42 protein-coding genes are annotated in these 48,584 nt (G+C 58.4%); 24 read left to right on the top strand and 18 right to left on the bottom strand.

Translation table 11 applies throughout. The features are described 5' to 3' along the window. From AADA04_RS07645 to AADA04_RS07635, 3 genes are all read right to left on the bottom strand, one after another. Window positions 1-450: NUDIX hydrolase (locus AADA04_RS07645; RefSeq protein ID WP_340692664.1), on the bottom strand; the 450-nt coding region annotated here is incomplete at its 3' end. Beyond that, on the bottom strand, window positions 447-668 hold the full coding sequence (locus tag AADA04_RS07640) for a hypothetical protein (RefSeq protein ID WP_340692663.1): 222 nt from the start codon (window positions 666-668) through the stop codon (window positions 447-449). The genes AADA04_RS07645 and AADA04_RS07640, both read right to left, overlap by 4 nt. Then, window positions 665-2,893 carry a S9 family peptidase gene (locus AADA04_RS07635; RefSeq protein WP_340692662.1) on the bottom strand — a complete coding sequence of 743 codons (2,229 nt, stop codon included), beginning with the start codon at window positions 2,891-2,893 and terminating at the stop codon, window positions 665-667. Before AADA04_RS07635 ends, AADA04_RS07640 begins: the two co-directional genes overlap by 4 nt. A gap of 148 nt (window positions 2,894-3,041) precedes the next feature. Here AADA04_RS07635 and AADA04_RS07630 point away from each other — a divergent pair, with 148 nt between their 5' ends. From AADA04_RS07630 to ettA, 3 genes are all read left to right on the top strand, one after another. Further along, window positions 3,042-3,677 carry a tetratricopeptide repeat protein gene (locus AADA04_RS07630; RefSeq protein ID WP_340692661.1) on the top strand — a complete coding sequence of 212 codons (636 nt, stop codon included), beginning with the start codon at window positions 3,042-3,044 and terminating at the stop codon, window positions 3,675-3,677. A gap of 100 nt (window positions 3,678-3,777) precedes the next feature. Next, entirely contained in the window at window positions 3,778-4,710 is a 933-nt protein-coding gene (locus AADA04_RS07625) for a hypothetical protein (protein ID WP_340692660.1), read from the top strand. An 83-nt stretch (window positions 4,711-4,793) separates the two neighbouring features. Then, window positions 4,794-6,458: an energy-dependent translational throttle protein EttA gene (ettA, locus tag AADA04_RS07620; RefSeq protein ID WP_340692659.1), complete on the top strand. Its 1,665-nt coding sequence runs from the start codon at window positions 4,794-4,796 to the stop codon at window positions 6,456-6,458. A gap of 3 nt (window positions 6,459-6,461) precedes the next feature. Here the strand turns inward: ettA and AADA04_RS07615 are convergent, their stop codons facing one another. The 4 genes from AADA04_RS07615 to AADA04_RS07600 all read right to left on the bottom strand — a co-directional run bounded on the left by AADA04_RS07615 (window position 6,462) and on the right by AADA04_RS07600 (window position 10,728). Then, window positions 6,462-7,838: a mechanosensitive ion channel domain-containing protein gene (locus AADA04_RS07615; RefSeq protein WP_340692658.1), complete on the bottom strand. Its 1,377-nt coding sequence runs from the start codon at window positions 7,836-7,838 to the stop codon at window positions 6,462-6,464. 72 nt (window positions 7,839-7,910) lie between these two features. Next, window positions 7,911-9,122, bottom strand: coding sequence for a glycosyltransferase family 4 protein (locus AADA04_RS07610; RefSeq protein WP_340692657.1), 1,212 nt, complete (start codon window positions 9,120-9,122; stop codon window positions 7,911-7,913). Between the two features lie 187 nt (window positions 9,123-9,309). Then, on the bottom strand, window positions 9,310-9,936 hold the full coding sequence (locus tag AADA04_RS07605) for an ABC transporter substrate-binding protein (RefSeq protein ID WP_340692656.1): 627 nt from the start codon (window positions 9,934-9,936) through the stop codon (window positions 9,310-9,312). A gap of 33 nt (window positions 9,937-9,969) precedes the next feature. After that, complete coding sequence (locus tag AADA04_RS07600; protein WP_340692655.1) at window positions 9,970-10,728, bottom strand: VacJ family lipoprotein; 759 nt, start codon at window positions 10,726-10,728, stop codon at window positions 9,970-9,972. A 140-nt stretch (window positions 10,729-10,868) separates the two neighbouring features. On the opposite strand from AADA04_RS07600, the gene AADA04_RS07595 reads away from it, so the two are divergent. From AADA04_RS07595 to pyk, 7 genes are all read left to right on the top strand, one after another. After that, window positions 10,869-11,846 (top strand): metalloregulator ArsR/SmtB family transcription factor, encoded by a 978-nt coding sequence (locus AADA04_RS07595; protein ID WP_340692654.1) that lies wholly within the window; start codon window positions 10,869-10,871, stop codon window positions 11,844-11,846. Further along, window positions 11,843-12,757 (top strand): methylenetetrahydrofolate reductase [NAD(P)H], encoded by a 915-nt coding sequence (metF, locus tag AADA04_RS07590; protein WP_340692653.1) that lies wholly within the window; start codon window positions 11,843-11,845, stop codon window positions 12,755-12,757. The genes AADA04_RS07595 and metF overlap by 4 nt, the downstream gene beginning before the upstream one ends. 9 nt (window positions 12,758-12,766) lie before the next feature. Then, window positions 12,767-13,834: a homocysteine S-methyltransferase family protein gene (locus tag AADA04_RS07585; protein ID WP_340692652.1), complete on the top strand. Its 1,068-nt coding sequence runs from the start codon at window positions 12,767-12,769 to the stop codon at window positions 13,832-13,834. Then, window positions 13,831-14,265, top strand: coding sequence for a gamma-glutamylcyclotransferase family protein (locus AADA04_RS07580; RefSeq protein ID WP_340692651.1), 435 nt, complete (start codon window positions 13,831-13,833; stop codon window positions 14,263-14,265). The genes AADA04_RS07585 and AADA04_RS07580 overlap by 4 nt, the downstream gene beginning before the upstream one ends. Next, entirely contained in the window at window positions 14,258-14,812 is a 555-nt protein-coding gene (locus AADA04_RS07575; RefSeq protein ID WP_340692650.1) for a pyridoxamine 5'-phosphate oxidase family protein, read from the top strand. Before AADA04_RS07580 ends, AADA04_RS07575 begins: the two co-directional genes overlap by 8 nt. A 9-nt stretch (window positions 14,813-14,821) precedes the next feature. Further along, window positions 14,822-17,467 (top strand): methionine synthase, encoded by a 2,646-nt coding sequence (gene metH, locus AADA04_RS07570; protein ID WP_340692649.1) that lies wholly within the window; start codon window positions 14,822-14,824, stop codon window positions 17,465-17,467. A 263-nt stretch (window positions 17,468-17,730) separates the two neighbouring features. Continuing rightward, complete coding sequence (pyk, locus tag AADA04_RS07565; protein ID WP_340692648.1) at window positions 17,731-19,155, top strand: pyruvate kinase; 1,425 nt, start codon at window positions 17,731-17,733, stop codon at window positions 19,153-19,155. On the opposite strand, the gene AADA04_RS07560 is transcribed toward pyk, so the two are convergent. Together AADA04_RS07560 and AADA04_RS07555 are read right to left on the bottom strand one after the other, a co-directional pair. Continuing rightward, complete coding sequence (locus tag AADA04_RS07560) at window positions 19,142-19,642, bottom strand: TIGR02281 family clan AA aspartic protease (protein WP_340692647.1); 501 nt, start codon at window positions 19,640-19,642, stop codon at window positions 19,142-19,144. The genes pyk and AADA04_RS07560 overlap by 14 nt on opposite strands. A 32-nt stretch (window positions 19,643-19,674) precedes the next feature. Continuing rightward, window positions 19,675-19,869 carry a DUF1289 domain-containing protein gene (locus AADA04_RS07555; RefSeq protein WP_340692646.1) on the bottom strand — a complete coding sequence of 65 codons (195 nt, stop codon included), beginning with the start codon at window positions 19,867-19,869 and terminating at the stop codon, window positions 19,675-19,677. 138 nt (window positions 19,870-20,007) lie between these two features. On the opposite strand from AADA04_RS07555, the gene AADA04_RS07550 reads away from it, so the two are divergent. The 4 genes from AADA04_RS07550 to AADA04_RS07535 all read left to right on the top strand — a co-directional run bounded on the left by AADA04_RS07550 (window position 20,008) and on the right by AADA04_RS07535 (window position 24,894). Continuing rightward, on the top strand, window positions 20,008-21,009 hold the full coding sequence (locus AADA04_RS07550; RefSeq protein ID WP_340692645.1) for a nicotinate-nucleotide--dimethylbenzimidazole phosphoribosyltransferase: 1,002 nt from the start codon (window positions 20,008-20,010) through the stop codon (window positions 21,007-21,009). A gap of 148 nt (window positions 21,010-21,157) precedes the next feature. Beyond that, window positions 21,158-22,354 carry an acyl-CoA dehydrogenase family protein gene (locus AADA04_RS07545; RefSeq protein WP_340692644.1) on the top strand — a complete coding sequence of 399 codons (1,197 nt, stop codon included), beginning with the start codon at window positions 21,158-21,160 and terminating at the stop codon, window positions 22,352-22,354. Window positions 22,355-22,378: 24 nt separating this feature from the next. Then, window positions 22,379-23,533, top strand: coding sequence for an acyl-CoA dehydrogenase family protein (locus tag AADA04_RS07540; protein ID WP_340692643.1), 1,155 nt, complete (start codon window positions 22,379-22,381; stop codon window positions 23,531-23,533). 125 nt (window positions 23,534-23,658) lie between these two features. After that, window positions 23,659-24,894, top strand: coding sequence for a glycosyltransferase family 4 protein (locus AADA04_RS07535; protein ID WP_340692642.1), 1,236 nt, complete (start codon window positions 23,659-23,661; stop codon window positions 24,892-24,894). A gap of 38 nt (window positions 24,895-24,932) precedes the next feature. On the opposite strand, the gene AADA04_RS07530 is transcribed toward AADA04_RS07535, so the two are convergent. Further along, window positions 24,933-26,054, bottom strand: coding sequence for an NAD(P)/FAD-dependent oxidoreductase (locus AADA04_RS07530; protein WP_340692641.1), 1,122 nt, complete (start codon window positions 26,052-26,054; stop codon window positions 24,933-24,935). Between the two features lie 827 nt (window positions 26,055-26,881). On the opposite strand from AADA04_RS07530, the gene AADA04_RS07525 reads away from it, so the two are divergent. The 4 genes from AADA04_RS07525 to AADA04_RS07510 all read left to right on the top strand — a co-directional run bounded on the left by AADA04_RS07525 (window position 26,882) and on the right by AADA04_RS07510 (window position 33,091). Next, on the top strand, window positions 26,882-28,117 hold the full coding sequence (locus AADA04_RS07525; protein ID WP_340692640.1) for an outer membrane beta-barrel protein: 1,236 nt from the start codon (window positions 26,882-26,884) through the stop codon (window positions 28,115-28,117). A gap of 122 nt (window positions 28,118-28,239) precedes the next feature. Next, window positions 28,240-30,567, top strand: a complete 2,328-nt coding sequence (locus AADA04_RS07520) for a GNVR domain-containing protein (protein WP_340692639.1) — start codon at window positions 28,240-28,242, stop codon at window positions 30,565-30,567. Window positions 30,568-30,569: 2 nt separating this feature from the next. Then, window positions 30,570-31,802, top strand: a complete 1,233-nt coding sequence (locus AADA04_RS07515; protein ID WP_340692638.1) for a hypothetical protein — start codon at window positions 30,570-30,572, stop codon at window positions 31,800-31,802. Beyond that, complete coding sequence (locus tag AADA04_RS07510) at window positions 31,799-33,091, top strand: O-antigen ligase family protein (RefSeq protein ID WP_340692637.1); 1,293 nt, start codon at window positions 31,799-31,801, stop codon at window positions 33,089-33,091. The genes AADA04_RS07515 and AADA04_RS07510 overlap by 4 nt, the downstream gene beginning before the upstream one ends. Before the next feature lie 458 nt (window positions 33,092-33,549). On the opposite strand, the gene AADA04_RS07505 is transcribed toward AADA04_RS07510, so the two are convergent. From AADA04_RS07505 to AADA04_RS07485, 5 genes are all read right to left on the bottom strand, one after another. Beyond that, a complete protein-coding gene (locus AADA04_RS07505; protein ID WP_340692636.1) occupies window positions 33,550-34,335 on the bottom strand; it encodes a family 16 glycosylhydrolase in 786 nt (261 codons plus the stop codon). Between the two features lie 83 nt (window positions 34,336-34,418). After that, a complete protein-coding gene (locus tag AADA04_RS07500; RefSeq protein ID WP_340692635.1) occupies window positions 34,419-35,114 on the bottom strand; it encodes a sugar transferase in 696 nt (231 codons plus the stop codon). Window positions 35,115-35,463: 349 nt separating this feature from the next. Beyond that, complete coding sequence (locus AADA04_RS07495; protein WP_340692634.1) at window positions 35,464-36,054, bottom strand: polysaccharide biosynthesis/export family protein; 591 nt, start codon at window positions 36,052-36,054, stop codon at window positions 35,464-35,466. A 58-nt stretch (window positions 36,055-36,112) separates the two neighbouring features. Beyond that, the gene (locus AADA04_RS07490) at window positions 36,113-37,024 is read right to left on the bottom strand and encodes a metallophosphoesterase family protein (protein WP_340692633.1); all 912 of its coding nucleotides are present in this window, start codon (window positions 37,022-37,024) and stop codon (window positions 36,113-36,115) included. A 67-nt stretch (window positions 37,025-37,091) separates the two neighbouring features. Beyond that, window positions 37,092-38,111: a glycosyltransferase family 2 protein gene (locus AADA04_RS07485; protein ID WP_340692632.1), complete on the bottom strand. Its 1,020-nt coding sequence runs from the start codon at window positions 38,109-38,111 to the stop codon at window positions 37,092-37,094. Between the two features lie 247 nt (window positions 38,112-38,358). Between AADA04_RS07485 and AADA04_RS07480 the strand changes: the two genes are divergently transcribed. From AADA04_RS07480 to AADA04_RS07465, 4 genes are all read left to right on the top strand, one after another. Next, window positions 38,359-38,649 (top strand): putative quinol monooxygenase, encoded by a 291-nt coding sequence (locus tag AADA04_RS07480; RefSeq protein ID WP_340692631.1) that lies wholly within the window; start codon window positions 38,359-38,361, stop codon window positions 38,647-38,649. A 14-nt stretch (window positions 38,650-38,663) separates the two neighbouring features. Next, complete coding sequence (locus AADA04_RS07475) at window positions 38,664-39,887, top strand: acyl-CoA dehydrogenase family protein (protein WP_340692630.1); 1,224 nt, start codon at window positions 38,664-38,666, stop codon at window positions 39,885-39,887. 26 nt (window positions 39,888-39,913) lie between these two features. Beyond that, window positions 39,914-41,371, top strand: a complete 1,458-nt coding sequence (locus tag AADA04_RS07470) for an MFS transporter (protein ID WP_340692629.1) — start codon at window positions 39,914-39,916, stop codon at window positions 41,369-41,371. 73 nt (window positions 41,372-41,444) lie between these two features. Continuing rightward, window positions 41,445-42,848 (top strand): Do family serine endopeptidase, encoded by a 1,404-nt coding sequence (locus AADA04_RS07465; RefSeq protein WP_340692628.1) that lies wholly within the window; start codon window positions 41,445-41,447, stop codon window positions 42,846-42,848. A 6-nt stretch (window positions 42,849-42,854) separates the two neighbouring features. On the opposite strand, the gene AADA04_RS07460 is transcribed toward AADA04_RS07465, so the two are convergent. Together AADA04_RS07460 and AADA04_RS07455 are read right to left on the bottom strand one after the other, a co-directional pair. Further along, the gene (locus AADA04_RS07460) at window positions 42,855-44,108 is read right to left on the bottom strand and encodes a cytochrome P450 (RefSeq protein WP_340692627.1); all 1,254 of its coding nucleotides are present in this window, start codon (window positions 44,106-44,108) and stop codon (window positions 42,855-42,857) included. A gap of 71 nt (window positions 44,109-44,179) precedes the next feature. Next, the gene (locus tag AADA04_RS07455) at window positions 44,180-45,022 is read right to left on the bottom strand and encodes a TauD/TfdA family dioxygenase (RefSeq protein WP_340692626.1); all 843 of its coding nucleotides are present in this window, start codon (window positions 45,020-45,022) and stop codon (window positions 44,180-44,182) included. 57 nt (window positions 45,023-45,079) lie between these two features. On the opposite strand from AADA04_RS07455, the gene AADA04_RS07450 reads away from it, so the two are divergent. Both AADA04_RS07450 and AADA04_RS07445 read left to right on the top strand, forming a co-directional pair. After that, complete coding sequence (locus tag AADA04_RS07450; protein ID WP_340692625.1) at window positions 45,080-46,393, top strand: replication-associated recombination protein A; 1,314 nt, start codon at window positions 45,080-45,082, stop codon at window positions 46,391-46,393. Next, a complete protein-coding gene (locus tag AADA04_RS07445; protein ID WP_340692624.1) occupies window positions 46,390-47,130 on the top strand; it encodes an RNA pseudouridine synthase in 741 nt (246 codons plus the stop codon). Before AADA04_RS07450 ends, AADA04_RS07445 begins: the two co-directional genes overlap by 4 nt. A 128-nt stretch (window positions 47,131-47,258) precedes the next feature. On the opposite strand, the gene sppA is transcribed toward AADA04_RS07445, so the two are convergent. Then, window positions 47,259-48,584: signal peptide peptidase SppA (sppA, locus tag AADA04_RS07440; RefSeq protein ID WP_340692623.1), on the bottom strand; the 1,326-nt coding region annotated here is incomplete at its 5' end.

Raw genomic sequence — 48,584 nt, 5'->3', positions numbered from 1 at the left:
CATCTCCAGCACCTCGATTTCCTCGTTCGGGTCCAGCGTCTGTGCGTGGGTCTTCGTACACCCGGTCGCGAGGTAATAGTGTATCTGGTTGTCCTGAATGGCCGGGTTCGGGAAACAGGCGCCGACGGGGATCATCTCGCGTGCGGTATAGCCGGTCTCTTCCTGCAGCTCGCGCCGGCCCGCCGCCTCTGCGTCCGTCTCGCCCGGATCCATCACGCCGCCCGGCACGCCCAGCAGGACCACGTCGCCCGCATGGCGATATTCGCGGATCAGCACGACATTGCCTTCATCCGTAACCGGGATCAGCGTCACCCAGTCTGTGAACTCCAGCACATGATAGGCTGGCACCACATGCCCGTCCTCGCGCTCGCACCGGTCCGTACGCAGCGACATGAACTTGTCCTTGAAGGTCTGGTGGCTCTCGATAATTTTCCAGGGCTTGATGGTCATTTCGTCAGGCCCATGCGGGCCAGCTTGGCCATCAACAGAAACCAGGGCCCGGCGTGGAGAAAGAAGTCAAAAATATCTACCGGCCTTTTCAGGGTTCCCGCGGTCAGCATTTTCAGTTTTTCCCAGATATGCGGTTCGGGCGTGAACGGCGCCAGCCCCAGCGTCAGGCAGGCGACGATCACGATAATGAGCGGGATCCGGTCGAGTAACTCTATCATGTTGAGGCCTTTAATTCGGGTTTGAGGTGGCGCTCCAGGAACGCCATGCGCGTTTTCATCAAATGCACCTGCAGGGGCTCGCCGCGAATACCGTGGCGCTGGCCGGGATAGGTCATCAGGTCGAAGGCCTTGCCCTTCTCCTGCAGCGCCGCCATCAGGCGGGTCGTGTTGTCGAAGGTGACATTGTCATCCGCCATGCCGTGCATCAGCAGCAGCGGTGTTGTCAGATTGTCGACATAGGGAAAAACACTTGAGGCTTCATAGCCGTCCGGATTGTCTTCCGGCGTATCCATGTAGCGCTCGGTATAGAACGTGTCGTAGAGCCGCCAGTCGGTCACCGGCGCGCCAGCGGCGGCCGCCGCGAACGTGCCCTCCGGCGCCTGCAGCACGGCCATCAGCGTCATGTAGCCGCCATAGGACCAGCCCTGGATCGCGATGCGGCTGGCATCCACGAAAGGCTGGCTTTTCAGCCAGTCGACGCCCACCAGTTGGTCGCGTACTTCCGGCCCGCCCGTGCGGCGATAGATGACGTCCTCGAATGTCTTGCCCCGGTTGGCCGAGCCGCGATTGTCCAGCCGGAACAGGATATATCCCTCGCGTACATAGAACTGGTCCGACACCCGGCCCCATTCATTGACCACGGTCTGCACATGCGGCCCGCCATAGACCTCGACGATCACCGGATACTGTTTCGCCGGATCGAAGCCCGGCGGCTTCAGGATCGAATAATGGAGGTCCTGACCATCCTCGGCTTTCAGCGTCCCGAATTCCGGCATGGAATGATCAGACAGGAATGGCGCATAGGGATGCGTCTCATCCAGCCGGTTCTCTTCGATCCATGCGATCAGCGACCCGTCCGCCTTGTACAGCCCCACCTGCGGTGGCTGGCCGGGCGATGAGCTTGTGCCGACGAAGGACTTGCCGTCTGCGGCCATCGTGATGGCCCAGGTCCTGCCGGGCGCCGTGATGCGTTGGGGCTCACCGCCCGACAGCGCCACCGTATAGAGGTGGCGCTCAAGCGGTGTATCGGCATGGCCCGTGAACAGCACCGTTTCATCCTCGGGCTGGACGGCAAGCACCTTGTCCACGGCCCAGGAACCGGTTGTGACGGCCTGCGCATCGCCGCGCCGGTTGAGGCAGGCGACATGCCGAAAGCCAGACGCTTCGGTTGTTGTGAGAACGTGCACGGGCTGCACACTGTCGCGGCCATGCGCGTCCGGTGAGAAGGCGATGAAATCAGTGTCGAGATTGATCCAGCAGCGCTGATCTTCCCCGCCCATTGCGGTGGGTGTTCCGTCCGGAAGGCTGAACAAGGTGCGGCAGAGGCGGGTCTGGTGTCGGTCGACGCCCTGTACGACGAGGGCGCCATCCGGCAACCAGTTCACCCGCGCCAGGTATTGGTCCGTCGCCGCGCCCCAGTCGTCTCTCCGCCATTTTATCTCGGTCGCCTCTCCCGTCGCCATGTCCCGAACAAACAGGTCCACCACCGCATTCGGCCGTCCGGCGCGCGGATAGCGCTGCTCGATGACGCTCACCTTGTCCGCCTCTATGTCGAAGCGTGGTATGATATCGACCGTGGATTCATCCACGCGCGTATAGGCGACATATTTGTCGTCCGGGCTCCACCAGTAACCGGTGAAACGATGCATCTCTTCCTGCGCCACGAATTCGGCAACGCCATACGAGATGGCTTTGTCCGGCTCCGCCGCTGGCGACAGGCGGCTCTCGTCGCCGTTTTCAAGGTCGATCGCATACAGCGCGCCCTCGCGGACAAAGCTGGCATAACGCCCTTTCGGCGACACTTTTGCATCCGTTTCGAACGCATCCGTATCGGTCAGCTGGCGGACCTCCGGCTCCCCTTCGCCCAGGCTTACCAGGTACAGGTCACCCCCCAGCGGCACCAGTATCGTGTCCGCCGTACCCCAGCTGTAATCGACAATGCCCTTGGTGCCCGCAATCCGCTTGCGCTCGCGCAGCGCCTTCTCCGCTTCGGAGAGTTCTGCGTCGTGAGGTTGCAAGAACTGCGAATTGATCAGCCGGCTCTGAGCGCCCGTTTGGACGTCGAACTGCCAGAGATCCAGCCGATCCTGCTCATCCGGACGGCCTTTCAGGAAGGTCACCCGTTTGCCGTCCGGGGAAAACTTCACGCCGCGTGGAGCCGGGCCCGACAGGGAAGGGGAGGCGTAAAGACGCTCCGGCGTCAGTGCTGTTGTGGAATCAGACAATTCGGCTCTCCGCTGGCTCAGGCGCGCACACTAGCGCCCATGGCGCTCCTGTCATCCCGGCGCTCAAAAATCGCGCACTGATTGATTCATTGTGGCAAAACTGTGTTTTCCGTCTAGTCAGCCCGCCGGTCTGATCTAATGTACCGGCATGGATGAGGGGCTCTTCAATTATGAACGCACTCACACGCTGCTTGACGGCAGTGAGGGCGGGGAGTCGCTCCTGAAGGCTGTCGAGGCGATGCGTAAGGCCGCCAATGATGGCCATGCCGCCGCCGCCAATAATTTTGGCACCCTGCTGCACCATGGCCGGGGGGTCCACCAGGACCTTACGGCTGCGAGAGCCTACTATCATCAAGCCGCCGAGACCGGCCTGCCAAATGCGCGTTTCAACCTCGGCTTCCTGCTCGTGCGCGGGCTGGGTGGCGAAAAGGACGAGGCGCGCGCCCGGACGCTGTTCCTGCTCGCTGCAGAAGACGGCGATCTCGATGCCATCACCCATCTCGGCGCCATGATGATGGCAGGTGCCGGTGGCCCGCAGGACTTCGAATCTGCACTCAGCTGGTGGGCCCGGGGCGTCGACCTCGGCGACAGCCGTTGCGCCTTCAACCTTGGTATCGCCCATGCCGGTGGGCATGCAGGTGACGTCAATTTCGTGGCCGCTTGGTACTGGTTCAAGCAGGCCCAACGCTTTGGAAATGACGGCGCTACAGCCGAGCTTGATCGCTTGGACATGGTGATGTCGGAAGAAGAGCAGGCCGCCGTGATCGCCTGCACGAGTCGCTAGGTAGCGCACGCCGCGTCGAGCCAACCCCTTGGCATGAGCCCTGAACAAATTGCGTTTCGTTCAGGGTGCTGATATCGTTGAAGACTTGGGGAGAGACACAATGCTGAAATGGATCATGAGACTCGCCGCGGCTCTGGCCGTGTTTGTCATCGCTGCAGGATGGTGGCTTTTTGCCGGATTCAGCAAGGCGCCCGCTGCAGCGCCAGGATTGTTGGACATTGATCAATGGCGCAGCATGATCCGCGATGCGGGAGGTGACCTGCCGACAGAGATCCGCGTGCTGGAAGTCGGTCACGACTCGGCCCCGATGCTCGCGGCCCGCGCGGGCGCATTCACGGGCCAATGGCTCACCAGCTACAATTCCGTCCAGGTCGTCTTTCCTGACAGCACGCTTGTCATCGGCGGCGCGCTCGACCGGTCGACCTCCGAGGGCATGGTTCAGTCTCCGGAAGACTGGTCCTTCGACGATGCGGCCTATCGCAAGGTCGTCGATGCCATGCTGACGGCCGACAAGGTGCTGATGACGCATGAGCATCCCGACCACGTCATGGCGATTGCGCGGCACCCGGACCCGGACGCGCTTGCGCCGCGTCTCTGGCTGAACGCGCCGCAGTCGGCGACCCTGCCGCAATTCGCAAATGGCGAACTGCCTGCCGTTCTGCGCGACCTGCCGCCTCGGCTCGACGGAACGGTCCAATGGGTCGCGCCCGGCGTGGTGGCGATACCGATGGCCGGTCACTCACCGGGCGCCCAGCTGTTTTTCGTCACGCTGCAAAACGGCCATGAATACCTGATGATTGGCGATACGGTCTGGTCGATGTCGTCCATTGAAGACTTGACGATGCGGCCAGTCTTTACGCAATTCGTCGTGTTCGATCCGGACGAGGACCGTGCGGCTATCCGGAAGCAGGTACGGGCCATTCATGACCTGATGCAGGCCAATCCGCAGCTGACCGTATTTCCCAGCCATGATCGCATCTGGCTCGGAAAGCTCTCGGAAGAGGGACGGATCATCTGGGGCTTTGCTGACTAGCATTGCCATTGACCGCTTGATTTTCCGTGGCGCGCGCGCAAGTACAGCGCGTCCCATACCCGTTTGCACAGGAATACCCCGCCATGGCCGGTCCCCAATATGTTTTTCAAATGCAAGGCCTGACCAAGGCCTATGCCGGCGGCAAGAAGGTGTTCGAGAACATCCACCTGAACTTCCTGCCGGACGCCAAGATCGGTGTCGTCGGCGTCAACGGCTCGGGTAAGTCGACCCTGCTGCGCATCATGGCGGGCGAAGACAAGGATTTCCAGGGCGAGGCCTGGGCGGCCGCAGGGGTCAAGGTCGGCTACCTGCCGCAGGAGCCAAAGCTGGATCCGACGCTGAGCGTGTTCGGGAACGTCGCCGCCAAATGCCCTGAAAAGCAGATGCTCGACCAATTCAACGCCATTTCGGAAAAGCTAGGCGAAGACTATTCCGACGAACTGATGGAAGAGATGACCGCGCTGCAGGAGCAGATCGACGCGGCCGATGCTTGGGACATCGACTCGAAGATCGACATGGCCCTGACCGCGCTGGGTTGCCCCGAGAACGACGCCGACGTCGCCAGCCTGTCAGGCGGCGAAGCCCGCCGCGTCGCCATTTGCCAGCTGCTCCTGTCGAAGCCCGACATGATCCTGATGGATGAACCGACCAACCACCTCGATGCCGAAACCGTCGCGTGGTTGCAGAACTTCCTGATCAATTTCCCCGGCTGCGTCATTCTCGTGACCCACGACCGTTACTTCCTCGATGACATCACCAACTGGATCCTCGAACTCGATCGTGGCCGCGGCATCCCTTATCAGGGCAACTATTCCGCGTGGATCGAGCAGAAGGCCAAGCGGATGGAACAGGAAGCCCGCGAAGACACCGGCCGCAAGCGCACGCTGGCCAAGGAACTCGAATGGGTCCGCTCCGGCCAGAAAGCCCGCCAGGCAAAATCCAAGGCCCGTATCAGTGCCTATGAAGACATGGCGTCCCAGGCCGAGCGCGAGAAGGTCATGACCGCGCAGATCCGCATCCCCCCGGGCCCGCGTCTCGGCGGTGTGGTTCTGGAGGCTGAACACCTGCGTAAGGCGTTTGGCGACAATCTCCTGATCGAAGACTTGAGCTTCAAGCTGCCGCCCGGCGGTATTGTCGGCGTGATCGGCCCGAACGGTGCTGGTAAATCGACCCTGTTCAAGATGATCCTGAAGCAGGAAGAGCCGGACTCGGGCAGCCTGCGCGTCGGTGAGACCGTCAAGATTGGCTATGTCGACCAGAGCCGCGACAAGCTCGATCCCGCCAAGAACGTCTGGGAGGAAATCTCCGGCGGTACGGACGTGATCGACCTCGGCGGCGTGGAAGTCATGTCGCGCGCCTATGTCGGCGCCTTCAACTTCAAGGGCACTGACCAGCAGAAGAAAGTCGGCCTTCTCTCAGGCGGTGAGCGCAACCGGGTCCACCTCGCCAAGATGCTGAAGGGCAGCCACAACCTGCTCCTGCTCGATGAACCGACCAACGATCTCGACGTCGAAACGCTGCAGGCGCTCGAAGAAGGCCTCGACAATTTCCCCGGCTGCGCCGTTATCATCTCGCACGATCGCTGGTTCCTTGACCGCATGGCCACGCACATTCTCGCCTTCGAGGGCGACAGCCATGTTGAATGGTTCGAAGGCGATTTCTCGTCCTATCTCGAAGACAAGAAACGCCGTCTCGGTGCCGATTCCGTCACGCCAAAACGTCTGAAATTCAAGAAGTTCGCGCGCTAGTGCCTATTCCACCGGACGCCCGGAATCCAGGAGATCTGTCTCCATGGTTTCGGCGCGTTCTTCGTCCACCTTCTTTTCGATATGGTGGTCCGGCGTGACATCCAGCGCTTCGGAGCCAGCGGTCGCCGCGACTGCCGCAGGCTTGCGTCGATCAGTCGACGCGGCGTCCTGCATGCGTCGAACCGCTTCGCTACCGACAGGCCCGTCAAAGCGCAGGCGGTAGATCGGTTCGGGCAGTGTGAACCCGCCCGTTTCCAGCGCATCCTTGGTGGCGCTTATGGCGAGCCCGCGTGCCTTGCTGAAATCGGTTTGGGTCTGGTTCAGCCAGCCCTGGAAACGCAGCACGATATTGGAATCACCCACCGTCTGGATGAAGGCGCTCGCATCTGGCTGTTTCAGGACGAAGGGCAGCGCGCCCAGCGTATCGAGACCGAGCGTCATCGCGGCGATCGGATCATCTTCGGCATCCACGCCAAGATCGAATTCGAACCGGCGTTCGGGATTGCGGCTATAGTTGAGGATCACGGCTTTGAAGACCATCGCGTTGGGAATTCGCAGGTGATTGCCGTCCAGCGTCATCAAGACGGTGGCGCGTGACGTCAGGCGCACAACCTTGCCCTCCTGGTCTCCGATCACGACATGCTCGTTGGCGCGAAATGGCTGACGCAGGCTCAGCATGATCGAAGAGATATAGTTCTCGAGACTGTCCCGCACGGCAAAGCCGATGGCGATACCCAGCACGCCCACGCCGCCGATTATGGTCCCCATCAGGGCGGTTGCGCCGACCAGGCTAAGCGCCAGCACCAGCGCCACCGCAACTGAGGCGACGCGTACCGCCTGCGAGACAAGCTCGGCGAGAAACGGATTGCGCAGCAAGCGGCGCCACAGCCACATCCAGTTCGCCAGCAGGTGCCCGGCAAAGCTGATGATCAGGAACAGCGCCAGTCCCAGCCCGAGAAGCGGAAGGGCGCGATAATAGCTTTTCATCTTGGTATTGAAATTGTCGACGAGCGGCGAAACATTGCCCTCGATATCAAGCGTCCGGTCAATCTTGTCCTCGACCGTGACAACGCCCTCAAGACGTCCGGCAATATCCTTGGCGCGTAGCGCCGTAGCAGAGTTTGACACGGAGCCCGTCAGCGACACCACGCCCTCGCGTACGTCGACCTCGACATGGGCGAGGGAGTCGATTTGCAAAAAAATCGCTGCAATCCGATTTTCGATCGCTTGGTCGTCAGGCGCATTTGCCCGGGTCTGGACTAGCTGCTGGGGGGATGGAGGTGATGACGTTTCTGGGGTCTGGCCGGTCCCCGGAAGGACAGGCAAAGCCCACAGGGCCAACACACACACAAGCCGGAGCAGGTTCCATCGTGTCGTCATTCGGATAATGTCATCCCGCGTCAGCCTCAGCCAATATAAGGCATGAGCACTCCTGTAGTTCCGAACTGGACACTAGGCCAGTTGGTCCGCCAGTTCAGCAATGGTCGGCGAGGACACGTCGAGCGGCCCCCGTTCGGGCCGGCTCGACAGGCTTTCTTTGGCGATGCGTTCATAGAACGGATCGTAAAAGGCCCCTGACACGGTCGGCGAGAACATTTTTTCAGCCGTCAGCCTTGCGTTGCGGCGCAGCGGCAATATTTTTTCGGGAACGTCGAAATAGGGACGGAGCGCGCCCAGAGCATGGTCTGCAAGTTTCTCGATCTCGTCTTCGTAGAAACGGGCGTAGGATTCTGTATGCCTCTGGTCTTTTGGCGGTTGGACCCAATGACCCAATTCGTCCACATTGAGGGGCAGCATCAGGCCGTTGACCCCGTCCTGCAGGAATTCCGGAATGGCTTGTACGGGAGTCGCAATTGACGGCACGTGCTCGGCCATGGCCTCGATAATCGAATAGCCAAACGTATCGGAGAAGGTCGGCAGGAAGCCGAAGTGCGACCGGCGCAGCATCTGCCGGACATCGCCGTTTGGCAGGCCGCTGAACAGCCTGACATTGGGAAGTTTGAGCATCTCCATATAGGGATCGAAAAACCCGTCGCTCGTCGGATCTGTCCATGTGGCGGCGCCGACCTTGAGCGATGACACGATCTGGACGCGCAGGGGCAGGTTTTCAGCGTGCGCCTTTTGCGCCAGCAACGCCGCAACGCAGCCGCCCTTGCGTCCGAAATGCGCGCCAATGAAGGTGATCACCAGGTGGTCCATGCGGCCCTGTTCGAGATCCTCGGCGAGTGCATCTTCCTTCAGTCCCAGCAGGACATTCGGGTGGCGCACCATGAGCTTGTCCAACAGGTCGCCGGACGTGCTGAGGCTCTTGGTCTGGTCGATGAACTGGTTGCGGGCATAATGCGACAGCGCAATGATCCGACGGCAATGGCGACCGGATAATTCCCTTGTCATCCAGTTGGTGTAGGAATTGTCCCGTTCAAATCCGAAACGTCGCGGCAGATGGCTCTCGAACGAGATGACATATTTTTTCTCGCCGATCGGAACCCTGTTGAAGGCATGGACAAGATCGGCATTATGGAAGGGCGCAAGCAAAGCGACGCCGTCAAGTCGGCCGTAAATCTTGTCGAAGGGCAAAAACAGGCGGCTGTCGATCTGGTGCCCGCTGCGCCGGGGCACGACGAACGAGGTCGGATATCTGTCCTTGTAGACCGAAACTCTCATTGGGTCTTGAAACCAATCCGGATGTAGTCGCGCGCCGCACGCCAGGAATGGGCACGGCGAAGACCCAGCCGGATTATACCCGCCGCGTCCCCTTGGTTTCGCTTTATATACGAAGTCTATGACAATTTAACCAAATTCTTCCAAGAGGCGACTGCAAGTCCCGGAAAACAATCAATATTAAGCAGAGTCAGGTTCGCTTTGACGCTTTCAATTCGGCCGTCATGCTTTCGATCTTGGAAATCAGGGCCTCTGCAGATCCGTTCGCACGATCCAGAAGGGCGATGAACTGGGCCCGTTGTTCGATGCCAAGCCAGATCAGGTTGCCATCAAGATTGAGCGCAACATCGACGACCTGGTATTTGCCATCCCGGGTCAGAACGCGCCAGCGCACATCCATGTTCTTGCCGTCCTGGCGCTCGATCACCGTATTCACGATCGAATCCGTCTCCGACCGATCGACAGAATCCTTCACCACCACAGCCTTGCCGCGATAGTCGTCCAGTTGGGCTTCATAAACGGCCAGCGCATAGGTACGGAATGCCGTGCGATAGGCGGCCAGTTCTGCCGGGGTGAACCGGCGGCTATACTTGCCGATCACGAAATTCGACACGGCGTCCAGATCGGTGAACCTGTCCATGTAGGTGCTGAATGTGCTGGTGCGCTGGCTGGCCGTCAGAGACGGGTCATTCAGCGTCGCCAGGGCTTCGCTTGCATTCGCCTGAACATAGGCTTCGGTCTTGGCGTCTGCGGCGGCCGGCAAGGCGCACAGTGCCAACCCGGCCAGGGCCATGGCTGTGATTGTAATCCGGTTCAAGAAACTGCTCCTGTTTGAGTCATCAGGCTCTGGTTAATTATCAAATTCGTCAAAATCAGGGAGATCGTCATAGGCTTCCGATTCATCGACGATCTGACCATTACGAATGGCAGCCTGACGCTGAGATGAATAAATACGGCGGAGCGCAACATAAGGTTCCGGTTGTTCGTTCAGGGTCCTGATCTGGTCGTCCAGCGCAACCCGTGCATTCAGGCCACCCAACACCCCACGGCCAATGGCGATCTGGTCGTCGAGGTCCGGCTGACCGGCAAATTCGGTCCAGGTGAGGGGATCAAATGCCCTGTCGACACCGGATCCCAACAGGTCGCGCGGGTTGGTTGGTCCGAGGAGGGGCATGACGAGATAGGGGCCGCTTCCGACGCCCCATACGGCCAATGTCTGGCCGAAATCTTCCCGATGCCCATCAATCCCGAAATATTCTGCGGCATCCCACAAGCCGACCAGGCCAATTGTCGTGTTGATGGTGAAGCGAAAGAACGTATCCCCCGCCCGGTCGGGCTGGGCCTGCAGCACGTCGTTCACGAAAATTACCGGGGATTTTAGATTTCCAAGGAAATCACCGACCCGATCGCGAGCGAATGCCGGGGTCACCGTCTCGTACACCGACGCGGCTGGCGCCAGCGCATACCGGTCGACTCCATTGTTGAATGCGAACATCTGGCGATTGAACCCTTCATAAGGGTCCGCAACAGCGCCCGCTTCAGGCGGTGGGGTCGACGCGCAGGCGCCGAGGCCGAATATCAGCGCGGCCCCGAAAGATCGAATTTGCATGAGAATGGTCCCGGGGTCTGGTTCTAGGCGGTAAATGGAGGCTCAATAGGGACGCATCAACTGACTAATTGGTAAATTCATGTGCACTGTGGCGTGAGTGCAATCTTGCAAAACATATAAACTAATGTTTATATGGCGATATGCAGCCAGATATTGCCTCCACAATAGACCGTCTCCGCGCTGCGGGCGAACCGACCCGCTTGCGAATTCTCGCCTTGTTGCGCCAGCGCGACTTGTCAGTCGGCGAACTCGTTCAGGTGCTGGCGCAATCGCAACCGCGACTGTCACACCATCTGAAAGCACTCACCGGAGCCGGACTGGTTGAGCGGATGCCCGAAGGCTCGTTCGTCTTCTACCGCGCCGCCAGTCGGGGCGAGGGGCGCATTTTTCTCGACTCGCTGTTCACGCAAGACCTCGTCGACGTCCCGACTTTGCGCCGGGACGCTGCGCAGCTGGCCGAAGTATCGGCCCTGCGGGCCGCATCTGCCGAATCATTCTTTTCCGGCATTGCCGGTACCTGGGACACGATCCGGTCATTGCACTATCCGAATGAGTCCATCGAGGACGCACTGCTTGACCTGGCAGGTCCGGGGCCGTTTGAACGCGTGATCGATTTTGGCACCGGCACGGGCCGCATGCTCGTCCTGTTCGCGCCCCTGGCGCGCGAAGCGGAAGGCATCGATCTCAGCCATCACATGCTGACTGTCGCGCGGGCCAATCTGGAGCATGCGGGCATTGCCGACGCGCGCGTCCGGCAGGGCGATGTGACTGCCGTGCCGTTTGACAGCAGTTCGGCAGATCTCGTCATCATCCATCAGGTGCTTCACTTCATGGACGCGCCGGGCAAGGTGATTGCGGAAGCCAGCCGCGTCCTGAAGCCGGGTGGGCGTTTGCTGGTCGTCGACTTCGCAGCCCACGACCTGGAATTCTTGCGCGAAGAGCATGGTCATCACCGGCTCGGGATGCGAGACGACAATATGGCAAGCTGGGCCGCCGACGCGAAGCTCGAGCTGTCCGAGCCGCATTCTTTTGACCCGCCCGATGCGTCCAGTCCGGGCCTTGTCGTTAATATCTGGGTCGCCGAAAAGCTGGCTCTGCCTGAGGAGGCCACCGCATGAGCTCCCTGTCGATCGCTGATCGCCAATCCGATTCCGCGCCGTCCGTGTCGTTCGAGTTCTTCCCTCCGAAGAGCGATGCCATGGCCGAGCGCTTGTGGCAGACTGTGCAGCGGCTTGAGCCGATGGCACCCGACTTTGTGTCGGTCACTTACGGGGCAGGCGGGTCAACCCGCGAGCGTACGCACGACACCGTCAAGCGGATTGCAGGCAACACGCTGCTATTGCCTGCAGCGCACCTGACCTGCGTGTCTGCGACGAAGGAAGAAGTGCTCGACGTGGCCGACGGCTACTGGGATGCGGGCATCCGCCATATTGTGGCGCTGCGCGGTGATGCGACCGAAGGCATGGGCGCGGCGTTCCGGCAACATCCGGGCGGGTTTCGCGACTCGGTCGAACTGATTGCGGGCTTGCGTGAGCACCGTCCCGAACTTGGCAAGCAATTCGAGATTTCCGTATCCTGTTATCCGGAACAGCACCCCGATAGCCTCGGCTGGAACCAGGACATCGCGTTCCTGAAAGCCAAGCAGGACGCTGGCGCAGACCGCGCGATATCGCAATTCTTCTTCGAGCCTGACACCTATCTCCGTTTTCTTGAGCGGGCGCGGGCGGGCGGCGTCACCATGCCGATCATTCCGGGGATCATGCTGCAACCCAACTTCAAGGGCCTGAAGCGCATTTCAACCCTGTGCGGCGCAAGCCTGCCGGACTGGCTGCATGGCCTTTACGAGGGCCTCGACGATGACGAGGAAACCCGCGATCTCGTTACCGCGAATGTCGCGGCCGAGCTCTGCCACAAGCTGGCCGACGAGGGCGTCGACAAGTTCCATTTCTACACACTGAACCGGGCCGGCCTGGCCCTGTCGACATGCCGCCTGCTCGGCATGAAACCAAAGCCTGCCCAGGCTGCATGAGGCAATGACATGAACCGCACTGAACGCATCGCTGCCCTAAAATCCGCCGCAAAGGAACGCATCCTGATCCTTGATGGATCGTGGGGTGTGATGATCCAGCGGCGTGGCCTCGACGAAGCCGATTTCCTCGGGGACCGTTTCATCGGTCATGAAGGCCAGATGAAGGGCAACAATGACATCCTCTGCCTGACGCGACCGGATATAGTGACTGACCTGCACAATGCCTATTTCGAGGCTGGCGCCGACATTTCCGAGACCAATACATTCTCGGCAACGACGATTGCGCAGGACGATTACAAGCTCGACGCGGACGCTGTGCGTGACATCAACCTGGAGGGCGCGAAGCTCGCACGGGCTGCCGCCGATGCGTGGACCGCGAAGACACCGGACAAGCCGCGCTTTGCCGCCGGTTCGATCGGCCCGCTCAACAAGATGCTGTCCATGTCATCGAACGTGAATGACCCGGGCCACCGCGCGGTGACGTTTGATGAAGTCTATGACGCCTACCGTATGCAGGTCCAGGCCCTCAATGAAGGCGGCGTCGATCTCTACCTGATCGAGACCATTACTGACACGCTGAATTGCAAGGCGGCGATCAAGGCGATCATGGACCTGGAAGCCGAAGGCATGGACAAGCTGCCAATCTGGATCTCGGGCACGATCACGGATCGGTCTGGCCGAACACTGTCAGGCCAGACGGTTGAAGCCTTCTGGAATTCCGTGCGCCACGCCAAGCCGTTCGCAATCGGGTTCAACTGCGCCCTGGGTGCCGACCTGATGCGCCCGCACATTGCGTCGCTGTCGCGGATTGCGGACACCTTGGTCGCAGCCTATCCGAATGCCGGTCTGCCGAACGAGATGGGTCAGTATGACGAGCAGCCGGAAGAAACGTCCAACTCCGTCAGTGCCTGGGCGAGAGACGGAATCGTCAATATTTTGGGTGGTTGCTGCGGAACGACACCAGAGCATATTGCAGCCATAGCGAAGGCGGTCGATGGCGTGGCGCCGCGTGATCCGGTGCCGACTTCGCACGACATGCGGCTTTCCGGGCTGGAACCCTTTGTGCTGGCATCATGACAGGCGATCCGGTTCAATCAGGCGACCTGTTCGTGTTCTACGGCCTGCTGAAACAGGGCGCAGCGGGCATGCCGGCTGACCTGCCGCTGGAGAGCTCGGGTACGTTCCTGGGACCTTGCCGGTTTCGCGGGCGTCTCCTGGACCTTGGCGGCTTTCCGGGCGTGGTCGATGGCGACACGCTGTGCCACGGCGTGCGCTACGAACTGTCTGACGTGTCGCTCATTGGAGCGATGGATGCATTCGAGGATGTCACTGATGATCCGGCTACCTCGCTTTATGTGAGAAAGAAGATACCGCTACTGGATGACCATACTGCACCGACGGGCGAACAGGCATGGATATACTGGTACAATCAGCCCGCAGAAGGCTTCCAAGAAATCGCTGATGGCAACTGGCCGTTGGATGCAGGGAGGGCGCGCAAAAATGGGTAAGACCTATGACAAGCTCGACGACAAGCTGATCCGCTTCATTGAAGCGCAGAAACTCTTCTTTGTTGCCACAGCGCCGCTTGGCTCCGACGGACACATCAATTTGTCCCCCAAGGGCTACGACGCGTTCAAGGTGATCGACGACATGACTGTCGCCTATCTCGACCTCGGCGGTTCCGGCATCGAGACCCAGGCACACGTGCAGGAAAACGGGCGTATCACGATCATGTTTTGCGCCTTCGAAGGTCCCGCCAATATCCTGCGCCTGTATGGTCAGGGCGAAGCCATTGATGTGGGCAATCCTCGCTTTCCGGACATGCTCGCCCAGTTCCCCGGTTTTGACCGGGCGCGGGCGGTTATCGTTATCAAGATCGATCGGATTGCCGACAGCTGCGGCTGGGGCGTGCCATTCTACGAATTCAAAGGCGAGCGTGATCAGCTGACGCGATATATTGACAACAAGTCCGTCGACGAATGGACAGAAACCCACTTTCAGACAAATGCCGAAAGTATCGATGGCCTCCCCGGCGTCGTTCGGCCCAAAAGCTAGACAGGTATCATGACCAAGGCTTCTTCCAACTTCGTCAACATTGGCGAGCGCACCAACGTCACCGGCTCGGCCGTGTTCCGCAAGATGATCACGGCGGGCGACTATCCGGCCGCCGTCGAGGTTGCCCGCAGCCAGGTCGAGAATGGCGCCCAGATCATCGACGTCAACATGGATGAAGGCATGCTGGAAGGTGTCGAAGCGATGCGCACCTTCCTCAATCTAATCGCTGCGGAACCAGATATCGCCCGCGTGCCGGTGATGATCGATAGTTCCAAATGGGAGGTCATCGAAGCCGGGCTGAAATGCGTGCAGGGCAAGGCGATTGTGAACTCGATCTCGATGAAAGAGGGCGAGGATGCCTTTCGCAAGAATGCACGCGCCTGCCTGTCTTACGGTGCGGCCGTCGTCGTCATGGCGTTCGATGAGGCGGGCCAGGCCGACACCGCCGCTCGCAAGATCGAGATATGCCAGCGGGCATACAAGATCCTGACCGAAGAGGTTGGCTTCCCGGCGGAAGACATCATTTTCGATCCGAACGTGTTTGCCGTCGCGACTGGAATCGAGGAGCACAACAATTACGCTGTCGACTTCATAGAGGCCACCAAGGTGATCCGCGAGACGTGTCCGGGGTGTCATATCTCGGGCGGGCTCTCGAACGTGTCGTTCAGTTTCCGGGGCAACGAACCGGTGCGCCGGGCGATGCATTCGGTCTTCCTGTATTATGCCATCCCGGCGGGTATGGACATGGGCATCGTCAATGCTGGCCAGCTTGATATTTATGACGATATCGAGCCGGAGCTACGGGAACGGGTTGAGGATGTCATTCTCAACCGCCGCGCCGATGCGACCGAGAGACTGGTCGACCTTGCCGAAACCTTCCGGGGCCAGAAGGGCAAGGTGCAGGAGAAGGACACACGCTGGCGCGAAGCGTCGGTCGCAAAACGGATCGAGCACAGCCTCGTTCACGGGATTACCGAATTTATCGAAGTGGACACCGAGGAGGCGCGACAGTCGGTCGAACGGCCCCTGCACGTGATCGAAGGCCCGCTGATGGACGGGATGAACGTCGTCGGCGACCTGTTCGGTTCGGGCAAGATGTTCCTGCCGCAGGTTGTGAAGTCGGCCCGGGTCATGAAAGCCGCCGTGGCCTATCTCGAGCCCTATCTCGAGGAAGAAAAAATCCGGCTGGGTACGGTCGATGTGTCAAACGGCAAGGTGCTGATGGCCACCGTGAAGGGTGATGTGCACGACATCGGCAAGAACATTGTCGGCGTTGTCCTGGCCTGCAATGGCTACGAGATCATCGATCTCGGCGTGATGGTCGCAGCTGAGAAAATTCTCGACACGGCCATCGAGTTGGATGTGGACATCATCGGCCTGTCGGGCCTGATCACGCCGAGCCTGGATGAGATGGTCTATGTGGCGTCTGAAATGCAACGGAGGGGCATGACGCAGCCGCTGATGATCGGCGGCGCGACGACCAGCCCGGCTCACACCGCGGTGAAAGTCGACCCGGTGATCAAGTGCGCACCCGTGATCCATGTCTCCGATGCGAGCCGCGCCGTCGGCATCGTGAGTTCATTGCTAAATGCCGAAGACAAGCCAGCGCTCGTGGCGCAGACCCAAGCCCGTTACCAGCGGATGCGGGAATCCCGCAAGGATGGGCCGCCCAAACCGCGCCTGCCGATTGCCGAAGCCCGCGCGGCGGCTCTGAAGATCGACTGGGACGCCTATGAACGCCCGGCGCCGACTTATTCCGGCGTGCGCACGTTCGACGACATCGATTTGGCGACGCTGGCCAGGTATATCGACTGGACACCATATTTTGCGGCCTGGGACCTTGCCGGGAAATACCCCGCCATCCTGACAGACAAAATTGTCGGCGAAGCGGCGAGCGGTCTTTGGCGTGATACCGAAGTGATGATGCAGCGGCTCATCGGTGAAGCCTGGTTCAAACCGAAGGCGGTTGTGGGATTCTGGCGTGCCAACAGCCGGGTCGACGATATCCTGCTGGAAACCGGCGACACCTTCCACACGCTGCGCCAGCAGATGGTCAAGGACAATGAGCGGGCCAATTTCGCTCTTTCCGACTTCATCGCGCCGGAAGGCGAAGACTGGTTGGGCGGGTTCTGCGTGACGTCCGGATCGGAAGTCGAGGCCATTTCCGCCGAATTTGCGGCGAAGGGTGACGACTACTCCGCGATCATGGTGAAGGCTCTGGCCGACAGGTTCGCGGAAGCCACAGCCGAGTATATGCACGAGCGCGTGCGCCGAGAATTATGGGCGTATGCGCCGGATGAGGCGCTTCACGCCACCGACCTGATTGGTGAGAAATACCGCGGCATCCGCCCCGCGCCGGGATATCCGAGCCAACCGGAGCACACCGAAAAAGAAACCCTGTTCCGGCTGCTGGATGCCGAGAACAGGATAGGCGTGTCGCTGACATCAAGCTGCGCCATGACGCCAGCATCCAGCGTGTCCGGTATGTATTTCGCTCATCCCGAATGCGTGTATTTCGCCGTCGGGCGGATTGAGCGGGACCAGGTCGAGGACTATGCAGCCCGAAAAGGCTGGGACATGCGTACAGCCGAGCGGTGGCTTTCCCCGATCCTCAATTACGATCCGTTTGCTGTAAAAGCGGACGGTGTTGCCTGAGTGTCGAGATAGGGCAGGGGGGGCGACGCATCTGAAGCTTGGTTTCGGGCGTCGACCGACGGCTGTCGCACCTGCAGCCGGCTTTCATAGGCTTTGTGTTCGCCTGAACTGGTGACTGCGACACGCGTTGCGACCGGTGTTTGGATGCATCTTCGTCAAAGTTTTACGCTACAGCGTTGATGTTTGCGCTATCGGAAGCGCTGGCGACCTGGCCACGAGTCGCATATGACGAGTTGCACACCCAGCGTCATTGGAGAATCAGGATGAGCCAGAACAGACTTCGCGGCGAGAATGCCAAGATTGTTGCGACGCTGGGACCGGGCAGCCGCTCGCGCAAGGAAATCCGCGCACTGGCCGAAGCTGGAGTGGATGTCTTCCGCCTGAACTTCAGTCATGGCGAGCATGAGGCGCACCGAGAGGCGCTCGAAGCCGTACGTGCGGCCGAAGCGGCGTTGGGCCAGCCCCTGGCCACGCTGGCAGACCTGCAAGGCCCCAAGGTGCGTGTCGGCCGGTTTCCCGGCGGAACGATGAAGCTGGGCTTCCGCGCCGAGTATGAGTTGGTCGCGGCCGACGAAACCGATCGGGACGATGTGATCCCGGTTCCGCATGCGGAAATTGTTGCCATGCTTGAGGTCGGAGACATGATCCTTGTCGATGACGGGAAGCTGATCCTGACTGTAACCCAAGCGGGGGACCAGCCGCGCGTGCGCGCGGAAGTCCCGGGCAAGCTGGGTGACAAGAAAGGCTTCACGGTTCGCGGAAAGGCCCTGCCGGTTCAGGCGTTGACGGACAAGGATCGCAAGGACCTCGCCTTCGCACTGGAGATCGGTGTCGATATCGTTGCGTTGTCCTTCGTCCAGACAGTCGAAGACGTGCTCGAAGCCAAGGCGATTATTGCCGGCCGGGCGCCGCTGGTCGCGAAACTGGAAAAGCCGGCTGCGATCACGAATCTGTTGGCGATTGTTGAAGCAGCCGATGCCGTGATGGTGGCGCGCGGCGACCTCGGGGTGGAGTTTGCACCGGAGGATGTGCCGGTTATCCAGCGGCGGATTGTGCGGGCAGCGCGCGCCGCGGGGCGGCCTGTGATCGTGGCAACGCAGATGCTGGAATCGATGATCGAGAATTCCGCGCCGACCCGGGCCGAAGCGAGCGACGTGGCGACAGCGATTTACCAGGGTGCTGATGCGGTCATGCTATCTGCCGAGACAGCCGTCGGGCGTCACCCCGCCACGGCTGTCGCGATCATGTCCCGGATCATTCGCGCGACCGAGAATTCAGAAGACTATCGCCGGTCGATCGCAGAATTCGATGGCGACAGCGCAAGCACGAACGCAATCGATGTCGTCGCCGAAACAGCGCAAGCGATGGCGGCGTCTGAGGGGGCGACGGCGTTAGCCCTGCGAACCGGTGCGTTTGACCGGCTGGCGCGCTTCTCGCGCGTTCGCGGCGCGGCGCCGATTCTGTATGGTTCACTTGATGACCAGCGCCTGCGGCAGGCCTGCCTGTTGTGGGGCGTGCATCCGCAGCGCCTGAATGCAGGTGAAGAGACCTGGTACAGGGATCTTATGAACGCAGCTGGCCTTCAGGGGCGCGTTGCCTATGCGCGCTGGGCGGGTGACGAGTCACGGTTTGCCTGGGAGATTGGCATCGGCCGGGGACAGGATGGCGCGCCTGTTACTGGCGTATGACAAGCTGGCTCTTGCGGAACTCATATGAGTAGAGTTCGCCAAGGAATGTCATGCCGAGCAGGGATTGTTCCAAACCTTCGCGCAGGACCATGCCCTCGACATTTTCCACTTCCACCTGGCCAATCCGGATCTTTTCCAGCGTGACGGCCGCGCCATGCACGACGCCGCCGGCGGTGCGAATTTCCCATTTGTACTCGAGGTCTTCAGGTTTGAGGCCAATCCGCTGCGCATCCCGAAAGGTGATCGCCACGGTGCTGGCGCCGGTATCGACCATGAATTTCACAGCGGTTCCATCGACATCTGCACGGGTCCAGTAATGGCCGTCCGGTTCCCGGTCGATGATGGCGGCATTGGCGAAGCTTGCCTGTTGTGTCGCGACGACGGCTGATGCCACGGTCGGCACGTCATCTGATGTCTCTCGATCATGAAGTTTGGGCACGACAAAGAAAACGACGGCCGTCGCGATCATCGCGGCAGCAGCGAACATTGAAACAGCTTTTCCCAACGCCCCGCCCAAACCTATCTCTTTCCCATGGCCTTGAGTTCTGAAATCCGCTCCGGCAGGGATTGGGTGACGTCGTTGCGTGCATCGCCCCCCATCGCGACCCATCGGCCGATTTCCGGCAAAGTGCGTCCGCACCCCAGACACCAACCTGTAGTGGCGTCTATTGCGCAGACTTTTATGCAAGGGGTCTTTATCGGTTGGCCAGTCATCAATATACAGCGTAATCCATGGAGCAGGATGGGCAAGTGTGACACGGCGCAAGGTAACAAATCCTTGTCGTGCGTTGACCGATTTCTCTGATAAAAGCGCATTGTTCCCAGTTTCGGGGAACCGGGAGACTGACTGACGTGACTGAGCCTGCCAATAATACCGCCCCTCTCGACGATGTTCGAGCGCTTGTTCACAAGCCAATTGCGCTCGACACGGCCCCAGGCGCGCGGGTCAGGGCGGCTTTGCTCACGATGGGGCGGGAAGGCGATTTCGGACGCCTCGGCGAAGCGGCGGAATGGCTGGCCAATTGGCAGCACAGGTATCCACCGCGGATCGAGAAGCCGGTCCTCGCGATCTTTGCTGGATCGCACGGTCTAGTGGACGAAGGCGTCTCACTTTCCACGAATACGGACACGCGTGCGCATGTCGACGCTTTGAGGGAAGGACGGGCGCCCTTGTCGGCGATTGCCACACAGGCCGGTGCCAATATTCGCGTCTTCGAACTCGCGCTCGACAATCCAACACCCAGCATCGCCGTGACGGCCGCCATGAGTGAACGGGAATGCGCGGCGACGATCGCTTTCGGATTCGAGGCGATTGAAGACAAGCCAGACCTGCTGGCGCTGGCTGTGTCAGGGGCCGGGGTAGGGACGGCCGCTGCCGCCGTGGCTTGCGCGCTTTATGGCGGTTCGCCGGATTACTGGGTGCGTCCGAGCAATTTGACGCCCCCGGCGCTGTCCAAGCGGCGAGTCGAGCTGGTCAGCCGGGCGCTGACGCTGCATCGCGGTCATCTGTCCGATCCGCTTGAAGCGCTGCGGTGCCTTGGCGGTCGCGAGCTGGCGGCGTGCGTCGGAGCGATAATCGCGGCGCGGCACGAAGGCGTTCCGGTGGTGCTCGATGGGTTTGCAACGACCATTGCTGCGGGCATCGTTCATGCGATTGATCCTGCCGCGATCAGCCACTGCATCGCATCCCACTGCACGCAACGTCCTGCGCATGAGGCGGCCCTCGAGCGTCTCGGGTTGAAGCCGCTGATGCAGCTTGAGTTCCAGACGGGGGGCGGTCTCGGTTCGGCGACAGCGATTGGCGTGCTGAAAACCGCCTGCGCGCCGTTCATCGCCGAGCCTGCGACGTCCTGAATCCGCATGTGAACCCTGCGGAAACGCATGGAAAACCTGCGGCAAAGTTTACGTTTACGTGCGCGTAACCTTGCCACGAGACCTGTTTGACTGACATAGAGAGTGCAAGTCAGCCCTAAAATAATCTGCCCGGAGGAGTTCCACGCTCATGAACCTTGATTTTTCCCCTGAGGAAGTCGCCTTTCGCGATGAAGTTCGTACCTTCATTACCGAAAATTACCCGAAGGAACTCGCTGGCGTTGGAACGCGCGAAGACCTGACGCGAGATGAATTCCTCGCCTGGCACAAGATTTTGGGCAAAAAAGGCTGGTCCGTGCCCGCGTGGCCCGAGAAGTATGGTGGCACGGGCTGGACATCGACCCAGCGCTATATCTGGTCAGAGGAAAATGCGCGCGTCGACGCGATCATGCCGCTGCCGTTCGGCGCCGCGATGGTCGCTCCGGTTATCTACACATTCGGCACCGAGGAGCAGAAGAAGGAATACCTGCCCGGGATCAAGTCAGGCGACGTGTGGTGGTGCCAGGGCTATTCCGAGCCCGGCGCAGGATCGGACCTTGCAAGCGTCAAGACGACAGCTGTTCGCGACGGTGACGAGTGGGTGATCAATGGCCAGAAGACCTGGACGACGCTCGCGCAATTTGCCGACTGGGGATTCTTCCTCTGCCGCACCGACCCGACGGCCAAGAAGCCTCAGGAAGGTATCAGCTTCATCCTCGTGAACATGAAGACGCCGGGTGTCGAAGTGCGCCCGATCAAACTGATCGATGGCGGCCATGAAGTGAACGAAACATGGCTGACGGACGTACGCGTGCCGGTTGGTAATCTCGTCGGCAAGGAAAACGAAGGCTGGACCTGTGCCAAGTTCCTCCTCGCTCACGAACGTTCGGGCATTGCGGGCGTCGCCCGCTCGAAGCGCGGCGTGGAAAAGCTCCGTGCCATTGCAAGCGAAGAACTGGTCGACGGCAAGCCGCTGATCCAGTCCGGCGATTTTGCCCGCAAGATCAGTCAGTTGGAAATCGACCTGACGGCGCTGGAATTCACCGAACTGCGTACTTTGGCTGCGGAATCTGCGGGCAAGGGGCCCGGACCTGAGAGCTCCATCCTCAAGATCAAGGGTACGGAGATTCAACAGCGCCTGACGGAACTCACGCTTGAGGCTGTCGGCAACTATGCGGCCCCTTATACGGCTGGCATGGAACCCGACGGTTCCAACGAACGTGGCGTGGGCCCGGACCACTCCAACTTCACGGCAGAAACGTATTTCAATATGCGCAAGACGTCGATTTATGGGGGATCGAATGAGATCCAGCGCAACATCATCAGCAAAATGATCCTCGGCCTTTAAGGCACAGGGACAGGGAGATATTTCATGGATTTCAATTTTACCGAAGAACAAGGCATGATCCGCGACAGCCTCTCAAGGCTGATCCGCGAGCAGTATGATTTCGACACGCGCCGTAAGGTCGTGGCGTCGAAAGAGGGCTGGAGCCCGGCTATGTGGGCCCAGTTCGCTGAACTCGGCCTGCTCATGGCGCCATTCAGTGAAGAAGACGGCGGCCTCGGCGGCGGTCCGATCGATGCGATGGTCGTGATGGAAGAGTTCGGCAAAGGCCTCGTTGTCGAGCCCTACCTGCCAAGCGTCGTCTGCGGCGGCGGATTCCTGAAGCGCGGCAGTGACGCGCAGAAGGCCGAACACCTGGCCGGCATCATGTCGGGCGAGCAGATATTCGCCTTCGCCTATGCCGAACCGCGCGGCCGTTACAATCTTGCCGATCTCGAAACCACTGCCAAGAAAGACGGCTCGGGATTCTCGATCAACGGGCACAAAGCTGTCGTGGTCGGCGCGCCTTGGGCGACGCATTTCATCGTGACCGCCCGCACGTCGGGCGGACGCCGTGACGCCAAGGGCGTGACCGTGTTCGTGGTCGCCAAGGATGCCAAGGGCGTCTCGACACGCGACTACCCAACAGTTGACGGGCGTCGCGCTTCGGAAGTGTATTTCGAGAACGTGTCTGTCAGCGCAGATGCCGTGGTCGGCGAAGTCGACAATGGCCTGCCGCTGGTGGAGCTGGTGACAGACGAGGCGATTGCCGCCCTGTGCGCCGAAGCCTGTGGCGCGATGAAGGTCGCCCACGAGATGACTGTCGAATACTCACGCAACCGCAAGCAGTTCGGCACGGCCATCGGTAAGTTCCAGGTGCTGCAGCACCGGATGGTCGATATGTTCATGGAGCACGAGCAATCGGTTTCAATGACCTATATGGCGACGCTGAAAGTGGACGAGGATGAAGTGACCCGCAAGAAGGCCGCTTCGGCGGCCAAGGTGCGGATCGGTCAGGCTGGGCGTTTCGTCGGCCAGCAAGCCATCCAGATTCATGGTGGCATGGGCATGACGGACGAAATGGCCGTCGGCCACTATTTCAAGCGCCTGACCATGATCGACGCCGAATTCGGCAATGTCGATCACCACCTGAAGCGCTACACTGAACTGTCGGCTGTCGACCTGCCGGTTGCTGCTGAATAGGACAGGCCCAGCCTGAGAGACATTATGGCGGCGGCTGGGAAACCAGCCGCCGCTTCCGATTCTGGCGTCCGGCTTGCAGGGCACGCGCAGGAAATTCCCTTAATGGGCGTTGTGAGGAGTGATAGATGGCAGAGACGAGCCCCCCGCGGATGGACATGATCGTTCAGCGCCAGCTGGACGTGATGACGACGGGTAATTCAGCTTATCTCGCCATATTCCTGCGTGCTGTAAAAGCTGCAGGGACGCGGGTGCGCATCGTGTTTGCGCCCATGCGGTCTTTTGGAAACCGCCCCTGGATGTCCGTTCATCCTGAATTCCTGGAGCTTTCAGACGAACTGGTCGTGCCCGCAAGTATTCGGATCGGTGGGCGGTACTGGTCTTTGTCCCCGCAGGTCTGGGGACGGTTTGTCGTCCGGGCAGCGAAGGCAATTGCCGGTAAACTGGGCGCTGACATCAAGATCCATTCCTATCTTGGGGACCCTCTCAAGACCCGGGAAGCTAAGGACGTTGCTGTCCTTGTGAACCGCGGCGCGCCCGATATTGCGGTGGCCGAATACTCTTCGCTTGGGCCACTGCTTGATCACCTGGCCGACGTTCCTCATCGCTCTGTTCTGTTGCACGACCTGTTCTCAGTGCGAGCAGAGCAGTTTCGGGCAAACGGTCTGGCGCCGGACTTTACCGAGGTCACCCGAGCCGAAGAAGCGCAGCGGTGCCGCGCATCGACCGTGAATTTCTATGCTTCGAACAATGAACTCCACGTCTTGAGCCCGCTTCTGCCTGAAGCGCAGTCGATCTGGTTGCGGCCTGAACCTCCGGTCCACGCGGTACAGGAAACGGATGTGCCGGCCCACGCCGTATTTCTCGGCACCCGGCATGCCGGCAATATCGACGCCCTGAAGCACCTTGTGGACGATATCTGGCCGCTGGTTCTGAAGCAGCGTCCGGATGCCGTTTTGAAAGTGGCCGGGTCTATCTGCGCCGACCTGACTCCGGCGCAGGCCGAGACCCGGGGCGTCGAGCTGCTCGGCCGGGTCCAGAGTCTCGAAAGTATTTCAGGAAGTCCGGCGATTGGTCTTGCCCCGACGCGGATCGCCAGCGGTGTCAGCATCAAGGTGGCTGAATATTTGATGCTGGGAATGCCGTGCGTCGTCTATCCGGTTGCCCTGGAAGGGTTCCTGGACGTGCTCGACGATCTCGTCGTCATTGCTGAGGGACCAGAGGCCTATGCCGACCGGCTGGTCGAACTCATGTCTGATGCTGACTCGCGAAAGCGCCTCTCGATTCGCGGGCTTGCTGAAACGCCGGAACGCCTATCCAACCGGGAGCTGATCAGCTTTTTCAAGCAATTGCAGGTAGCTTAGCCGTCGGGCAAGTTGCCGACTCGCAAAGTGGTCCTGAGTCAGGCGTCGATCTGATCGGCGACGTCGTCCGCGATCGCCAGCGAGCTGGTGAGGCCAGGCGATTCAATTCCGAAGAGATGCACGAGACCAGCATGGCCGTGCAGGGCGGGCCCGTCGATTCGGAAGTCGGCAGTTGGTTCGTCAGGACCGGAGAGCTTCGGGCGGCATCCCGAATAGGCCGGGAGGATTGCACCGTCCGGCAGGGTGGGCCAGTACGTTCGGACAGCTTCGTAGAAAGCGTCAGACCGCGCCGCGTCCACACGGTAGTCGACCTTGTCCGGGTCGTCATGCCCGAGCCATTCGACATCGGGACCGAAGCGCATCTGTCCGGCAAGATCGAGCGTCACATGCACGCCCAATCCGCCAATGACGGGGACCGGATAAATCAGTCGCGAAAAGGCAGGCGGCGTTTGGCAGTTGAAGTAATTGCCCTTGGCCAGCGTGAATGTGGGCAGGAGATTGCCGTCATATCTCTCCATTCCACGGGCGAGACGGTGCGCGAAAAGTCCGGCGCTATTGACGACGTGGCGGGCGGTGACGTCGTAAGGCTCACGTCCGCCTACCTTTATCCTGAAACGGCCGTCGGGAAGAATGCTTGTGCCGAGGACCGCTGCGTCCAGCAGGACTGCACCACCATGATCCTCAAGTTCATGGTGGAGGGCGGTCATGAAACCGTGGCTGTCGATCAGACCTGTTTCTTCCGACAGAAGCGCCGCCACACAGCGCAGGCTCGGTTCGAGAGCATTTGCCTCGGCGGCACTGAGCATACGCAGGCCTTCGACACCGTTGCTGTGGCCCTGGGCGAGCAATGTTTCCAGTCTGGCGATCTGGTTTTGGCTGGTTGCGACGATCAGTTTTCCGGTGCGCTTGTGCGGAACGTCGTGGGCGCTGAGGTAGTCATAGAGCCGTCGGCGTCCGGTCACGCACATCCGGTGGCGCAGGCTGTTGGTCGGATAGTAAAGGCCGGCATGGATCACTTCGCTATTTCGCGAGGATGTGCCCGTGCCGATATCGCGTCCGGCTTCCAGAACATAGGTTTCGTGACCCCGGCGAGCGAGTTCAGCGGCGCAGGCGAGCCCGACCGCTCCGGCGCCTATCACGATCGTATCGACTTCCGTCATTGCGTGCGCCGTTTATCACCTGCGGAGTTTTCCAACGGGAAGTGACTGGGTGTTTTCATGGGGACAGGCTCGAATCAGGACATTGGGCAGCGTTGATGCCAGTCGCATGCCAATGTGGCGCATTCGTGGATCGGCGACCAGCGTTGAAACGAGGCAGGAAAACATACGTTTCAAAGCAGCGGTGTGGAGCGCGGGCAACACCAGGAACCCACGTCGTCAATGTCCGGCTTTTGGGATAGTCGCAGGGTGACAGTTAACCATCAAAGGTGTAGCTTTGACGGGCTTTGGAAGCGTATTGGCTTCGGATACGAGCAACATTGAATGGGGGTCAGATCTTTCGCCTCGAGGCCTTGGCGCAGGAACGTGCCAATCGCCAGGGCAGGGCCTTTATTGGAACGTTTGGACCATACGCAACGCATAGAATATGGGTGGGGGATGTCTTTGAGACAGGTGTTGCGAAATATACTGCTTGGTCTAAATGCACCTGTCGTCAGACAAAGGCACGCCAAATTGATGCCGAACAGCGTTGCTGCGTTTGCCGTCCAAGCCATTATGCGCAATTTGTTCTATCCAATTCAGCACATTTTCATTCGCTTAGCGCATAGAGAGCGCACAGAATCACACCACGCACAATTGCTCTGCCCGTTGTTTCGTTCCGGGAATCCGATTGTTCATGGCAACTACAGAATACCAATAAACTTGGTCCCAAGTTTGCAACACACAACCAGTTGATCAGGACCGGCACGTAACAAGAATTACCCAAGGGGATTGCATAAATGTCGAATTTCAAGCGTGTTTGCCTTCTAAGCGTGGCTGCTGGAGGAATAGTGGCCGGCAACGCTGTGGCGCAGGGCCAAGACTATTACAGTCGTGACAAGTACGAGTCCGTTCGCGACCGCCACCAGGAAGACTTCGATCCCGAGCCGATTCGCCTCGGCGCATTTCTGGTCGATTCTTTCGCCAGCGCGTCTGCGACATATATCGACAACGTCCAGGCCACGAACAGCAACAAGATTTCCGATACGATCGCCCGAATTGGTATCGAAGTGGCCGCGCGCACCAATTGGAATGTGCACGAAGTCGGCCTTCAGGTGTCTGCTTACCGGAACGAATATCTCGATATCGGTGATGAATCGACAAACGACTTGCGTGCCCGCATGCGCGGACGTCTCGACGTGAACCGGAATGTGTCGCTTGGCGCTGCCGTTTTTGCCGAGGACCTCGCCGAACCGCGCACGGATCTCGCCAACTCGGTTGGTCTGGACCGCCCGGTTGAGCACACCCGCGTGGGCGCGGCCTTTGATGCCGATTACCACAGCGACCGGTTTCGTTGGACCAATCTGGTCGAAGTGTCCGAGGAAGATTACGAAGACGGACGCCAGACGGGCACCGGAACACCGATCGACCAGGACTATCGCGATAATAGCGTGACTTATGCCCGCTCGAGACTGTCATATGCCGTGTCGCCGAACTTCGCTGTTTTCGGGCAAGGTACGGTTCGCGAACTGTCATACGACCAGACACAAGTTCTGACGGGTGGCGTCAGATCGCGCGACTCGAGCGGCTATACCGTCTCTGGCGGTGTGGATTTCGAACTCACCTCACTGGTGCGCGGTGATATCGCGGTAGGTTATTTCAGCGAAGACAAGGAAGACGATTTCTTCAAGGACGTCGACGGCCTGTCAGTAGATGGTCGCATGGAATGGTTCCCGACACGATTGACGACCGTGGGCTTCAGAGCCGGTCGCCGAGTTGTCGATATCGGCGTATTCGACTCGCCAAGCGCGCTCCAAACTTCGTTCGGAGCAAGTATCGATCACGAGCTTCGTCGTAACATCATCCTGTCGGCAGCCGCCAATATTGTCAGCTACGACTATCAGGAAATCGACCGGACCGATGATGTGAACGATCTGTCCCTGACCGCAGCCTACAAGATGAACAAGCGCGTTCATCTCGAAACCTTCGCGCGTCACATAAACCGCGATTCGAGCGGAGCCGGCGTATTCGGCGATCCGTCATATGACGTCAATCTCGTGGGCGTCGGCCTGAAACTCTATCCCTGATATCTTCCCCGCCCGAGTTTCGGGCAGCGACAATTACGAATTGGTGTAGTGCTTTGACAAAGACTTACAGTCTTGAAATCCCTTCTCAGGCTCCATCGCTTGGCGGTGACGGTCGTGACGACATGCCTATTGATTTCAAGGCGCTGGTTGGCACTGTCTATCGCCGATTCTGGATCATTGTGACCGGATTTCTCGTGACCTTCTTTCTGGTCGCGTACATGACGTTTACGCAGACGCCAATCTACAAGGCGAACTCGATCCTTCAGCTGGATACAAACAAGGAAAACGTCATCGACCTCGGTAGCGTGCTCGGCGGTATGGCCGCAAGCACGGCGACAATCGACACCGAAGTTCGCGTGATGGGGTCGAAGTCGCTTCTCACAAAAGTCGCGAAAAAGCTGAAATTGGCCGAGGATCCTGAATTCAATTGGACTCTGGTCGAGAAAAAGCCTGGCCTTGTCGCACAATTGAAGGCGCAGATCCGGTCCTGGACCGGACAGAAAGTGACGAAGGAAGTTCCTTACGCAAATCTCAGCGCTGAGGAGCGTGAGGCGGCGATCCTCGAATCTGTTGTTCAGACTCTGACGTACAAGGTCCATATCAGCCGTATCGGTACGACCTACCTGATCAATGTTGACGTGACGAGCGTCTCGCCTGAGACGGCGGCTCGGATTGCCGACGCCGTTGCTGACCAGTACCGCGTCCAGCAACTCGATTCCAAACTGGAAGCAACACGCCGTGCGACCGCCTGGCTGTCCGAACGCGTCGCTGGCCTGCGCGATGAAGTGGAGGCGAAGGAGCAGCGTGTTGAGGAATTCCGAGCCGAAACCGGACTTTTGTCAGCCCAGGGCGCGACGCTCACCGAACAGCAAATCGCCTATAACACCAATCAGAAGAGCGTGCTTGAATCGCAGCTGAGCCGTGTCCGGGCGCGGTATCAAAGCATGAAGCGCCAGATCGACAGTGGCGCAGGCATAGATGCTATCGCCGAAGTTCTGGATTCGCCAGTGATCTCGAGCCTCAAGTCTCAGCGTGCCCAAATTCTTCGCCGCGTAGCAGAACTCGAGACCACGCTCGGTCCTGCCCACCCCGAACTAATCGGCGCCCGCAATGAAGCCGCTGATATTGAGCGTCAAATCACGGCGGAAGTGAACCGGATCGCCACCAATCTCGATAGCGAGCTCAAGGTCGCCCAAGCGCAAATTGATAGTATCAACTCAAACATCGGCCAATCGACGGCGCAGTTGCGCGGCAACAATATCAACCTTGTTCGCCTGCGCGAACTGGAGCGCGACGCCGAGACGAGCCGCGTGCTCTACGAGGAATTTATCAGCCGGTCGAAGGAAACGCGCGAACAGGATGACCTCGTCCAGGCCGATGCGAATATCTTGTCTACAGCTTCGGTTCCTGGACGTCCAAGTTCCCCGCGCAAGATGCTCAACCTGATCATTGGCGGGCTGCTTGGTGGCCTGATTGGCGGGGGACTGGCTTTGCTCGCCGAGATTTTCGATATGAAAATCAGTTCGGCTGAGGATATTGAACGCAAGCTTGGCGTGAATTCAATCGGATCGGTGCCGTTGATCCGTAGCACGAGCCTTCTGCCATTTTCACAAGTCAATCCGGCCGACTTCCTGGTGGACAATCCACTTTCTGCTTTTTCGGAAAGTATTCGCTACCTGCGCGCTGCGATAGCATTCTCGGATATTGACAGTGAGACGAAAACTGTCGCGGTCACATCGTCCTTGCCGGACGAAGGCAAGACGAGCTTGACCTTGAGCCTTGGCCGCATGTCTGCGATGTCGGGCTCGCGCACACTGGTTATCGATGGTGACTTCCGTCGCCGCCAGCTGACCGACGCGGCCGGCCTGTCGCCAGAGATTGGTTTCATCGAACACCTGTTCGGCGCTGGCCAGCTTTCGGATGCGATCTGCAAAGATCACCGCAGCATGTTGGATATCCTTCCCCTTTCGAAATCCGGTCATGTGCCACATGACGTGTTCGGGACCCGGGCATTCGACGACCTGCTTGCGCGCCTTCGTTCGATGTATGATCTCATCCTCATTGATACCGGACCATTGCTATTGATGGCGGAGGCCCGTGTCGTGGCTGGCAAGGTGGACAAGACGATCCTCGTCATTCGCTGGCGCCGTTCACTGCGCTCTGCCGTGCGTCAATCGCTGCATCTACTGAAGACGTTCAATGCTGACCTGCTGGGTATCACGCTTAATATGGTCGACCTGTCGCGCCGCCGTCATCACAAGGATCCAGGTTCGACTTACAAGGCCTACAGCAAGTATTATTCGATGGAGGCCAAGCGCTCGTTCTTTGGCTGGAACAAGTCGCCGAAACCCGGATCGATGACATCGTCTGCGCAATCAATTCCCACGCAAGCCAGTCCGAGTGACGCACGCATTAGCGCTGCGACATCCAAAGAAGTCTCTACGCACTGATCATGCTGGACGCCGGACATCCGGATGGCGCAACGTCTGTCGCATTCGGGACGGCAAATGCTGAGGCACAGGGTTCTGCAATGATCAGGGTTGCTTTTTTTGGTCATGACGCAGGAGACGCAGCAGTGCGCCGCCGTGTTCGCGCCATGCAGGATGATGGCCTATCCGTTCGCGGCTTCATGATGCGCCGTCAGGATGGTGTTGCATCCGAGTGGGACAATATCGACCTCGGGCAGACCCGTGACGGGGCCTTTGCCCAGCGTGTGGCTCGCATTTTTTCCGGTGCACGAATTGCCGCCCGTGCCAGGGACGCCTTGACCGATGCCGATGTAATCTATGCGCGCAATCTGGACATGCTGGCTTGCGCCTTTCTGGCCAAGCGCATTGCCGGGCTCGATACACCGGTTGTCTATGAGAGTCTCGATGTGCACAGGATGCTTACCCGGACGGATGTGGTGGGAAAGGTCATGCGGTGGCTTGAGAAAAGTCTGCTGCGGCGAACTATTGGTCTGGTTGTGAGTTCGCCTGGTTTCCTGCGCAATCATTTCGAGAAGCACTATCGGGGTTTCTATGTGGCGTTTCTGGTTGAGAATCGCCTGGCCGCCGGAAGCAATTTCGGACCGCGGCCTGAACCACATGCGCCGGGGCAGGTGAGATCTGGAGCGAACGGACGGTTGAGGCTCGGTTGGATCGGGAACTTGCGTTGCCTGAGGTCATTTGAGCTCTTATGCGCGCTAGCGGACCGTTATCCGGATACGCTTGAAATCAAGTTGCACGGCCAGCCTGCGCGAACAGAGATACCCGTTTTCGAGCCCGAGATCGATGCGCGCGCGAATATGTCGTTTGCCGGGCGCTACCGTTCACCAGAGGATCTTGCGACCATCTATGCGGGGCTGGATCTGGTCTGGGCAGGGGATTTCATGGAGGCCGGGTATAATTCCGACTGGCTGTTACCAAATCGGCTCTATGAAGGCGGATACTATGCGACCCCTGCTGTGGCCCCAGCCGGCACTGAGACGGGGGACTGGGTTAAGCGGCATGCTTGCGGGTTCACGATTGCGGAACCACTTGACGAATCGCTTCCCGCGATGATCGGCGATGTGATGCTGAATGATGCTGCGCTGGAAACCTGCCGCAACCAGTTGCTTGCCATGACGAATGAGGTGTTTATCGAGCCCAACGGGTTTTTCTTGGAGGTATTGGAGCGCGCACTCACCGGGAGCCGCTCGAAATGAACATGGTCAAACCCATTCAGGTCAACGAGAAAGAAACTGTGGGGTTCGCGAACCTCTACCGCACCGGCCGCAGGGCGCCTGTGTGGGAGCAGGCGCTTGTGACGGTCTGGTTCTTCGTGACTTACTTGCCGCTCGATGGTGTCACGCCGATCCGCTATTTGCTCGTCCTGTATTTTCTCGGAATTACAGCGATGTACTATCGTGACGTCGTGCCCGTAATCCTGAAGTGCTGGCCGTTGTTTCTGTTGCCCATATTCGGATTGCTTTCATTCATGTGGTCAGGTTACCCGTCCGATGCCATCCGGGCTGGTGTATTGATGCTTCTGACGCCGCTGACGATCGTTGTCATCGGTGCCCGGTTGAACACAAGACAGGCTCTACGCTGTCTCATGTTTGCGGGCATGATCACGACGATATTTGCCATTCCGACGATCAGCACGTTCAGTACCGGCGGGCCATATGGCGTCGGCGCAAAGAACCTGTTCGCAATCCAAATGCTGTTTGCGATGCTTCTCAGCCTGGCAACGGCGCTCAACCAAAAAGAGTTCCTGTGGGTTCGCCTGTTGGCAGTACCCTTTGTGCCGATCTGCTTTGTGTTCCAGTACATGGCCCATTCAGCCACGTCCCTGGTTTTTGCTGTGGTCGGCATAGTCGGATTGCTCGGGGTGCGGTATTTTTGGATGAGCCTCGGTCAAATCAAGCACTTGCGGACATCGCTTCTGATGGCGGTCGTCGGCATCGCGCTGACGGGAGTCATTGTGATTCTCAGCATACCTGAAAATACGATGATGAACGATTTCCTGAGCTTGCTGGGCAAGGATGGAACCTTCTCGGGACGCTCAGCGATCTGGCGGCAGGCCGAACTCCTGAGTCACGAGCACCCGATAGCCGGCGTGGGCCTGGAGGGGTTCTGGCAGTATGACGTCGGCGCAGCGCAAACAATCAATGAGAATGATTTCAAGCCGTTCGGAACCAAGCTGACCTTCCATAATTCATATTGGGAAGTCCGGGTGCATCTTGGCTACGTTGGCTACGTCCTGTTCCTGCTAATCCTTGGCTGGTGTTCATATCGGACTGTTCTGACCTGGTTCAAAGCGCCTACGATGGATAGTTCGGCGCTCCTCATCACGACCCTGATCATTTTCACGTCGACCTTCACTGAATCCTATCTTTGGGGGACGTTCAACACACTCGTGAACCTGTTCTATTTCGGCGCCATAACGACTCTCGGTGCTGGCGCACGAAAGTTCGAGGGAAGAGTGCCAGTTGTTGTCCGTGAGACGAGCTGAGCGCCGGCACTGCGCGTTGACCAGACCAAACCAATCGAATTTTGGCAGCCTGTTTCAAGATCAATGGTCGGTGAGCCGGGAACCGACCACGGTCCGACTGCGTTTAGGACGCAATACCGCCCAATTTCTCCATCACATTTCGGGTGAACGAGCGCTGAACATATGAACGTATTTTAAGTAGTCGTTAAAGTTGGTTGTTCAAAATATATGATGATGACGCCAAACCCAGCCATTCCGTCCCACAGGACAGCCGTCGACTATTCGCTCGACGCGCAGGCTCGTAGCGATTCGGCATATTATGCTGGTTCACCAGACGGAAAGTGGCCTGTTTGGGCGCGGCTGTTGGTGATCGTAGGGCTCAGCGCACTTTTGTGGGCTGGAATCATCTCCGGCATGATGGCGCTTTTCGGCTGAATTCTTCGGACAACGCGGTGAGGTGGTCCTGTTTTCCTGCAGGCTCAGTGTATGTAGTCGTCAGAGCATTGTGACGTGTCGTCATGCAGCGCGCGGAAGCTGACGCAGTAATATGTCGCGCGGGTTCCGTCTTCGAATTTCGGGGTGCCGTGCCAAGCATATTGGTCCTGCGTGCCGGTCCAAATGTTCATCATGATCCGGCCAGGATTCTGCGGGATCGGTCTTTCGGCGGACGTCACCACTTTTTTCAGCACCCCATCGACAAACCAAGTGACTGAGTCGGGCTGCCAGTCGAAGGCATAGAGATGGACGCCTTCAGCCGCATCGAAGGGGAGATCGATATAAATCGATCCGTTGGTTTTGCCATCCGCAAAGACATTTGCATGAATTTGGCGCGTATTGTTGCCGAGGAATTCAATGTCGATTTCATCGTGCGGGTCGCCGAAGGTCGCATCCGTGTGAGTAAAAAACGACGACACAACACCGGAGCCCGGCGCAGCCTGCATTACGACTTCATAACGACCAAAGCCATAATACCCGCGCTTCTGGACCTCAGCGCCGGAATAAGGCTGATGGTCCACGGGTTTGCGGTTGATTTCCAGAGAAATGCTCGGTGGCTCGAAATGAACATTCTCCGCTACCCAGCCAGCCCGATAGAAGAGGGACCGGAAGGTAAAGTCGGAAATGTACCAATCCGTCTCGTCAAAACCATCGCTAAACGACAGATTGAAGGATTTCCCGTCCCCGCGATCAGGAACGATTTTATATGTCGGATGAGTCCAGATGTAAGCTGCAACACCAACGGCGATCAGGAGCGCCAGAACGACCAAAATCGAAATTACGTACCTGGCGCGAGTCACAATCTAGCAAGCCTCAAATATGCGGCTGGCGATTTCGTCGCAGACCGGATGTATCAACGCGCGCCTTTGGAATTGAGAACAGCAGGCACGGTCAACAAGACAATCTTGACGTCACCCCAGAACGAACGGCTGCGTACGTATTCGACATCGGCGGCAACACGTTGAGGATAGGATGTGTCGCTGCGACCGCTGACCTGCCAGAGGCCGGTGATGCCAGGACGCACAGCGCAGTAGTGATGGAAGCTGTCGCCATATTTAGAGATCTCATTCTCAACGATGGGGCGTGGACCCACGAGCGACATGTCGCCGCGCAATACGTTGTATAATTGGGGCAATTCGTCGATCGACGTCTTGCGAATGAAATTTCCGATCGATGTGATGCGAGGATCGTTGGTCAGCTTTTGGGTTTCGTCCCATTCCTTCCGGGCGACTGGATCGTTTGCCAAGAGATGTTCAAGTTGCTCGTTGGCGTTTGGCACCATCGAGCGAAGTTTGAAGCAGTTGAAAGTTTCTCCATCGAGTCCATAGCGCCTCTGGGAATAGAAGGCGCGTTCACCGTCTTGCAGGCGAATGATGATTGCGATGATGAGGATCAGTGGGGCGACGAACAGCAGGGCTGTTCCGGCAACAATAATGTCGAACAGGCGTTTGAACTGGGTGTGGTCATGACCAAGTGCCTGACTCATCCGAGCTGCTGCGTAGGCGGTGGCTTCTGCCTGCCGTGACGAGTTACTCAATCTCAAGCCCATTCTGGTCCCCTATATTCTACTTGCGGTATTGATAACGAAGCCGCGTCCACTCGACCCAATTGCAATATTCCTGCCGCATCTGGGATCAACGCTTATTGCGTTCGACCCAACCTGTGCAATCCTTATACCGTGATTTTCGCAAATAATTAACTCTTGGAACACATTTTCCCCTGTTGGGCGAAGTATTGGATAAATATTCATTCATATTCGGCTTTCTGCCGATTTTCGTGTATCGATACGAGACAGACCGTCGAAAATGTTGGTTCAAAATGAACACGCCCGCGACGTTCAGTATCGAACGTCGCGGGCGCAATAAAACGGTGGCGAGATGAACTGATTCGCGAGGTGCCTAAAAGATGCGTTCGCCGATCCGAAGCGTGTCCCCAGGCTTGACCACGGTGTTGGTATCGAGTTCGAACGGCACTTCCTGATTTCCATCCGCGCTCTTGATAAAGACGACTTTCTTGTTGGCGCGATACGTAAACCCTCCTGCCGCGGCTACAGCATTCAGCACGGTAAGGCCGGAGTTGAATGGGTATTCGCCAGGTCGACCAACTTCGCCGAGGATGTAGAACGGTCGGTAATTGATCACTTCTGCACTCACTCGGGGCTCAAGAAGAAATCCGTTGGAAAGGTTGGTTGCAATCGTCGTTTCGAGCTCCTGGGTGCTCAATCCAACGGCTGTCACTTGCCCGATCAAGGGGAGAGAGATTGCGCCTGTCCCATCGACCACGAACTCGCCAGAGAGCTCAGGCTGGCCAAACACGTTGATGCGCAGTTTGTCGCCTGTGCCCAAAGTATAGGCAATATTCGACTGGGTCTGGGCCGGAGTTGACGGATCCGCCACTTGACGGCTTACCGGCCCGGTCGACTGGCAGGCCGTTGCGAACATGAACATGGCGAGGGCTGCCATGAGGATGATTGAGCGAAATAGCGACATAGGTAAATCTCCAAGTGATGGCGACGAAACGCGGCCAAACTGTTTCAGTCTGACGCACTCACGTGGTCAGGAAGGCAATTTCCTCGCCGAAGAATCGAGCCGCCGACAGCTTGCCGCTAAGGAAGGCGCCTGTGTCGAGGCCAATGCGGCGATTGTCCCGGAAAACTTCTTCGGCTGGAGTGTGTCCGTGGACTATCAGATGCGAAAATTGCTTGGTGTCGTCAAGGAACTCGTCTCGGATCCAGAGCATATCACGCGTGCTTTGCTCGGCGATTGGTGTGTCGGGTCTTAGGCCCGCGTGGACGAACAGGTAGTCGCCAGCTGAATGATAAGGTTTCAGCGAACGGTAGAAGTCCAGATGCTCTTGCGGCAAGCGCTCACGGAAAGCGCCCCAAAGCTTCGTCCACGCAGACCGCGCTGCCGCCATAGCTTCGTGCGACCCCAGACTGCCCCGCGTGTTAGGTGGTTGGAAGCCATAGGAATAGAGCGTTTCGCCGCCACCATAACGCACCCATTGGCTGCCAAACGACTCGTCCTCAAGGAATTTCAAAAGTGCCTCTTCGTGGTTCCCCATCAAGAACACTGTCTCGAACTTGTTCAAACGGTCGCTCAGAAACAGCTCGATCACGTCTCGCGATTGCAGGCCGCGGTCAATATAGTCCCCGAGAAACACGATAGTGATGCGCGTGTCTGTTGGCAGACTGGCCGCATCAGCTTCGATTTCGACGATCAGACGTTCGAGCAAATCATGTCGTCCGTGAATGTCGCCGATCGCGTAGATGCATTCGCCATCTGGGGCGGCAGTGACTCGGGTCACTTCGCTTCGTTCGGGCTTGGCAACCACGGGCGCGTCATCATTGGATTGTCCAACATGGTCGCGAATGCGCGCGCGCAAAGACGTTGCTGAACGGGTCAGGCGCCCGAACTGAACCAGGAAAGACCTTTGCAAGAGTTGTGGCAATCTGGACATGACGTCTTTCTGAAGAGTCCCTCTTTATAGTGTTTTGTCGTAAAATCCAATTTCTCGCTTCGCGAAATTATCTAGGCCCCGCAAGGGATTGTATGACGAATCCTGCAGCCCAACTCATGTGCATTGTGCCCAAAGCCACTCCCGCCAGGAGACCGCAGGCAGACTTCTTCACCATGGCGACATAAACAGAGGCTGCGGTAAGGATCGTGAGATAGCCGGCGGGCAGGAGAATCGCGGGCAGATAGAAGGGGGCGGCGAGCAGGCCGATAAGGCTGCCCAGCAAGGCGAGTATGGGAAGCATCTGACGGACCTTCGGTGTCTGGCGGTGCTTGAATACGGTTCGCGCCCGGCCCTTCCCGTAATTGTAATATTGGCGTGCAAGTGCTGCGACTGAGCCACGTGGGATGTAGATTTTGCGGATCGTGGCATCCAGGAAGATGCGGCCCCCTGCCTGAACGACGCGCTCGTCATATTCTGCGTCCTCATTGTGGGAGAATGTTTCATCGTATCCGCCGACAGAACGGAAAACTGACAGGTCGAATCCTGCATGGTGGCCATGATCGACATAGCCTGAACGTGTTCCGCCACGGTGTGCCGACCCGCCTGATCCCAGTGGTGTATCGACGATCCAAGCATTGGCTTTCTCGAAGCAGCTCTCGCCCCGCGCGTCCATGGGGATGACAACCGAGGCGGCTTGCGTCCGCTGGAGCGCAGAAGCAACCGACTGGATAAACCCTGCCGGAAAAATGGAATGGGCGTCGCACCGTATCAGGAACCTTGCGCTATCATCAGCGCATTGTGCCACGGCGAGGTTGATCGCGGCAGACTGGAGCTTTTTGCTGTTGTGAACGAGACGAAGATTCGGAAACTCCGGCATCAGCGATGTAACGATCTCAACCGTCGTATCGGTGCTGCCGCCGTCTACAACGACAAGCGTAACGCGCCGCAACCAATCATCACCAGACATGAGTGATCGAATACAAGCCTCGATATGCCGGGCTTCGTTCAATGCAGGGATAATCGCCAACACCCACGTGGGGTCGAGGGTTTCGACCGTCTTTTCAAGAATTTGGGCGTTGGTGTCCACTGTATTTCCTGCGTGTTCGAGTTCTAACAGCCTGTAACAGCAAGTCTCGTTCCATTTTGCACCAGACAGGCGAAATTTGAAGCATCAATGGGACAGGGAGCCACCGCAGTCCGGGGCTTCTTGTCGACTGGAGGGCCTCGATCAGCAGTGTCCTCCTTTTTTGCCCACTCTCCCTTAGGTCAAGCTTGCCCAGAGCCGGGAAGCCCATATTGTGGTGAAAACAACTCGAATAAATGGGAGAGAATCAATGATCGGTGTCGTAGCGAAGCTCAAAATTCAGGATGGCAAGCAGGCTGATTTCGAACAGGCCGGAAAAGATCTTATGGCCAAGGTGAAGGCCAATGAACCAGGTTGCCTGACCTACCAGCTCTACAAGGAAAAGGGCTCGGATACCGATTACATCTTCATGGAGCAGTATGCGACGTCTGATGATTTGAAGGCACACGGTCAGACCGAATACTTCAAGGCGGCTGGGCCGAAACTCGGTGCCTGCCTCGCCGGCGCCCCGCAGGTACAATATTTCGATATGGTCGAATAGGCGGGCGCGGAAATATGGATCTGTCATTCACGGACGAAGACGCCGCGTTCCAGCAGGAGGTGCGTGGGTGGATTGCCAGTGCCTATTCGCCCGACCTTCGCGCCAAGATGGCCATGTCGAAAAATGGTTATCTCGACAAGGAAGGCCAGGTCGCTTGGCAGCGAAAGCTGAACGAAAAAGGTTGGGCCGCAGCAAATTGGCCGGAAGAGCATGGCGGCCCAGGGCTTAGCCCGTCCGAGCGCTATATCCTGAACATCGAGCTGTCAGCGGCCGGTACACCAACCGTCAGTCCGATGGGCTTCTCGATGGTCGCGCCGGTTATCATGGCGTTTGGCTCCGAGGCGCAGAAAAAGAAACACCTACCGCCTATTCTCGCGTCGGACGTCTGGTGGTGCCAGGGCTATTCCGAGCCAGGCGCCGGGTCCGACCTCGCATCGCTCCAGATGAGCGCCGTGCGCGATGGTGACGACTACATTCTGAATGGTTCGAAGATTTGGACGACGCACGCGCAGTGGGCCGACTGGATATTCTGTCTCGTGCGGACAAAGAAAGGCGTCAAAGCTCAGGAAGGTATCAGCTTCATCATCTTCCCGATGACATTGCCCGGCATTTCCGTCTCCGCACTGCCGACGCTCGACATGCCGGTCGAGGGCCAGCAGGAAGTCAACCAGGTGTTCTTTGAGGATGTCCGTGTTCCAGTTGAGGGCTCGCTGGTCGGCAAAGAGAATGAAGGCTGGACCTATGCGAAGTACCTGCTCCAGTTCGAGCGGGGCAATTCCTATGCGCCAGGGCTGCGCAACATGTTGAAGAAGGCAAAGAATATCGCGAGCGTGGAACAGACTGACGGAGACGCACTGATCCGGGACCCTGACTTCGCCCGCAAGGTTGCCGCGCTTGAAATGAAGATCGACAGCATGGATGCGACGGAGCAGAGGATATTTTCCTCGCTGTCTGCTGGCCAGGCGGTTGGACCAGAAAGTTCGATGTTGAAATGCCGGGGCTCGGAGACGCAGCAGGAAATCACGGAACTGCTCGTTGAAGCTGTTGGCGCCTATGGGGCGCCGTTCGTGCAAGACAGCCTCGCCATCGCGCGGCAGGGGGCGAATGCCGACCTGTCAATGCCCGATTATGCGGTGCCAGTGACACCAAGCTATTTCAACTATCGTAAGACGTCGATCTATGCCGGCTCAAACGAGATCCAGCGCAACATCATGGCGAAGATGGTGCTTGGCTTGTAACGGAAAATACCCAGAGAGGGTAACGCATGGCGACTGGATCTGAGGGCAAGCCCAGCATTTTGACGCGCCTTGCGTTTGGCGTCGGCGGCATCGCTGACGGCGTCAAGAATAACGGCTTCGACTATTTCCTTCTATTCTTCTACAGTCAGGTCTTGGGCGTGCCAGCGGCCCATGTCGCGACTGCGCTTTTCATTGCCCTGATCGTTGACGCCGTTTCCGACCCCGTCGTTGGTTATTGGTCCGACAATTTCCGGTCGCGGCTGGGGCGTCGGCACCCGTTCATGTACGCAGCGATGCTGCCGGTTGCGATCGCCTATTATTTTGCATGGAATCCACCGGCGGGGCTAACAGGAAGCGAACTGTTTCCTTGGCTCGTCGCTCTCACAATCACCGTGCGGCTTCTGTTCACCATCTATGAAGTACCGCAAAACGCTTTGGCAGCAGAACTGACCAGCGACTATGATGCTCGTACATCGCTGATGTCCTATCGCTATTTTTTCGCATGGGTGGGGGGACTTTCCATCCAGATCGCGCTGCTCGCTCTTCTATTGCGTCCGACCGAAGCAGACCCGTCAGGGTTCTTCAATACACAAGGCTGGCACACATATGGTTTATGGGCGTCCGTGGTAATCTTCCTTGCCGTACTTGCGACGACCGCTGGAACGCATAGCCATATATCGCACCTGAAATTGCCGCCACCACAGCGCAAGCTGACGATCCGCAAAATATTCAGCGAAATACTCGAAACAGTTTCCAATCCTTCGTTCAGGGCGTTGTTCCTGGCAACGCTGTTCGGCTTGCTGGCGTCAGGTATTTCAGCGTCGCTCAATCAGTACATCAACGGACTGTTCTGGGGCTTTACGACAGACCAGACTGCGCTTCTGACGGTGGCCGTCTACGTCTCGGCTGTGATCGCCCTGATCGTTGCACCGATCATTGGCAAGACGCTTGGCAAGAAACGCGGCGCGATCATCATCGGAGTGCTTGCCTTTACTATCGCGCCAGCACCGGTACTAGCGCGCGTATTTGGTCTGATGCCACCGAACGGAACAGACCTCTTGTTCAATATTGTTATCTCAATCACGATTTTCGATCTCGCGCTGATTATCGCGACACAGATGCTGATGGGGTCCATGATTGCGGATATCGTAGAGGACAGTGAGCTGGCGACGGGGCGCCGATCCGAGGGTATTTTCTTCGCTGGCATCAGTTTCATTCGGAAGCTCGCGCAGGGATCGGGAGTCATGCTCGCCGCGATAGTTCTCTCCGTCGCATCGATCACGCCGGGAATGCGACCGGGCATGGTGCCGGATTCGCAGCTCCAGTTGCTCGGCATCGGTTATGCCGTGTCTGTGCTGACCATCTGGATGCTCATGATCCTTTGCGTTTCGTTCTACAAGATCAGCCGCGAGGGACATGAGGCCAATTTGCGGGCGCTTGCTGAGCGCGCAGGGCAGAATGCCGCCCGGGTAGATTCTGACTGAATTGTCATAAACAGACGAATTGCCACCTGCGCGATGCCGCAATAGAGCCATAGTCATGATGCACACGATACCCATGACAAAACACATCTCGAAGCTGCTGGCGGTCGTTGGTCTGGCAGTGTTGGCGCTTCTGATCGTGGCCGTATTGCCGCTGTTCGCAGAGGCTCAGGAAGTGCCGCAGAGTCGCTCCGAGATGGAGCTCTCGTTCGCGCCGCTGGTTAAGCAGACCTCGCCTTCAGTCGTGAACGTTTACACGCAGAAACGTGTCACATCGCGCGCCTCTCCTATGGAGCAGTTCTTTTCGGGCGGCATCGCACCGCGGGAGCGTGTGCAGAACTCGCTTGGCTCAGGTGTTATTGTGGGAGCCGATGGTGTGATCGTCACCAACAATCACGTCGTTGATGGGGCCGAGTCGTTTCGGGTCGTGCTCAGCGACCGCAGGGAGTTTCCGGCGGAACTCGTTCTGGCTGACGAGCGTACGGATCTGGCTGTACTGAAAATCGACACGGAAGGTGCCCAGCTTCCGACACTGCCTTACGCAGATACACGTGCGTCAGAAGTGGGGGATCTTGTCCTCGCCATCGGTAATCCGTTCGGTATCGGTCAGACCGTCACCAGTGGCATCCTGTCGGCAACTGCACGGACAGATGTGGGAATCTCAGACTACGCGTTCTTCCTTCAGACTGACGCGGCAGTAAACCCCGGCAATTCGGGCGGCGCGCTGGTCAATACCAAGGGTGAACTGGTTGGCGTGAATACCGCGATCTTTTCACGATCAGGTGGCTCGAACGGCATCGGCTTTGCCATTCCAGCCGAAATGGTCAAGCGCGTCGTGAATGCGGCGATCAACGAGGGCACGTTCGTGCGCCCGTGGCTTGGCCTGGCGGGGCAAGCCGTCAGCTATGACATCGCCAAGGCGCAGGGACTTTCCCGTCCAATCGGTGTGATGGTAACCGAAGTGTACGAAGATGGTCCAGCGGATCGTGCGGGCCTGCGGCGGGGAGACCTGATTACCGATATCGATGGACGCGAAGTGTTCGACGAGAAGGGACTCAAGTTTTTAGCCGCGATCAAGAGCCCGGGCGAGACGAGTGAGTTGACCCTGCTCAGAGGCGGGAAGTCTCAAACCAAGACTGTGAAACTGGCGCCGCCTCCCGGAGCTACCGAGGCCGACGTTGTCCTGCTTGACGGCGCGACTGTGTTTTCGGGCGCGCGCGTGGTGGAATTATCGCCACGGCTTGCCGAAGAGAACGGCCTTGATCCCTTTCAGAAAGGGTCAGGCATCTATGTCCACTCCGTGCTGCGCCGTTCCGTTGCGCGCAATTACTTCCGGCCCGGCGATATCATCCGGTCGGTGAATGGTGTGTCGACGAAGTCCATAATGGACCTGAAGGCAGCCTTGAAACCGGAAACCCGCAGTTGGAACATCGAACTCGAGCGCAATGGGCGTATAATCAAGGGCACAGTTACCCTTTAGTCCGCCCTATTTCGCGTGAACGATAACCGGGACATTCTCGAATCCGAGCACAAAGTTCGAGAGCACGCGCGTTGGCTCTCCGACGACTTCAATGTGTTCGAATCGGGCGAGAATTTCTTCCCACAGGATACGAAGCTGCATTTCCGCGACACGGTTCCCCATGCAGCGGTGAATGCCGAACCCGAAAGACAGGTGCCGACGGGCGTTCTCGCGATCGATGAGGAACTGATCGGGATCCCTGATCACCGTCTCGTCACGATTGCCCGACGCATACCACATCACGACCTTGTCGCCTTTGTGCATCTGCTTGCCGCGAAATTCGAAGTCCTGCTTTACGGTTCGGCGCATGTGTCCGAGTGGCGTTTGCCAACGGATAATCTCTGACACCATGTTGGGTATTAATTCGGGGTTGGCCTTCAATTTTGCGTATTGCTCAGGAAATTCGTCCAGCGCAACAACGCCGCCTGAAATGGAATTCCGGGTCGTGTCATTTCCACCCACGATGAGCAGCATCAGATTGCCGAGAAGCTCCATGGGGTTGTTGATCATGTCCTTCGTCTCGGGGTCATGGGCAAACAGGGAGATGAAGTCGAATTTGCGCGGCTGGGCAGCGCGTTCCTTCCAGAGCCCACTGAAGTAGGCGAGGCATTTGTGAAGTTCGGCTTCACGGTGCTTCATGTCTACTTCAATGCCGACAGTTTCCGACGTCGTCGTCACATCAGACCAATAGGGCAGGAGGTGGCGATCCTCGAACGGGAAGTCGAACAGTGTCGCAAGCATCTGCGTCGTCAGTTCCTTGGAAACATGCTCAACCCAATCGATTTTTTCGCCGACCGGGAGTGCGTCTAGAATGTTACACACGCGCTGACGTATCAGCGCTTCAATATCGCTCAATTGAGTTGGCGCGACAGCCGGCTGGACGGCTTTGCGCTGCACGTCATGAACCGGTGGATCGCTCGCGATGAACATGGGCGTGTCGAAGTCGGCCGGCGCATCGCCGATTACAATGTCGCGTTTCGATGAGAAGACATGGTGATTGGAATCCACCGCCACGATGTCTTCATATCTTGTGATCGACCAAAACGGTCCGAACTGGCTTTCTTGGCAAAAATGAACCGGGTCTTCCTGACGCAGACGACGAAAATACTCACCATGCTGGTTGTGCAGAAACAGTTCTGCTCGGGATACGTCGAGCGTGTCCAGTGGCAGGTCCCACGGATTGGGGATGTCAGGCCCCACGGTTTGGATCGTGTCAGCCAAGATTATCCTCCCACATTGTTCTTATTCTTGTTGCATGCACGCTACGCCCGAATTTGCGGCCCGGAAAGGTGTCAGGCCGAACCGATTGTTGTGCGGTGCAGCAGGCGATCGAAGCCCTTGTAGCCGCCTGTGGCCATGTGCAGGAGGCTGCGATTGTCCCACATCAGCAACATCCTTGGCTGCCACTTGTGGCGATACTGGAATTGGGGCTGCGTCTGCCAGCGAAATATTTCGGTGAGCAGGTCCCACGATTCTGCCTGCTCCATGCCGTCGATTCCGATGATATAACCGGCGCATCCGAACAACGCCTCGCGTCCGGTTTCGGGATGCCTGGAGATGATGGGGTGTAGTTGCGTTGCTTCGGCCTCGTCCGAGGGGCGAATGTCCATCGATCGTCCTGCAGCACGATCGTCAGCGCCGTAAAACCCTGTCGGCGCGTAGGCGTTACGGGCTGAGTGGATTGCTTGCCTGCCTTCGATGCGTTGCCGCAAAGTGTCCGGCATCTGTTCGAGTGCAAGGTGCTGGTTCACGAAAAGCGTGTCGCCACCTTCTGGTGGGATCGTGATTCCGTAAAGGCACGTACCTGCTGGCGGTGCTTCCTGGAAGCTCCAGTCCGTGTGCCAGCTTTCGGCGAAGATCGGCGCGGTTTCGTCGGCGGCGCGCTTCACGGCGATGATATGTTTGCGGCCCGGAATGGGGGCGATGAACGTGTCATCGCCAAATGGTCCGAACAGCAGCGTAAATCTCTCGAGGTCATCGTCACTGATGGCCTGATCCGGAAATGCCAGAACGTGGTGTTGCAACCAGGCGTCTCGAATTTCAGCCACAACGTTTGACGAAACGGGCATAGACAGATTCAGGCCGGTAACCGACGCCCCAAAGGGTTGCCCTGACGGGCTGATCTCAAGTGACATGTTTTTTTCCTCCCAGATTATCTTATCACGATGCCCGTTCCCGCATAGGAGTGCTGTATGTCCGACTTGTTTGCTGCCTCCGACCTCTCAGAATCTGCACCGCGCCCGCTGGCTGACCGATTGCGTCCGGCCCGGCTGGCAGATGTTGTCGGACAGGACCACCTGATCGGTTCTGGCGCGCCACTGAGCCGGATGCTCGAAGCTGGCCGACTTTCGTCAATCATCCTTTGGGGACCACCGGGCGTTGGCAAGACAACGATTGCCCGGCTCTTGGCAGCGGAAACGGATCTTGAATTTGAGGCGATCAGTGCGATTTTCTCAGGTGTGAAGGACCTCCGGGCGGTGTTCGACAAGGCCGCAGCGCGGCGCGATGTGGGGAAGGGGACCCTATTATTCGTCGATGAGATTCACCGGTTCAACCGGGCTCAACAGGACGGGTTTCTTCCCTTTGTCGAGAGTGGCGCCGTTACGCTCGTTGGCGCGACGACTGAAAATCCTAGCTTCGAAATCAACGGAGCGCTGTTGTCGCGCTGTGCGGTGCTCACGCTGAAGCGGCTTGAGCCCGGCGATATGGAGACGCTGCTCAAGCGCGCTGAGGCGCTTGAAGGGCGCCAGCTGCCGGTGGAGGAGCGAGCGCGCAAGGCCTTGGTCGACATGGCGGATGGCGATGGGCGGTACTTGCTGAATCTCGCAGAGCAGGCCTTCATGATGGCGGAAGCGCCGCGCCTGTTGTCACTCGGGGAGTTGAGCGCAGCTGTTCAGAAACGAGCGCCCGCCTATGACAAGGACCGCGAGGAACACTACAATCTCATTTCCGCCTTGCACAAATCGATCAGGGGTTCTGATCCCGATGCTGCGCTATATTGGTTCGCACGAATGCTCGAAGGAGGGGAAGATCCCTTGTTCCTTGCGCGGAGGCTGGTCCGCATGGCGAGTGAGGATATTGGACTTGCCGATCCGACGTCGCTGTTGATCTGTGGCGAGGCTGCGCGAACGTACGAGAGGTTGGGAAGTCCCGAAGGCGAACTCGCCCTTGCCCACGCTGTGATTCATCTGGCGACTGCCCCCAAGTCAAATGCGGCCTATGTCGCCTACAAGGCCGCACGACGCGCAGCTGCCGAAACCGGCAGCCGGAAGCCGCCGAATCACATTCTGAACGCGCCTACGGCGATGATGAAAGAACAGGGATATGGCTCCGGATACGAATATGACCACGATGCCGAAGGCGGCGTATCCGGACAAAATTATTTTCCGGACGGGATGGAAGCCGAGTCATATTATCGACCGAAAGGGCAGGGTCGTGAGCGACCTATTGCTGAACGACTCAAAGAGATCGCCGAGATCCGCTCTCGTAAAAAGGACCAGGCATGACCCGCAACAAGCCAGTGCCGGTCATCTCGCCAGAGGATGACGTATTCATCAAGTCACTGATCGTGCATCAGGATGATGATATCATCGCGTTCAACAAGCCCTCGGGCTTGCCCGTGCAGGATGGTCGGGGAATTGATCGTTCGCTGGATTCGCTGTTGGCGGCGTTTGCGCGCTCCAATGGCAAGCGCCCACGTCTGGTGCATCGGCTCGACGCAGGCACATCGGGCCTCATTATTGTGGCGAAAACGCAGCCAGCGGCGGCATTCCTGTCAGAGGAGTTTGCTGAACGACGGACGAAGAAGACCTATGTCGCGGTGGTCGGCGGGGCCATTCCTCACGAACACACGGGTTCGATTGATGCGTCGCTCGTGAAGGTCCAGGAGGCGGGACGAGCGCGCATGATTGTGGCGCGTCCTGATCGCAAAGGTGCGCTTCGAGCGAGAACGGACTGGGAGAAACTGGAAGTTAGCGGGCCTCACGCTGTCCTGCGGCTTGCCCCCGAAACGGGACGCATGCATCAAATCCGTATTCACCTGGCGCATCTCGGATGCCCAATTCTGGGAGATCCCATTTATGGAACTGGCAAGCAGGATGCGCCGCGTCTGATGCTGCATGCGCATTCGTTGGAATTCAGACGCCCCTCTGGCGGCGTTTTGACTTTAAGCGCCGCTGTTCCATTGGATTTTGACGATGTGGCGCGCAATCTCGGATTTAGAACCTATTCCGATTTGATGTAATTCGAGCACCAGTCAATGCGCGGGTTGAATCCAAACTGCGCGTCAGCGGTCGAAATATAATCCGTGCACGTAAAGCAATGAAGGTCTGCCAGGTACGGGCAGGCCTTCACTGAATATCCTGTTGCGGTTCAGTGTTCGCGCAAGCGCGGTCCGACGGCTAGCATCTGGCCCGAATTGACGGCATCTGCAGCGGTCAGGTCTTCGATCAGTACTTGCATGCGGTCATTGTTCGCCACGGTGCCGAGCATATAAGCCACGCGGGCGGTTTCTTCCGAAACACCGAACATGCTTTCCAGGGCTTCAAAGCCGGTCTTTCTGCGCGGGTAGTATGTCAGACGAGGTGTGACGTCGGCGTCGATGCCGCCCAATTCCTTCGCCTTCTCGATTGCGTCCATGAACCCGCCAATCTCGTCGACGAGCCCCTTGTCCATCGCGTCTTCGCCGCTCCAGACGCGACCCCGGGCAACCGCATGGACTTCGTCGTAAGTCATGCCGCGCCCTTCACCTACGATGCCGAGGAAGCGGTCGTAACCACGTTTCAGCCACGCCTTTACTTCAGCCTCCTGTCCCTGAGTGAATTTTCCAGCGCCGTACGCGTCAGCAAAGTCACCGCCCACGCTAACCGTGTCGAAGGTGATGCCGACCTTGTTGAAGGCGCCTTCCAGGGCAAATTTGCCACCATAGATGCCGATTGAACCTGTAATGGTGGACCGGTCGGCCATGATATAGTCGGCGCCGGCCGCCACGTAGTAGCCGCCCGACGCGGCAACTGAGCCCATCGACACGACCACCGGCTTGCCATTTTCCTGAACGCGTTTGACAGCTCGCCAGATTTGATCGGATGCCGTGGGAGAGCCGCCGCCGCTGTCAACGCGGAAGACGATCGCTTTCACCTTTTCATTGTCCCCGGCATCAAGAATGGCGCGGGCGATAGAATCGGAAGCGAATCCTGGTGCGCTTGAAAATGGCGACCCACTTTCAGATCCGCCCGTCACGATCGCACCTTCACCCCCAACGACCGCGATAAGGGGTGCCTTCAGATTGATCGAGGGGGGGATGTAGGATGCAAGCTCGATGATGTCGGAATCTTTGCCCGCGCGTTCTTTGGCGGCCTCCTCTGCCTCTTCCGGCCAGCCGAGCTTGTCCATGATCTTGAGGTCGATAGCTTGCTGTGCTGTTTTTGGACCACTTTCGAGCGCGGACCTGACAGCGTCGACTGAAAGCCCGCGATCCTCCGCGATATCACTCAGCGAAACGTTCCAGATTGATTCGGCCAGGGCGGTCATCGCTTCACGATGAGGGGCGGTATAAGCCTCTTCATTGTAGCTATTGGGTGCGTTCTTGTATTCGTAGAACGGATAGATTTCAGATTTAACATCAACCTTGTCGAACAGGCCTTTGAGGAATTCCGTTTCGAACGTCACCCCCGTTGCAAACAGATCTGTTCCTGGCTG

This window comes from Hyphomonas sp. (genome assembly GCF_037969335.1).
GTDB lineage: Bacteria > Pseudomonadota > Alphaproteobacteria > Caulobacterales > Hyphomonadaceae > Hyphomonas.
The sequence above is the reverse complement of the archived record's forward strand: the minus strand, read 5'-3'. Positions and strand labels throughout refer to the sequence as shown.

Excerpts from the sequence above, each read along its gene's own strand:
- AADA04_RS07465 (WP_340692628.1), top strand. The coding sequence starts at position 41,445 with ATGACAAAACACATCTCGAAGCTGCTGGCGGTCGTTGGTCTGGCAGTG.
- AADA04_RS07555 (WP_340692646.1), bottom strand. The coding sequence starts at position 19,869 with ATGACTGGCCAACCGATAAAGACCCCTTGCATAAAAGTCTGCGCAATA.
- AADA04_RS07510 (WP_340692637.1), top strand. The coding sequence starts at position 31,799 with ATGAACATGGTCAAACCCATTCAGGTCAACGAGAAAGAAACTGTGGGG.
- AADA04_RS07470 (WP_340692629.1), top strand. The coding sequence starts at position 39,914 with ATGGCGACTGGATCTGAGGGCAAGCCCAGCATTTTGACGCGCCTTGCG.
- AADA04_RS07445 (WP_340692624.1), top strand. The coding sequence starts at position 46,390 with ATGACCCGCAACAAGCCAGTGCCGGTCATCTCGCCAGAGGATGACGTA.
- AADA04_RS07495 (WP_340692634.1), bottom strand. The coding sequence starts at position 36,054 with ATGTCGCTATTTCGCTCAATCATCCTCATGGCAGCCCTCGCCATGTTC.
- AADA04_RS07580 (WP_340692651.1), top strand. The coding sequence starts at position 13,831 with ATGACAGGCGATCCGGTTCAATCAGGCGACCTGTTCGTGTTCTACGGC.
- AADA04_RS07575 (WP_340692650.1), top strand. The coding sequence starts at position 14,258 with ATGGGTAAGACCTATGACAAGCTCGACGACAAGCTGATCCGCTTCATT.
- AADA04_RS07455 (WP_340692626.1), bottom strand. The coding sequence starts at position 45,022 with ATGTCACTTGAGATCAGCCCGTCAGGGCAACCCTTTGGGGCGTCGGTT.
- AADA04_RS07585 (WP_340692652.1), top strand. The coding sequence starts at position 12,767 with ATGAACCGCACTGAACGCATCGCTGCCCTAAAATCCGCCGCAAAGGAA.
- AADA04_RS07595 (WP_340692654.1), top strand. The coding sequence starts at position 10,869 with ATGCAGCCAGATATTGCCTCCACAATAGACCGTCTCCGCGCTGCGGGC.
- AADA04_RS07515 (WP_340692638.1), top strand. The coding sequence starts at position 30,570 with ATGCTGGACGCCGGACATCCGGATGGCGCAACGTCTGTCGCATTCGGG.
- pyk (WP_340692648.1), top strand. The coding sequence starts at position 17,731 with ATGAGCCAGAACAGACTTCGCGGCGAGAATGCCAAGATTGTTGCGACG.
- AADA04_RS07615 (WP_340692658.1), bottom strand. The coding sequence starts at position 7,838 with ATGACGACACGATGGAACCTGCTCCGGCTTGTGTGTGTGTTGGCCCTG.
- AADA04_RS07490 (WP_340692633.1), bottom strand. The coding sequence starts at position 37,024 with ATGTCCAGATTGCCACAACTCTTGCAAAGGTCTTTCCTGGTTCAGTTC.
- AADA04_RS07520 (WP_340692639.1), top strand. The coding sequence starts at position 28,240 with ATGCCTATTGATTTCAAGGCGCTGGTTGGCACTGTCTATCGCCGATTC.
- metH (WP_340692649.1), top strand. The coding sequence starts at position 14,822 with ATGACCAAGGCTTCTTCCAACTTCGTCAACATTGGCGAGCGCACCAAC.
- metF (WP_340692653.1), top strand. The coding sequence starts at position 11,843 with ATGAGCTCCCTGTCGATCGCTGATCGCCAATCCGATTCCGCGCCGTCC.
- AADA04_RS07560 (WP_340692647.1), bottom strand. The coding sequence starts at position 19,642 with ATGTTCGCTGCTGCCGCGATGATCGCGACGGCCGTCGTTTTCTTTGTC.
- AADA04_RS07610 (WP_340692657.1), bottom strand. The coding sequence starts at position 9,122 with ATGAGAGTTTCGGTCTACAAGGACAGATATCCGACCTCGTTCGTCGTG.
- AADA04_RS07535 (WP_340692642.1), top strand. The coding sequence starts at position 23,659 with ATGGCAGAGACGAGCCCCCCGCGGATGGACATGATCGTTCAGCGCCAG.
- ettA (WP_340692659.1), top strand. The coding sequence starts at position 4,794 with ATGGCCGGTCCCCAATATGTTTTTCAAATGCAAGGCCTGACCAAGGCC.
- AADA04_RS07500 (WP_340692635.1), bottom strand. The coding sequence starts at position 35,114 with ATGGGCTTGAGATTGAGTAACTCGTCACGGCAGGCAGAAGCCACCGCC.
- AADA04_RS07540 (WP_340692643.1), top strand. The coding sequence starts at position 22,379 with ATGGATTTCAATTTTACCGAAGAACAAGGCATGATCCGCGACAGCCTC.
- AADA04_RS07475 (WP_340692630.1), top strand. The coding sequence starts at position 38,664 with ATGGATCTGTCATTCACGGACGAAGACGCCGCGTTCCAGCAGGAGGTG.
- AADA04_RS07640 (WP_340692663.1), bottom strand. The coding sequence starts at position 668 with ATGATAGAGTTACTCGACCGGATCCCGCTCATTATCGTGATCGTCGCC.
- AADA04_RS07545 (WP_340692644.1), top strand. The coding sequence starts at position 21,158 with ATGAACCTTGATTTTTCCCCTGAGGAAGTCGCCTTTCGCGATGAAGTT.
- AADA04_RS07450 (WP_340692625.1), top strand. The coding sequence starts at position 45,080 with ATGTCCGACTTGTTTGCTGCCTCCGACCTCTCAGAATCTGCACCGCGC.
- AADA04_RS07600 (WP_340692655.1), bottom strand. The coding sequence starts at position 10,728 with ATGCAAATTCGATCTTTCGGGGCCGCGCTGATATTCGGCCTCGGCGCC.
- AADA04_RS07630 (WP_340692661.1), top strand. The coding sequence starts at position 3,042 with ATGGATGAGGGGCTCTTCAATTATGAACGCACTCACACGCTGCTTGAC.
- AADA04_RS07625 (WP_340692660.1), top strand. The coding sequence starts at position 3,778 with ATGCTGAAATGGATCATGAGACTCGCCGCGGCTCTGGCCGTGTTTGTC.
- AADA04_RS07530 (WP_340692641.1), bottom strand. The coding sequence starts at position 26,054 with ATGACGGAAGTCGATACGATCGTGATAGGCGCCGGAGCGGTCGGGCTC.
- AADA04_RS07480 (WP_340692631.1), top strand. The coding sequence starts at position 38,359 with ATGATCGGTGTCGTAGCGAAGCTCAAAATTCAGGATGGCAAGCAGGCT.